At 34.9% G+C, this 44,050-nt stretch carries 43 protein-coding genes, 1 tRNA gene and 1 rRNA gene; 20 read left to right on the forward strand and 25 right to left on the reverse strand.

Annotated elements, in window-relative coordinates; translation table 11 throughout:
• Positions 1 to 224: 224 nt before the first annotated feature.
• On the reverse strand, positions 225 to 1,559 hold the full coding sequence (gene mtaB / locus AB674_RS20580) for a tRNA (N(6)-L-threonylcarbamoyladenosine(37)-C(2))-methylthiotransferase MtaB (protein ID WP_047779175.1): 1,335 nt from the start codon (positions 1,557 to 1,559) through the stop codon (positions 225 to 227).
• Positions 1,560 to 2,056: 497 nt separating this feature from the next.
• Here mtaB and AB674_RS20585 point away from each other — a divergent pair, with 497 nt between their 5' ends.
• Positions 2,057 to 2,578, forward strand: coding sequence for a hypothetical protein (locus AB674_RS20585; RefSeq protein ID WP_047779176.1), 522 nt, complete (start codon positions 2,057 to 2,059; stop codon positions 2,576 to 2,578).
• A gap of 100 nt (positions 2,579 to 2,678) precedes the next feature.
• Here the strand turns inward: AB674_RS20585 and AB674_RS20590 are convergent, their stop codons facing one another.
• From AB674_RS20590 to AB674_RS20640, 11 genes are all read right to left on the reverse strand, one after another.
• Positions 2,679 to 3,209, reverse strand: a complete 531-nt coding sequence (locus tag AB674_RS20590; RefSeq protein ID WP_047779177.1) for a GNAT family N-acetyltransferase — start codon at positions 3,207 to 3,209, stop codon at positions 2,679 to 2,681.
• Positions 3,210 to 3,221: 12 nt separating this feature from the next.
• Positions 3,222 to 4,025, reverse strand: a complete 804-nt coding sequence (locus AB674_RS20595) for a Cof-type HAD-IIB family hydrolase (protein WP_047779178.1) — start codon at positions 4,023 to 4,025, stop codon at positions 3,222 to 3,224.
• Positions 4,026 to 4,222: 197 nt separating this feature from the next.
• The gene (locus AB674_RS20600; protein WP_047779179.1) at positions 4,223 to 4,441 is read right to left on the reverse strand and encodes a putative signal transducing protein; all 219 of its coding nucleotides are present in this window, start codon (positions 4,439 to 4,441) and stop codon (positions 4,223 to 4,225) included.
• A gap of 31 nt (positions 4,442 to 4,472) precedes the next feature.
• The gene (locus AB674_RS20605) at positions 4,473 to 5,288 is read right to left on the reverse strand and encodes an alpha/beta hydrolase (protein ID WP_047779180.1); all 816 of its coding nucleotides are present in this window, start codon (positions 5,286 to 5,288) and stop codon (positions 4,473 to 4,475) included.
• Positions 5,289 to 5,309: 21 nt separating this feature from the next.
• Positions 5,310 to 5,993 (reverse strand): DEAD/DEAH box helicase, encoded by a 684-nt coding sequence (locus AB674_RS20610; protein WP_047779181.1) that lies wholly within the window; start codon positions 5,991 to 5,993, stop codon positions 5,310 to 5,312.
• A gap of 105 nt (positions 5,994 to 6,098) precedes the next feature.
• Positions 6,099 to 7,262, reverse strand: a complete 1,164-nt coding sequence (locus tag AB674_RS20615; protein WP_047779182.1) for a sigma-54-dependent transcriptional regulator — start codon at positions 7,260 to 7,262, stop codon at positions 6,099 to 6,101.
• A gap of 24 nt (positions 7,263 to 7,286) precedes the next feature.
• Positions 7,287 to 8,147 carry a mechanosensitive ion channel family protein gene (locus AB674_RS20620; protein WP_047779183.1) on the reverse strand — a complete coding sequence of 287 codons (861 nt, stop codon included), beginning with the start codon at positions 8,145 to 8,147 and terminating at the stop codon, positions 7,287 to 7,289.
• A 5-nt stretch (positions 8,148 to 8,152) separates the two neighbouring features.
• Positions 8,153 to 9,469: an ABC transporter permease gene (locus tag AB674_RS20625; protein ID WP_047779184.1), complete on the reverse strand. Its 1,317-nt coding sequence runs from the start codon at positions 9,467 to 9,469 to the stop codon at positions 8,153 to 8,155.
• A gap of 78 nt (positions 9,470 to 9,547) precedes the next feature.
• On the reverse strand, positions 9,548 to 10,477 hold the full coding sequence (locus tag AB674_RS20630; RefSeq protein ID WP_047779185.1) for an ABC transporter ATP-binding protein: 930 nt from the start codon (positions 10,475 to 10,477) through the stop codon (positions 9,548 to 9,550).
• Between the two features lie 166 nt (positions 10,478 to 10,643).
• Complete coding sequence (gene dnaJ / locus AB674_RS20635) at positions 10,644 to 11,759, reverse strand: molecular chaperone DnaJ (RefSeq protein ID WP_047779186.1); 1,116 nt, start codon at positions 11,757 to 11,759, stop codon at positions 10,644 to 10,646.
• Between the two features lie 77 nt (positions 11,760 to 11,836).
• Positions 11,837 to 12,415, reverse strand: coding sequence for a nucleotide exchange factor GrpE (locus AB674_RS20640; protein WP_047779187.1), 579 nt, complete (start codon positions 12,413 to 12,415; stop codon positions 11,837 to 11,839).
• A 319-nt stretch (positions 12,416 to 12,734) separates the two neighbouring features.
• Between AB674_RS20640 and AB674_RS20645 the strand changes: the two genes are divergently transcribed.
• Entirely contained in the window at positions 12,735 to 13,256 is a 522-nt protein-coding gene (locus tag AB674_RS20645) for a hypothetical protein (protein ID WP_047779188.1), read from the forward strand.
• Between the two features lie 323 nt (positions 13,257 to 13,579).
• Here the strand turns inward: AB674_RS20645 and AB674_RS20650 are convergent.
• Both AB674_RS20650 and hisS read right to left on the reverse strand, forming a co-directional pair.
• Positions 13,580 to 13,650: transfer RNA gene (locus AB674_RS20650), tRNA-Trp, on the reverse strand.
• Between the two features lie 155 nt (positions 13,651 to 13,805).
• Complete coding sequence (gene hisS, locus AB674_RS20655) at positions 13,806 to 15,233, reverse strand: histidine--tRNA ligase (RefSeq protein ID WP_047779189.1); 1,428 nt, start codon at positions 15,231 to 15,233, stop codon at positions 13,806 to 13,808.
• A gap of 202 nt (positions 15,234 to 15,435) precedes the next feature.
• Here hisS and AB674_RS20660 point away from each other — a divergent pair, with 202 nt between their 5' ends.
• Positions 15,436 to 16,680 (forward strand): ABC transporter permease, encoded by a 1,245-nt coding sequence (locus AB674_RS20660; RefSeq protein ID WP_047779190.1) that lies wholly within the window; start codon positions 15,436 to 15,438, stop codon positions 16,678 to 16,680.
• A gap of 116 nt (positions 16,681 to 16,796) precedes the next feature.
• Here the strand turns inward: AB674_RS20660 and prmC are convergent, their stop codons facing one another.
• Both prmC and AB674_RS20670 read right to left on the reverse strand, forming a co-directional pair.
• Positions 16,797 to 17,651: a peptide chain release factor N(5)-glutamine methyltransferase gene (gene prmC, locus AB674_RS20665; RefSeq protein WP_047779191.1), complete on the reverse strand. Its 855-nt coding sequence runs from the start codon at positions 17,649 to 17,651 to the stop codon at positions 16,797 to 16,799.
• A 76-nt stretch (positions 17,652 to 17,727) separates the two neighbouring features.
• The gene (locus AB674_RS20670; protein ID WP_047779192.1) at positions 17,728 to 18,225 is read right to left on the reverse strand and encodes a GNAT family N-acetyltransferase; all 498 of its coding nucleotides are present in this window, start codon (positions 18,223 to 18,225) and stop codon (positions 17,728 to 17,730) included.
• A gap of 95 nt (positions 18,226 to 18,320) precedes the next feature.
• On the opposite strand from AB674_RS20670, the gene ribD reads away from it, so the two are divergent.
• From ribD to AB674_RS20685, 3 genes are read left to right on the forward strand one after another with little or no spacing between them, the layout of a single operon-like run.
• Entirely contained in the window at positions 18,321 to 19,370 is a 1,050-nt protein-coding gene (ribD, locus tag AB674_RS20675; RefSeq protein ID WP_047779193.1) for a bifunctional diaminohydroxyphosphoribosylaminopyrimidine deaminase/5-amino-6-(5-phosphoribosylamino)uracil reductase RibD, read from the forward strand.
• Positions 19,363 to 19,965: an HAD family hydrolase gene (locus AB674_RS20680; RefSeq protein WP_047779194.1), complete on the forward strand. Its 603-nt coding sequence runs from the start codon at positions 19,363 to 19,365 to the stop codon at positions 19,963 to 19,965. The genes ribD and AB674_RS20680 overlap by 8 nt, the downstream gene beginning before the upstream one ends.
• 46 nt (positions 19,966 to 20,011) lie before the next feature.
• Entirely contained in the window at positions 20,012 to 20,644 is a 633-nt protein-coding gene (locus AB674_RS20685; protein ID WP_047779195.1) for an IMPACT family protein, read from the forward strand.
• A 31-nt stretch (positions 20,645 to 20,675) separates the two neighbouring features.
• Here AB674_RS20685 and AB674_RS20690 read toward each other — a convergent pair whose 3' ends face one another.
• Complete coding sequence (locus AB674_RS20690) at positions 20,676 to 21,080, reverse strand: acyl-CoA thioesterase (protein WP_047779196.1); 405 nt, start codon at positions 21,078 to 21,080, stop codon at positions 20,676 to 20,678.
• Positions 21,081 to 21,267: 187 nt separating this feature from the next.
• Here AB674_RS20690 and dnaA point away from each other — a divergent pair, with 187 nt between their 5' ends.
• From dnaA to AB674_RS20745, 11 genes are all read left to right on the forward strand, one after another.
• Positions 21,268 to 22,695, forward strand: coding sequence for a chromosomal replication initiator protein DnaA (dnaA, locus tag AB674_RS20695; protein WP_041517015.1), 1,428 nt, complete (start codon positions 21,268 to 21,270; stop codon positions 22,693 to 22,695).
• A 9-nt stretch (positions 22,696 to 22,704) separates the two neighbouring features.
• Positions 22,705 to 23,172, forward strand: coding sequence for a low molecular weight protein-tyrosine-phosphatase (locus AB674_RS20700; protein WP_047779197.1), 468 nt, complete (start codon positions 22,705 to 22,707; stop codon positions 23,170 to 23,172).
• A gap of 74 nt (positions 23,173 to 23,246) precedes the next feature.
• Positions 23,247 to 23,960 carry an SAM-dependent methyltransferase gene (locus AB674_RS20705; protein WP_047779198.1) on the forward strand — a complete coding sequence of 238 codons (714 nt, stop codon included), beginning with the start codon at positions 23,247 to 23,249 and terminating at the stop codon, positions 23,958 to 23,960.
• Positions 23,961 to 23,972: 12 nt separating this feature from the next.
• Complete coding sequence (locus tag AB674_RS20710) at positions 23,973 to 24,422, forward strand: energy transducer TonB (protein WP_053004347.1); 450 nt, start codon at positions 23,973 to 23,975, stop codon at positions 24,420 to 24,422.
• 65 nt (positions 24,423 to 24,487) lie between these two features.
• Positions 24,488 to 25,615, forward strand: coding sequence for a methionine aminotransferase (locus AB674_RS20715; RefSeq protein ID WP_047779199.1), 1,128 nt, complete (start codon positions 24,488 to 24,490; stop codon positions 25,613 to 25,615).
• 74 nt (positions 25,616 to 25,689) lie between these two features.
• A complete protein-coding gene (locus tag AB674_RS20720) occupies positions 25,690 to 26,571 on the forward strand; it encodes an SDR family oxidoreductase (protein WP_047779200.1) in 882 nt (293 codons plus the stop codon).
• Between the two features lie 309 nt (positions 26,572 to 26,880).
• Positions 26,881 to 27,489 (forward strand): uridine kinase, encoded by a 609-nt coding sequence (gene udk / locus AB674_RS20725; protein ID WP_047779201.1) that lies wholly within the window; start codon positions 26,881 to 26,883, stop codon positions 27,487 to 27,489.
• A gap of 142 nt (positions 27,490 to 27,631) precedes the next feature.
• Positions 27,632 to 27,967 (forward strand): FtsB family cell division protein, encoded by a 336-nt coding sequence (locus tag AB674_RS20730; protein WP_047779202.1) that lies wholly within the window; start codon positions 27,632 to 27,634, stop codon positions 27,965 to 27,967.
• Between the two features lie 19 nt (positions 27,968 to 27,986).
• The gene (locus tag AB674_RS20735) at positions 27,987 to 29,351 is read left to right on the forward strand and encodes a methylmalonyl-CoA mutase subunit beta (protein WP_047779203.1); all 1,365 of its coding nucleotides are present in this window, start codon (positions 27,987 to 27,989) and stop codon (positions 29,349 to 29,351) included.
• A 45-nt stretch (positions 29,352 to 29,396) separates the two neighbouring features.
• A complete protein-coding gene (scpA, locus tag AB674_RS20740) occupies positions 29,397 to 31,526 on the forward strand; it encodes a methylmalonyl-CoA mutase (protein WP_047779204.1) in 2,130 nt (709 codons plus the stop codon).
• A gap of 254 nt (positions 31,527 to 31,780) precedes the next feature.
• Positions 31,781 to 32,098 carry a GIY-YIG nuclease family protein gene (locus AB674_RS20745; RefSeq protein WP_047779205.1) on the forward strand — a complete coding sequence of 106 codons (318 nt, stop codon included), beginning with the start codon at positions 31,781 to 31,783 and terminating at the stop codon, positions 32,096 to 32,098.
• A 349-nt stretch (positions 32,099 to 32,447) separates the two neighbouring features.
• Here AB674_RS20745 and AB674_RS20750 read toward each other — a convergent pair whose 3' ends face one another.
• From AB674_RS20750 to dapF, 5 genes are all read right to left on the reverse strand, one after another.
• The gene (locus AB674_RS20750; protein WP_047779206.1) at positions 32,448 to 33,092 is read right to left on the reverse strand and encodes a hypothetical protein; all 645 of its coding nucleotides are present in this window, start codon (positions 33,090 to 33,092) and stop codon (positions 32,448 to 32,450) included.
• 99 nt (positions 33,093 to 33,191) lie between these two features.
• Positions 33,192 to 34,055, reverse strand: a complete 864-nt coding sequence (locus tag AB674_RS20755; RefSeq protein ID WP_047779207.1) for a DUF2279 domain-containing protein — start codon at positions 34,053 to 34,055, stop codon at positions 33,192 to 33,194.
• 59 nt (positions 34,056 to 34,114) lie between these two features.
• The gene (gene mltG, locus AB674_RS20760; protein ID WP_047779208.1) at positions 34,115 to 35,155 is read right to left on the reverse strand and encodes an endolytic transglycosylase MltG; all 1,041 of its coding nucleotides are present in this window, start codon (positions 35,153 to 35,155) and stop codon (positions 34,115 to 34,117) included.
• Between the two features lie 10 nt (positions 35,156 to 35,165).
• Complete coding sequence (locus tag AB674_RS20765; RefSeq protein WP_047779209.1) at positions 35,166 to 35,699, reverse strand: GNAT family N-acetyltransferase; 534 nt, start codon at positions 35,697 to 35,699, stop codon at positions 35,166 to 35,168.
• 65 nt (positions 35,700 to 35,764) lie between these two features.
• Positions 35,765 to 36,547: a diaminopimelate epimerase gene (gene dapF / locus AB674_RS20770; protein ID WP_047779210.1), complete on the reverse strand. Its 783-nt coding sequence runs from the start codon at positions 36,545 to 36,547 to the stop codon at positions 35,765 to 35,767.
• Positions 36,548 to 36,685: 138 nt separating this feature from the next.
• Here dapF and AB674_RS20775 point away from each other — a divergent pair, with 138 nt between their 5' ends.
• Together AB674_RS20775 and AB674_RS20780 are read left to right on the forward strand one after the other, a co-directional pair.
• Entirely contained in the window at positions 36,686 to 38,086 is a 1,401-nt protein-coding gene (locus AB674_RS20775) for a trypsin-like peptidase domain-containing protein (RefSeq protein WP_047779211.1), read from the forward strand.
• Between the two features lie 240 nt (positions 38,087 to 38,326).
• The gene (locus AB674_RS20780) at positions 38,327 to 39,775 is read left to right on the forward strand and encodes a glyceraldehyde-3-phosphate dehydrogenase (RefSeq protein WP_047779212.1); all 1,449 of its coding nucleotides are present in this window, start codon (positions 38,327 to 38,329) and stop codon (positions 39,773 to 39,775) included.
• A 57-nt stretch (positions 39,776 to 39,832) separates the two neighbouring features.
• On the opposite strand, the gene AB674_RS20785 is transcribed toward AB674_RS20780, so the two are convergent.
• Positions 39,833 to 40,291 carry an Lrp/AsnC family transcriptional regulator gene (locus AB674_RS20785; RefSeq protein WP_047779213.1) on the reverse strand — a complete coding sequence of 153 codons (459 nt, stop codon included), beginning with the start codon at positions 40,289 to 40,291 and terminating at the stop codon, positions 39,833 to 39,835.
• A 200-nt stretch (positions 40,292 to 40,491) separates the two neighbouring features.
• On the opposite strand from AB674_RS20785, the gene ald reads away from it, so the two are divergent.
• Positions 40,492 to 41,610: an alanine dehydrogenase gene (ald, locus tag AB674_RS20790; RefSeq protein ID WP_047779214.1), complete on the forward strand. Its 1,119-nt coding sequence runs from the start codon at positions 40,492 to 40,494 to the stop codon at positions 41,608 to 41,610.
• 175 nt (positions 41,611 to 41,785) lie between these two features.
• On the opposite strand, the gene pafA is transcribed toward ald, so the two are convergent.
• Both pafA and rrf read right to left on the reverse strand, forming a co-directional pair.
• Positions 41,786 to 43,405, reverse strand: coding sequence for an alkaline phosphatase PafA (pafA, locus tag AB674_RS20795; protein ID WP_047779215.1), 1,620 nt, complete (start codon positions 43,403 to 43,405; stop codon positions 41,786 to 41,788).
• 481 nt (positions 43,406 to 43,886) lie between these two features.
• Positions 43,887 to 43,996 (reverse strand): 5S ribosomal RNA (gene rrf / locus AB674_RS20800).
• Between the last annotated feature and the right edge of the window lie 54 nt (positions 43,997 to 44,050).

The following is a 44,050-nucleotide window of genomic DNA, read 5'->3' on the forward strand; positions in this document are numbered from 1 at the left end:
TTCACTTTACGGAATTACTTGTGAAGATACTTCGTTCCTCAGTATAACAAAATAGCGAAAAATAGAAATGGAATACCTGGTGTGATTTCTCGACTTCGCTCGAAATGACAGACTGTATGTAACTCTTTTCTAAACTCTAACTATATAAAAGGCTCTGAAATCTCAAATTTCTAACCTCATCATACATTTCACATCTTACAAACAACATTTCACAAAGAAACATTTTACACCTCTGCCAATTTGTTTAAAAACTCTAAACGAACGCTTCCGTCTTCGTCTATTTTGGTCAGGTTAATTTCTTGTAATGTATTGATTAATTCCGGATTCCACGGTGTTTTTACTTTTACGTAGTTTTCAGTAAAACCGTGAATATAACCTTCTTTATTTTCACCTTCAAACAAAACAGTTCTGTTTGTTCCTAATTGACCTTCGTAAAAAGCACGACGTTTCTTAACCGATAATCCACGCAACATTTTGCTTCGTTTTGCTCTTACGTTTGCAGGAACACTTCCCGGCATATTTGCTGCCTCGGTATTGTCTCTTTCTGAATACGTGAATACGTGCAAATACGAAATATCCATTTCATTCAAAAAATGATAGGTTTCCAGAAAATGATCGTCTGTCTCACCCGGAAAACCAACAATAACATCAACACCAATACAGGCATGTGGCATTACTTCGCGAATTTTATTGACACGTTCTGTATAAACTTCACGTAAGTAACGACGTTTCATTAATTTTAAGATATCATTACTCCCGGATTGTAGCGGGATATGAAAATGCGGTACAAAAGTTCTGCTTTTAGAAACAAAATCAATGGTTTCATTTTTCAATAAATTAGGCTCAATCGAAGAAATACGCAAACGCTCAATTCCCTCTACTTTGTCTAAAGCCTGAACTAAATCCAGAAAAGTATGTTCGTGTTTTTTATTTCCGAATTCTCCTTTTCCGTAATCCCCGATATTTACTCCGGTTAAAACAATTTCTTTTATGTTTTGTGCTGAAATTTCTTTTGCGTTTTGCAAAACGTTCTCCAACGCATCACTTCTTGAAATTCCTCTTGCTAATGGAATGGTACAATACGTACATTTATAATCACAACCATCCTGAACTTTCAGAAAGGCACGGGTTCGGTCACCAATAGAGTAACTTCCCACATAAAAATCGGCCTCAGCAATTTCGCAGGAGTGTACTTCCCCCATATCGTTTTTGCTTAAGTCGTGAATATAATCGGTGATTTTAAATTTTTCGGTGGCCCCCAAAACCAAATCAACTCCATCAACGGCTGCCAATTCTTCCGGTTTTAATTGCGCGTAACACCCAACGGCAGCTACAAAGGCTTTTTCGTTGAGTTTCATTGCTTTTTTTACGACCTGCTTAAATTGTTTATCAGCATTCTCTGTAACAGAACAGGTATTGATGACATAAATGTCTGCTATTTCTTCAAAATCGACACGATCAAATCCTTCATCGTTAAAATTTCGGGCGATTGTGGAAGTCTCTGAAAAATTCAGTTTGCAACCAAGCGTATAAAAGGCAACTTTTTTTCTATTTTCCATAGGAATACACTACGTTTTAAGTAGTAAGATATTATATTTACATTCTCAATTGAAGAGTTTGCAAATTTACATACAATATTCTTTAAAATAAAATCAATAATATACTATATATCAACATTTTGCATTATCCAGACAATTAAGTTTGGCTTAAAAACTATAAATTGAACCTGCTAATGACTAAAATAAGTTTTATATTTAAAAGATCTTAAATGTCCTTTCAATAGGAATAAAATGACAAAAACATCGATTAAATGCAAATAATATCGATTAAATACATTTTTTAAAAAATTAGATTAAAATTTTCTTACATTTAACTGTTCAAAATAATGCTTTCGGCTAAAAAAGTTAAGCAATTAATAAATTAATTGATCTCTCGACAGATTTTACCATAACAATTTTGATATTCTGTCGTTATGTTGTTGTTTTGTTTAATAAAAATAATGGGGAAAGCCGAAAACCATAAAGAGTAGGCAACAATTAAAAATTCCAGACTTACTATGAAAGCATTTTTACCCACAATCTGCTTGATGTTCTTAACCCTTTTCAGTTCGCAAGCGCAAACTGCAGCTGCTCCTGCAACTAATCCATTCCCGTCAATTAGCACTTTAACAGGTTGGGCCAGTTTAAACAATCAATCACAATTTGATATTGCAATCCGTGCCGTTGGGTTTAAATTTGAAGTAAAAGAACCAAGTGAAGGATCTACAGCTTACACTTACATCCGTAAGGTAACGGTAAATGAAGTAAACTATACGGATAGAATTGTTTACAGAATTACAAATAATAATTCTGCAAGTATTATCTCTTTAGTAACTGCTTCTACTGATTTAGTTAGTCTGTACACTCCACAATTGTCAACTTTCAAAAACAACAATTGCAAAACAGAAATGTCTAAGGACAAAAACACTACTTGTGCTTGTTACGAAAGCGTGAATTTTGCAATCGATCTTTGCGACGAGCGTGTAAAGCTAACTATGGGTGACGGAAATAAATATTTTGTTTCTGTAGCTAAAAAATAATTCGAAACATTTCGGAAACCTAAACTACGAGCTGTTTTCCAAATCTTTTTAATCTGTAAGAAGTACATTTGAAAAGATTTGGGATGCATTTCTTAGGGTATTATATCAGGTTTGGATTCTTATATTCATACCAAACTTCTCTTTCGTCTTCGTAATCAAACGAATTCACATAACGGAAACCCAGTTTTTCTAAAACCTTTCTTGAGTTTTCGTTTCCTTCATCTGCATAGGCATAGAGCGCCTCTACTTTCATTTCATTAAATGCATAATCCACAAAAGCTTTTCCGGCTTCGGTAGAATAACCCTTTCCCCAATGTTTTTCAATAAAACGGTATCCGATTTCATAAAAATCTTTATGGTTATTGATTTCGTCTGTGATAAACTTTATTCCGGACCAACCCAAAAACTCATTGGTTTCTTTTAAAACAACCGCCCAGCGACCAGTGCCAAAAGTTTTGTATTGCTGTTGCAAATTTTCAATATAAGCAATGCTTTCGGCAATAGTGGTAACGGGTTTCTTTCCCACAAAAAGATGCACATTGGGATTCGAATCCAATTCAAACATTCCATCTACATCAGCAGAAATCACTTCTCTTAAAATCAGTCGTTCTGTTTCAATTGGTTTTCTCATCCCGTTTTAGTTTTAATTTAAAATATAACGTTGTACTACTTCTGCCACTCCATCATTATTATTTGAAGCCACAATTATATCAGCTCTGTCGCGCAATTCGGGCGTCACATTATCTACCCAAACACCCAATCCGGCATATTCAATCATACTTAGATCATTTCCGGCATTTCCTACTGCAATAATCTCACTCTGTTGGATCTTTAGCCTTTCAGCCAAAATTTTTATGCTTGCTGCTTTATCGATTCCATATTGAGCGGCTTCTAAGAAAAACGGTTTAGACATCGAAATACTTAAATGTGGCATCGCCTCTTTCAGATCCTGCTCTACTTCTTTCAAATAAGAAGGTTCCGCCAACAAAATACATTTTACCGCAGACCTGTCAACAGCCTCTTTAAAACTTGATACTTTGCGATGTGGCATTCCGGTAATTACTTTTTCAATTTCAATAAACTCTGAATCTGTTTCGCTTATAATTTCTCCGTCAAGATAGGTAATGATATGCGTTTTCATCTTCACGCTGTAATCGTACAGTTCGTGAATCTGCTTTTGTGTCAGCGTTTGCTCAAACAAAATAACATCGTCTTTAACTGTACTAATAATAGCACCGTTAAACGAAATGATATACGAATTATTCAAATCCAATTCCAACTCTTTAGCATAAGCCGTCATAGCAGAGGTTGGCCGGCCAGAAGCCAAAACCACATAAACCCCCTTGGCCTGCGCCTCAAGAATTACTTTTTTATTTAAATCAGAAATTTTATGATCGTCTGTCAACAAGGTATCATCCATGTCGAGCACCAGCATTTTGTATTGCATTTTTTTTATTAGTTTACTTTTCTCCGTTCTCAGTCGCGGTTTTCAGTCGCAGTCGCAGTTTGCAGTTTGCAGTCTGAATCCAGGCCTCAAATTTCAATTGTAGTACTCAATCGCATTTCAAATTTTCGCATTTTACAGAAGACTGAGACTGTAAACTGAGACTGTAAACTGAGACTGAATACTGAGACTGAGAGCTATTAAATATTCATTCTAAAATCCTCAATAACGGGATTTGCTTTTGCAAAATCAGTTTCCTGAATAAAAACTTCAACTGCTAAATCCGAACCTCCAAAACCACCTAGTCTTGCCGATTGAATATTGTCTTTTTTTACCGTTTCTACTCCGGCTTCTTCTAATCTTTCTTTTAAAGCAATTGCTAATACTTCACTTCCTGAAAATACCTTCATTAATCCCATAACATTGTTTTTTATTATTATTTTTTATTTTCTATTCTAATATTGTCTTTAAATGCTTTTGAAAATCTTCATTTTCGTTCATTCCAATGTGTCCTTGCTTTTTTAATGGATAAAAAGAGCTGTTAGACCTCAATAATTTGTTTAAGCGAACTGAATTCTCATAGGGAATTAATTGATCGTCAACTCCGTGAAAAATGTAAATCGGCGCTTTTATTTTCGGCAAATATTCAAACGTTTCCAAATGAAACTTTTTCATGAAATTTGGAAAATAAGGCACTTTACTACTCGATAATTCTGTAAAACTGTAATAAGGCGATTGCAGAATTAAAGCTTTTGGTTTATTCTCAGCAGCCAAAATTGTAGCTAATCCTGAACCTATAGAATAACCCGTAATAATGATTTTATCTTCAGAATAGCGCTTCTTTAGTGTTTTATAAACTGTAGCCACATCTTTGTTTAACTGTTCTTCATTTTCAATTTCACCTTCACTCTTTCCAAAACTTCTGTAATCTAAGATAAAAAGATCGTAACCTAAATGGGTATAAACTTTAGCCATCTTCCCCCAGGTTTCCAGTGTTCCTGCATTTCCATGAAGATAAAAAACCAAGCCTTTTGATTTTTCGCTTTTAAACAACAATCCATTTAAGGTTGTACCGTCGTAAGATTTGATATTTAGCTCTTCGAATTTCTCCTGATAATCAAACTGATATTCTTTGGGAAGTGCGGCACTTTGAAAAACCATCCCAACCTGATTGAAATACACATAAGAAATCAGCAGCAGATAAATCACAACAAAAAAGACTACAAGTACAATCGATAAAAATTTAAGCGTTTTAAATATCTCCATAAAATTTATCGCTTCACTACCTTATTCCTCTTCAGTTTGATCTTCATCTTCGTCAAGTTCTTCTTCCTCATCAAATTCTTCATCCTCTTCTTCTTCCTCCATATCAAAAATATAAGGCTCCAGTAAAAATTTCTCTGCCAAAATTTCGATACGTTCCGTTAATTGCTCAGCAAAAATGATTCTTTGTGTTTTTGCAATACTATTCGAGATACGCATGATTTTAGTTTCATGACGTAGCTTTAAAATTGGATCTGCATCATCTAAAACAAACATTTTCAAACGGTTTACATTATAACCTGCCGTTGTAAACATGTCGCTTAATTTATTTGGTGTTCCGATTAAAACATCAATTCCTGTTGAAATATAGTTTTTATCGTAATCCATATCTCCTTTGTCATGTACCCCGTACACTTCAAGATCGGTATACTTTCCATATTTTGCAAAAAGCTCTACCATTTCCAAAACTTTAGTTTTGTCTTCTACAATAATCAACGCTCTTGGAGATTCTTCGACTGAACCTGCCAATTGCTGAATTACATTGATTACAATGGTAGTCGATTTTCCGCTTTTTTCCGGAGAAAGAATGATACAGTCAGCACCACTTTTAATAGTCGAAAAAGTCTCTTGTTGCAATACATTTGCCTCTGTTAAACCATTTTCGATTAAAGCGTCTTGTAATTGTTCTTTTATTTTTTTTAGTTTCATTTTTTTTATGCTTTATGCTTTAAGCTTTATGCTCTAAGCAAAAATTATTTATATTATTTAACGAAGTCCAAAGCTTAAGGCCTAAAGCCTATTGCTTATAGTCCACTATTTGCTCGCGAACATTTTTACGTCCGTTTCTGAGATTTCATTTCCTCCTAAGATAATCAATCTTTCTACTACATTTCGAAGTTCACGGATATTCCCTGTCCAATCGTATTCCTGTAATAGTTTTATTGCTTGTGTTGAAAATACTTTGATTGCATTTCCTTGCTCGGAAGCAATTTTCTCTGTAAAATGGGTAATCAAAGCCGGAATATCGTCACGTCTTTCGTTTAAAGGCGGAACTTTAATCAAAATAACAGCCAGCCTGTGGTACAAATCTTCACGGAAACGACCTTCTGCAATTTCTGTTTTTAAATCTTTGTTGGTTGCTGCTACAACACGAACATCTACTTTTATATCTTTCTCGGCACCGACTCTTGTAATCATACTTTCCTGCAACGCTCGCAATACCTTTGCTTGCGCGGAAAGACTCATATCACCAATTTCATCTAAGAAAATAGTTCCTTTGTCTGCTGCTTCAAACTTTCCGGCGCGATCTTTCACTGCTGATGTAAAAGCACCTTTTACGTGTCCGAACAATTCACTCTCGATCAACTCACTTGGAATTGCAGCACAATTGACCTCAATCAAAGGGAAATTAGCACGTTCACTTTTTTCGTGTAATTGATGTGCTACTAACTCTTTTCCGGTTCCGTTTGGTCCTGTAATTAAAACCCTAGCTTCTGTTTGTGCTACTTTATCAATCATCACTTTGATATGAGAGATTGCTTCGCTTTCGCCAACCATTTCGTAATTTTTACTGACTTTTTTCTTCAGAATTTTATTCTCAACTACCAGTTGCTTTTTATCTAAAGCATTACGAACGGTATTTAACAAACGATTTAAATCAGGTGGTTTTGAAATATAATCAAAAGCGCCCAATCGCATGGTATGAATCGCCGTTTCCATGTCACCGTGACCTGAAATCATCACCATCGGGATTTCCGGTTTTATTTTTTTGGCTGCTTCTAAAACCTCAACGCCATCCATTTTTGGCATTTTGATATCGCACAAAACCAAATCGTAGTCGTTATTTTTTATTTTTTCGAGACCCACAGCACCATCCTCGGCTTCTTCCACCTGATAGGTATCATTTTCTTCTGATAAGATTTTTACCAAAACTCTTCTGATCGCTGCTTCGTCTTCTATAATTAATATTTTACTCATCTTTATTAAATTTGAAACCAGTACTTATTCTTTCTCTTTTTTTGAAGCCAAATTTACCGGCACGCTTATTACGTTTAAGTCCCTTTGTGGGAACGGAATTGAAATATTGTTTTCTGCAAACAGATCATTTATTCGGAACCTAATTTCACTTTGAATCCCCGGTGTCTGCATACCATGAATAACATAAAAGTGAACTGAGAAGTTTAGCGAAGAATCTGCAAAGTCATCAAAAGTAACTTTAACCGTTCCTTCTTTGACAATCCCTTCGACTGAATCTACTGCCTGATGCAATAATTTTTCGACTAAACGAACATCGCTTCCATACGCTACTCCAACGGAAACACTTTCCCGGTTACTCGAATTATTCTGAGTCCAATTAAAAAGTGTGTCGTCCATAAATTTATGATTCGGAATGATCATCACACGATCATTTCTGGTCACAACAATGGTGGTTCTTAATTTGATCTCTTGTACCAATCCAACACGACCGTCGACTTCAATGATATCACCAACATGCAAAGACTGATCCAAAATGATTAGAACTCCCGAAATAATATCCTGAAAAAATGTTTGTAACGCAAATCCCAAACCTACAAATAAGGCTGCAGAGGCGGTTAAAAACACATTAACATTTACTCCGGTTGCGTTTAGCATTAATACAATTACAAAAAGGTAAACGATATATTTAACGACTTGAAAAACACTATTGAACTTCTTTTTGTCTGCGACAGGAAGTTTTTTACTAAACAACTTCTGAATTAACTTTAATACGATCGATGTTGCCGTTATAGCAAGAAAAAGCAGCATCAAATCAAGTAGCGAGATTTTTACATTTTCGCCATTAATAAAATTGTAATTAATAAATTCAATAATATCCTTCCACATAATTTTTAATATTTAAGCCATTTGTACAACTCTTTCCAGGTTGGTTTCTTTCCGTACATTAAAATACCGACACGATAAATTTTTGCAGCGAACCAAACAACAAGCAAAAAGGTCGCAAACAATAAAGATACTGAAATTGCAATTTGCCACCAAGGCACACCAAACGGAAGTCGCATTAACATTACAATCGGGGATGTTAACGGAATCATCGAAAATACCACGGCAATAGTTCCATGCGGATCATTCACAACGGTAAAAAATCCGATATAAACACTCAGAATTAGAGGCATAATAATTGGCAAAAGGAATTGTTGTGAATCGGTTTGATTGTCGACAGCAGCTCCAATTGCGGCATAAAATGAACTATATAAAAAATACCCTCCAATAAAATAAATAACAAAACCAATTACAATACTGGCAATAGGCAAATTCCATAATTCGGCAATGTACATTTGTGCTGTTCCTGAAAATTCCTGCTGTGCAGACTGCATTACTTCGGGAGGAATTCTTCCTTCGGGTCCTACATTCACGCCAAAAAAAGCAGAAGCCACAAACATTAATCCGAGACCAATGACGACCCAGATCAAAAACTGTAACAATCCTGCAAGTGAGGTCCCGACAATTTTACCGATCATTAACTGAAAAGGTTTCACGGACGAAATAATGATTTCAATAATACGATTCGTTTTTTCCTCGATCACGCTGCGCATTACCATATTGCCATAAATGATAATAAACATCATAATTAAGTAACCGAATCCGCCACCGATTACAATTTTCATCCAATTCAACCCTTTGAATCTCTTTTCACCCTTTGTATTTTTCAAAACCACATCTACTTTAGATTGTGCTTTTTTAATTTGCAAAGTATCTATGTTTGCTTTTTGCAGGTTGAATGCAGTAAGCTTTTTCTCTACTAAATTTTGTACATCTTTTATGAAAGGACCTGGAAGACTTTCGCCAGAGATCAATTCTACTTTACTTTCCAGATCTTTTAAATTACCGGTTTTAGGGATCACAATTAGACCACTAAAATTTTCATTGGTAATACTATCCTTTAAGTCCTTAACACTTATCTCCGATAAATTCAGGTAATGGTATTCGGCCTCTTTTTTATTCTCTTTCAGAAAATCGTCTGCAAACAAACCCGTTTCATCATGAATTGCAATACGTTTTGTATCTGCTTTCATTGAAGCTAAATAACCAATAAATACGGTAATGGCAACAAACAACAACGGACTCAAAAATGTCATGACAACAAAAGACTTGTTACGAACTTTTGCTATAAATTCTCTTTTTATAATTAATGATATAATGCTCATTTTTTATTTTAGATTTTAGATTGCTGACTTTAGATTTTCAGATCTTAGGGTTTCACTCTAAAATCTAAAATCCAAAATCTAGTTTTTGTTTTCCGTTACGGTTTTAATAAAAATATCATTGATACTTGGAATCTTTTCCACAAAATGGGTGACTTGTCCACGCTGTGTCAAAAGATGCAATAGTTCGTTTGGAGTCGCATTTCCGATTTGGATCTCTAACTTCAGATCTTCATTTAAGGATTTAAATTGCGCCGGGGCAACGGTAAACTTCTGTGTAATATCATACATCAGACCTTCTACATTATCGGTCAGGATACCCACTTCAAAACTATTGGTTCTAAACTGGCGTTTTACATCGCTAACCTTTCCTTCGATTAATTTATTTGATTTATGAATCAGCGCAATATGATCGCAAAGTTCTTCTACACTTTCCATACGATGCGTAGAGAAAATAATTGTTGCGCCTTGCTCTTTTAATGCCAAAATTTCATCTTTTATGACATTGGCGTTTACAGGGTCGAAACCCGAAAAAGGTTCATCAAAAATCAGTAATTTAGGCTTATGCAAGACACAAACTACAAACTGTATTTTCTGTGCCATTCCTTTAGAAAGTTCCTGAATTTTCTTGTTCCACCAACCCTGAATTCCCAGACGGTCAAACCAGTATTCTAACTGTTGTTTGGCTTCGGCCTTGGAAAGACCTTTCATTTGTGCCAGATACAAACATTGCTCGCCTACTTTCATTGAAGTATACAAACCTCTTTCTTCAGGTAAATACCCAATTGTTTGTACATGTTTGGGTTGTAATTTTTCTCCGTCCAGAATTATTTCACCGCTATCGGGCAAAGTAATCTGGTTTATAATGCGAATTAGAGATGTTTTTCCGGCTCCATTGGGACCTAATAGTCCATAAATACTACCTTTTGGTACATTTAATGAAACTTCGTTAAGCGCTACATAATCACCGTATTGTTTTACGACTTTATGTACTTCGAGTAAGTTGCTCATGCTGTTATTAGAATTTTCTGCGTCAGTTTGATCATTGTGCTATCACGGGGTTGTAAAAGTAAATAATTCGAAGCGAATCTGCGTTACAATACGCAAAAAACCCATCCTAATGTTTCTATTAGAATGGGTTTTAGTATTTATTTCAATTTTTTAAAAAGAGTTTGCGCTATGAAAACATATCTTTTACTTTCTCAAAAAATGATTTTTCTGACTTTTCAGGACTTGGAATAAAATGATCGTCGTTTAACGCATTTTCAAAAAATTGTTTTTGCTCTTTGTTTAACGTTTTTGGCGTCCAAACATTTACGTGCACTAACAAATCTCCGCTTCCGTAACCATTTATACTTGGAATTCCTTTTCCTTTTAATCTTAAGATTTTTCCGGATTGAATACCTTCTTCTAATTTGATACGAACTTTTCCGTTGATGGCTTCGATGTCTTTAGAAATTCCTAAAACGGCTTCCGGGAAACTGATATACAAATCAAAATGAATATTCTCTCCTTCGCGTTTCAAAAACTCGTGTTCTAACTCTTCGATAGCAACAATCAAATCACCAGGAATACTATTTCCCGGAGCATCATTTCCTTTTCCGGAAACTTTAAGCTGCATCCCGTCAACAACACCGGCTGGAATTTTGATTGATACGGTTTCGTCTTCCAAAACCATTCCTTGAGAATCTGCTTCAGAAGGTTTTTTATCTAAAATTTGTCCGGAACCACCACAAGCAGGACAGGTAGATGCTGATTGCATTCTTCCTAAAATAGTGTTGGTAACACGCATCACCTGACCTTGACCGTTACAAGTCGTACAGGTTTTGTAGGTAGCTCCTTTGGCTTGAACTTTACGTTTTACTTTTACTTTTTTCTCTACTCCATTGGCAATCTCTTCTAAAGTCAATTTAACTTTAATTCTAAGATTACTTCCTTTAGAGCGACGAGGGCCTCCGCCTCCGCCACCACCGAATCCGCCAAATCCGCCACCAAAAATATCACCAAACTGGCTGAAAATGTCATCCATATTCATCCCGCCATGGCCACCACCGCCAAATCCGCCGGAACCATCAAATGCTTGATGTCCGTATTGATCGTATTTCGCTTTTTTGCTCGGATCACTTAAAACTTCATAAGCTTCTGCTGCCAATTTGAAGTTTTCTTCTGCCTCTTTGTCGCCCGGGTTTTTATCCGGGTGGTATTTTAGTGCACTTTTTCGGTACGCTTTTTTAATTTCAGCAGCATCGGCACCTTTTGAAATGCCAAGTATTTCGTAAAAATCTTTTTTCATAATCTAAGTTAAATTCCAAATCTTAAACTCTAAATTCCAATGCTTAAAAAATTGACTTTCAGAATTTTATTTGCATTTTAGTTACCGATAACTACTTTAGGGAAACGGATAATTTTGTCTCCTAATTTGTATCCTTTTTCTATAACATCAACAATTTTACCCTTCATTTTATCAGAAGGTGCAGGAATTTGAGTAATTGCTTCAGCAAAATCGGCATCAAAAGCATCACCTGCTCTAACTTCAACCTGCTCTAAACCTTTACCTACTAAAGTGCTTTTTAGTTTTTCATGAATTAACTCCACTCCTTTTGTCAAAGTTTCATCTTCAGATTTGTTAATTTCTACAATTGCTCTGTCAAAATCATCTAAAACAGGAAGCATTGCTAACAAAACCTCTTGATTTGCCGATTTAAATAAATCGATACGCTCTTTTGAAGTTCTTCTTTTGTAATTTTCGAATTCGGCAAATAATCTCAGAAACTTATCTTTTTCTTTTGCCAAGTCTTGAGCTAATTGCTCTTCAACACTTAATTCTTCAACAATTAACTGCTCACCGTTGGCATTGTTCTCTAACGTTACATCATCTAATTCCTGATCGAATTCTGTATTTTCCGTAGTCATATTACTATTATTTTTAAAAATATTTTTAAACTTCATTTTTTATTCTTTCTGTTGGACTGCAAAAGTACTGCCAAATCTTCTAAAATGTCAAATTGTCACTTTGTCAAGAATAGTAGCAGTCCCTCAAAGAAGTAGTCCTCAAAATACATTCACAAAAACAAAGGGCAACATACAGCTACAAACAACTACATATCAACAAATTAACAACCAAGTAATTTATAACTCACCTCCTGACTTGTTAAACTGCTAAAAAAACAAATAAAAAGTAAGAATATTACTATATTTGCAATATACTATAACGTAAACAAATCTGATTTTGCAAAACTTTTATATCGTAACGTAATACTAAAATAAAATGATTAAACTTTATAAAACAATCCAAAACCAACTCCATTATTGGGAGATCTGGCAAGTGGATGAAAAAACAGCCATCGTCTATTGGGGTATTGTTGGAAAATTGGGGCAATACAAAGAAATTAAAAGTGGTATTTTTATCAATTTACCAAGAACGCTTAAAAACAGAATTAACACAAAACGAAAAGAAGGATATACAGAGCTTGATGAAAAGCAATTTTTATATCTGGAGATTGCATATAAAAATCAAACTTTCGAGAAAGAAAACGACTTAGAAAAACGATACAATCTTGAAGAACGAATCAGTCATATACTCGAATTAAGAAGTCTTGGTCATTGCAACAGCATTGCTACCAAATGTGATAGCTTAGAAATTGGGTGTATCGTTACCGATTATAATCTTGCAAAAAAAGTAATTGACGAGGAACTAAAAAATATCGAATTTGGTGACTATACCATAATTTACAAACACTCCTGCAAATCCAACCTGACCAAAATGCTTTTGCGCACCCAACAGAATTGATTACATTCAAAAACAATTAATTACACTTCAAAAAAAGTAGCCAATCGTTCGTTTTTCACTTTAAAAATTTAGTATAATTTTAAGACTATTACGTTTTAGTATATGGTATATTTGAGCATCAAACAAATACAAAAGTATTACCAAATTAAAATTGAATTTAAGGGTTTAGCCTCGGCTTTATAAATAATTATTAATTCAAGTTTACCTTATATTAAAAAAAAGCTTCGTCTACATTCAGACGAAGCTTTTTTTATACTTTTTTTCTTTCGAAAACCTCTCAAAAAATAATCAATAACTATTTTATGTTGAATACGGTTTTATTGCACGGGCGGAGGGATTCGAACCCCCATCAACGGTTTTGGAGACCGCTATTCTACCCTTGAACTACGCCCGTAACTTAGTGCCGCAAATTAAAAGTTTTTTTTCTGTTCCTGCAATTATTTTAGGCAGTTTTAGAAAGATTTTAGCTGATTTTTTTAATTAGAAATTAATCAAAATCCACTAAAATTCGCTAAAGTCATGTGACACAAAACCTTACCAAATTATTCCTTAAAGCAATGCTTTTTTCAATCCTTCGAAATCAACAGAAATTTGTTCACCACTTACTAAATTTTTAAGCGAATAAGAATTTGAAGCTATTTCCTGCTCACCTGCGATTACGGCAAAAGGAATTAATCGTTTATCAGCGTATTGAAATTGTTTCCCTACTTTTACATTATCAGGATAAAGTTCCACCTTTATATTTTCTTTTCTTAATTTCTGAATGGCTTGTGAAGCATATAACGCCTCTGTATCTCCATAATTTATGAATATCGCTTTGGTAGTTGCCGCAACGGTTTCAGGAAACAACTGAAGCTCTTCGAGAACCAGATAAATTCGGTCTAATCCAAAAGAGATTCCTACTCCACTCATATTTTTTAAACCAAAAATACCCGTTAAGTCATCGTATCTTCCACCACCTCCGATAGAACCCATCGCAACTGTTTTTGGCGCTGCTACTTCAAAAATGGCTCCGGTATAATAATTCAAACCACGTGCTAAAGTCACATCAAGATCTAAGGTTGCTGTTGACAAACCTAAAGTAGCTACATTATCACAGATGAAACGCAACTCTTCTACTCCTTTCATCCCTTCCTCAGACGAAGCCAATAAATTAGAAAGCTGAGCGATTTTATCTGCAAAAGTTCCAGTAAAACCAAAAAGCGGTTGTACTTTAACCAAGGCTTCTTCAGTAATTCCTTTTTCGATCATTTCTTTTTTTACACCTTCTTCACCGATTTTATCCAGTTTGTCTAAAGCAACTGTAAAATCAATCAATTTATCCGAAGCGCCTATTACTTCTGCAATTCCGGATAAAATTTTTCTGTTATTGATTTTAATGGTTACACCTTCTAAACCTAAAGCTGTAAAAACAGTATCATACAATTGAACCAATTCTACTTCCTGCCACAATGATTTTGAACCTACAACATCGGCATCACATTGGAAAAACTCTCTGAAACGCCCTTTTTGTGGATTATCTGCTCTCCAAACTGGTTGAATTTGATATCTTTTGAAAGGAAATTCAATTTCATTTTGGTGTTGTACCACGTATCTGGCAAACGGAACGGTTAAATCGTAACGCAATGCTTTTTCTGAAATCGTTCCGGTAAATTTATTCAACTGAATTCTTTGATTCGTATCAATTGTTTCAGCAGAATTTATTTGCAACTCTTCTATCGCTTCCGGCAATTCGATTTTGTTCTTTTTATTGTAGAAAAAATTACCTGAGTTTAATATTTTAAAAATCAAACGATCTCCTTCTTCTCCATATTTCCCCATTAAGGTTTCAGAATTTTCAAACGAAGGTGTTTCAATAGGCTGAAAACCAAATTTCTCAAAATTACTTTTTATGGTTTGAATAATATATTGACGTTTTGACACCTCTGCAGGTGAAAAATCTCTCGTTCCTTTTGGTATACTTGGTTTAGAAGCCATCTTTAATATTTTAGATTGTCGATTTTAGATTTTAGATTTTCTTTGAAACCTATAAATTAAAAATCTTTAAGTTAATTTATTCCTGATTTTAGAATTTTATTCAAGTCTTAAATCGTTTGCAAATATCTTATTTTTTAAAATAAATAATGCCCGATCGAAAACAAACTTGTAACAAAAAACGTATTTTCGTGACAAATTGGTCATGATGCTAAAATTATTCAGAGAAAATATTCGAATTGCGTTTGGTTCTATCAAAACACAATTACTCCGTACTATTCTTACCGTATTAATTATTGCTATTGGAATTACGGCTTTGGTTGGAATTCTTACCGTTGTAACAGCATTAGAAAATACCATTTCTACCAATTTTGCGTCTATGGGCGCTAATACTTTCAACATTAACCAGTACGAGAATAATCTTAAAAACAGAGGTGGCAATGAGCGTGAAATCGTAAATCCGATCATCTCTTATCCTGAAGCAGTCGCTTTTAAAAACAAATACAAATATCCTTTTACCGAGACTTCGCTTTCGTTTACAGCGACTTCAAAAGCGGAAGTAAAATACTTAGACCAAAAAACCGATCCGGAAATTACAATCCTTGGTGTCGACGAACACTTTATAACCAACTCGGGTTTAGAGGTAAGTTCAGGTCGTAGTTTTAATCAGTTTGACATTGACAATAATACCTATTCTTGTGTTGTGGGATCCGATTTTGAGAAAGGGCTTTTAAAAGATGTGAATCCAATTGATAAAATAATCTCAATACGAGGTGCCCGATTTAAAGTTATCGGCGTTTTAAAAGAAAAAGGATCAACGTTTGGGAACAGTCAGGATTTAAGGGTTTTAATCCCAATTCAGGTGGCACGTTCTTTATTTACAGCTCCTAACATCAATTACACCATCAGCGCCATGGTTTCAAAAAAAGATTTTTTGGACGAGGCTGTTGATAACGCTACAAGTGTCATGCGAAGAGTACGAAAATTAAGTCCCGTTCGTGATTCTAATTTTGGTATTGGCCGAAGTGACGACTTAATCAACCGAATTTTAAGTATTACGGTCTACTTGCGCTGGGCTTCCGTGATCATAAGTGTCATAACCATTTTAGGTTCTTCAATTGCCTTAATGAACATCATGATTGTCTCGGTTACGGAACGCACTCGAGAAATCGGGGTTCGAAAAGCATTAGGAGCAAAAAAATCAACGATTGCTGTTCAGTTTTTTATCGAAACTTTATTGATTGGACAAATTGGCGGTTTAGTTGGGATTATATGGGGAATACTATTGGGTTATGGTATCGCCACCGCCATGGATTTTGTTTTTGTCATTCCGTGGGTAGCCATTATCGCTGCTTTTATAACCAGCTTCCTTGTTGCTTTAGCCTCCGGTTTGTACCCCGCTATAAAAGCTTCTAAACTAGACCCTATCGAAGCGTTGCGATACGAATAGTTCTTAGTTTTCAGTCGCAGTCGCAGTTTACAGTAAAACCGAGATCGAAAACCGAGATCGAAAACTGAGACTGAAGACTGAAGACTGAGACTGAAGACTGAGACTGAAAACTGTGACTAAAAAGACCCTCTCAACATCCTGTCATTATCATAAATATCCTTACGTAATTCGATGTTTTTAAATTCCATTTCTTCAAGTAAATCAATCATTTCCTTGCCCAGGTATTGATTAATTTCAAAATACAACTGTCCATTTTTGAATAGATTATCCTGAGCCAGAGTAGCAATTTTTTTGTAAAAAATCAAGGCATCATGATCTTCGACAAAAAGCGCTAAATGCGGCTCATAGTCCAATACATTTTTTTTGATTTCTTCTTTTTCCAGATGGCGAACATAAGGCGGATTCGAAACGATGATATCAAAATCATAAGGCAGTTCCTCTAATTCCAGTACATCATTTAGTAAAAAAGTAACTTCTACTTTATTATTTATTGCATTTCGTTTCGCTGTTTCCAATGCTTTTTTCGACACATCAATAGCATAAACCTTTGCGTTTGGTAAATTCTTAGCCAATGAAACCGCAATGCAACCGCTTCCTGTACCGATATCTAAAATTTTTAAAGTCTTAGTTTTATCCGTTTTTGCGTTTTCTTTTACAATCCATTCCACCAGCTCTTCGGTCTCCGGTCTCGGAATCAGAACATTCTCATTGACTTCAAAATCCAAACCGTAAAAATTCGTTTTCCCCAGTAAATACTGAATCGGAACTTCTTTTTTTAACTCCTGCAAAATGACATCCCAAAACGCAAAATCAGATTGATTAAAAACCAATTCATGATTTAAAGCCAAATCAATTTGTCGTAGTTTATGTTTGTTTTCTAAAATTAAATAGAAAAAACTTTCTGCTTCATAAGCATCATAAAAAGACGACAGCTCTTGTATAAATTGAGTACGGTATTGTTTGATTTTCATTTTGGGTATTTGAGCATTAATTTTCGATTAAAACCGGCAGCATTTCAGGATAATAAGTAATGAAAAGTAAAATATGTTACAATTCGCTTCGTAAATCTTTCAACATCCAAACAGGGCAAGAACTGTGCCCAGTATTTCCCATCGGAGCATCGAGATACTCAAAACCCGCTTTTTTATATAATTTTTGGGCCGCATGCATAAAAGGCATTGTTTCGATATAACATTTTTCAAAACCAAAATCCCGTGCTTGTTGCAAACACATCTCCATCATTTCGCTGCCAATTCCCAAACCTCTTGTTTCAGGCAAAAAGTACATTTTTTGTAATTCGCAAATTTTAGAATCCCCATTCTCTAAAGGCGCAATTCCGGCACAACCCAAAACTTTACCCTCAGATTCAACTACAAAATAAGCCGATTTTGGTTTTTGATATTCTTCAAACATCAAATCTAAATAAGGATCCTCATAAGCAGTCCCAACTTTTGGAATTTCCATTTCATCAAAAACGGATCGTATTAATTTTGCAACTTCCTGATTGTCTTGTTTTTGAATTATTCTAATACTCCAATTTTCCATTTTACTTTATTCAGCTTATAATTACAAAAGTAAAAATAGTTTTCCGATAGTTTTCTTAACGAAATCGTAAACTGAAAAATAACTACTTTTGTAGTGTGAATATACAGGAGAAATATATCAAACGTTGCATCGAATTGGCCAAAAATGGTCTGGGAACGACTTATCCGAACCCAATGGTAGGAAGCGTGATCGTTTACGAAGACCGGATTATTGGTGAAGGCTGGCACAAAAAAGCAGGAGAACCGCATGCAGAAGTAAATGCGATTCGATCCGTAAAAGACAAATCGTTATTAAAAAAAGCTACCATTTATGTAAGCTTGGAACCTTGCAGTCATTTTGGTAAAACACCACCCTGCTGCGATTTAATTATAGAACATAAAATTCCAAATGTAGTAGTAGGCACTGTCGATCCAAATGAAAAAGTCGCCGGAAGAGGAATCAAAAAAATAATCGAATCGGGTGCTACTGTTGTTGTCGGCGTTTTAGAAGACGAATGCAACGAACTCAACAAACGTTTTTTTACTTTTCACCAAAAGCAAAGACCTTATATTATTCTGAAATGGGCAGAAAGTCAGGATGGCTTTTTGGCACCAGAAAAAGAAAACAACCCAAGCAGAAAACCCGTTTGGATTACCAATGCTTATTCGAGACAATTGGTTCACAAATGGCGCAGTGAAGAGCAAGCTATCCTTGTAGGAACACAAACCGTGGTAGATGATAATCCAAAATTAAACGTTCGGGACTGGAGCGGAAATAATCCGACAAGAGTTGTTTTAGATCAGCACAATCGAATCGAAAAAGACAGTTTTATTTTCGACGATAGTGTTAAAACGATCGTATTAACAGGCTCAAAAATTGCCAGCGAAAAAGAAAACACTACCTTTGAAGTAATTGATTTTAATCAAAATATAATACCACAACTCTTAACGATTTTGTATCAAAACCAGATACAGTCTATTATAATTGAAGGTGGACTACAGACGTTACAAACTTTTATTGATCAGAATATCTGGGACGAAGCTTGTATTTTTATCGGAAAATCTACTTTCGAAAAAGGAATAAAGGCACCGACAATAACACGAAATAAAACAGCTACAACGCACCTTATAACTGATGAATTAATACACATTAGAAATCATGATTGATACTATAATTTTTGACTTCGGAGACATTTTTATCAATTTAGATAAACAAGCTACCATTTCTAAATTGCAGCAATTAGGCATGACAGAATGGAGTTCTGAATTGGATCGTTTAAACCTGCTGTTTGAAACTGGTGATATTTCGCCCGAGGAGTTTATTGGTGGTTTTCAAAAAGAACTTCCAAACGCATCAAAAGAAGAAATTCTCGAGGCATGGAATGCTATTCTGGCAGATTTCCCTTTGTATCGTTTAGAGTTCCTGCAGATGCTTTCCAATAGATACCGTTTGTTTTTATTGAGCAATACCGATTCTATTCATATTGAAACTTTCGAAAACAAAAGCGGCATTTCCTTTTACAGCGATTTCTATCAATGTTTTGAAAAAGTTTATTTTTCATTTGAAATTGGAATGCGCAAACCCAATGCAGATGTTTTTCAATACCTGATCAACAAACACGAGCTGTCTCCCAAACGTACCTTATTTATAGACGACAAAAAAGAAAACACAGACGGTGCTGCTTCTTTGGGCTTTAATGTATGGAATTTACAAGTTGGACAGGAAGACGTAGTTGATTTGTTTGAAAAAAACATACTTTAATTTTTTTACATTTCACCTCTCACCTTTAACTTCTCACTCTTAACTCTTGGACTACAACGACACTTATCAAACCATTGCCTTTGAATCAGAAGAGATCTTATTAAAAGAAAAAGGCAGCAAATTCTTTGGTTATGCTTTTCCTATCGAAAACGAAGAAGAAGTAAAACCCATCATTGAGACTTTAAAAAAACAACATCCTCATGCGGTTCATTTTTGTTACGCCTATCAATTAGGTACCGCGCCCAACATTAGCTATCGCGCCAATGACGACGGAGAGCCGAGCAATACAGCCGGCGCACCTATATACGGACAAATACAATCTTTTGGGGTAACAAACGTTCTTATAGTCGTAGTTCGAATTTTTGGCGGTGTCAAACTCGGAGTCGGCGGATTAATTACTGCTTATAGAACAACAGCCCAAATGACACTTGAAAGTTGCGAGATCATCGAAAAAACGATCGACGTGCATTTTTTAATCTCTTTTGACTACAAAAACATGAATAAAGTGATGCGGGTTATCAAAGAAAAAAAACTGGATATCGTTTCTCAGGAAATGGAAATGGATCAAGATTCCGGACTGCCAATTGGCAAAATTGAGACCAAAACGAGAAAAAAAAATGCCGAAATAATATTCGACATTTTTGATTTAATGTTTGAAATCGATATTAAAACTTTATAAATTCTAATAAAAATACCCCTCATTTTAACAATTATACCAGAGTTTCAAACAACTCTAAAATGTATTTTGGAGGAGCTGTCGGGCGACCTGTTTTTAACGAAATAAATACCAAAATAAACACTGCAGTTGTTAATAACTCATTTGCTTCATTGTAGATCTCGCAATCGAATTCGATCTTTACAGAGGATTGACTTTTGAACGTGGTATGGATGGTTAACAGCTCATCATAGCGTGCCGATTTTTTATAATTTATTTGCATCGAAACAATCGGCAATCCAATACCGCTTTCTTCCATGCTTTTATACGAAACCCCTTTATCTCTAAGCCATTCCACGCGTCCTATCTCAAAATAAGGAACATAATTTCCGTGGTAAACGACCCCCATTTGGTCAGTTTCAGAGTAACGAACTCGTACTTGAGTTTGATGATTTTTCATTATTTATAGATTAAAAAATTTTAGTTCCTAAAAGTCCCCTTACAACATTTTTTTATAAAATTAGACTTCAAATTATTTTTTTTTAAAGAAATTTGTTCACATATTTGTTATCCCGAAATACGGAATAAAATTGCTCCTTTTTTATTAGGAGAATCTTTATCAATAATATAAAAATTTATTCGAATATATGACTAAAACTGCTCAATCGGTATGGGAAAACTGTTTGTCTTTTATAAAAGACAATATTCAAGACCAGGCGTACAAAACTTGGTTTGAGCCAATCAAATCAGTTGAGCTAACCGACAATGCATTATACATTCAAGTACCGAGTAAATTTTTCTACGAATGGCTAGAAGAACATTACGTTAAATTATTGAAAGTTGCGCTTACCAAAGAACTAGGGAAAAACGCAAAGTTACTGTATAAAATTAAAATGGAAAACACTTATGGTAATAAACAGCCGTTTACTGAACAGCTGCCAAGTGCCAACAGAGTGCCCATGAAACCGCAAGAGGTTGATGCTCCGTTTAAAAACTTAAATCCAGAGCTTAAAAATCCATTTGTAATTCCCGGAATCAGAAATTTAAAAATTGAATCGCAATTAAATGCCAACTACAGTTTTGACAATTTTCTTGAAGGGGATTCGAATCGTTTGGCTCGTTCCGCAGGTATGGCTGTTGCCAACAAACCTGGGGGAACTTCATTTAACCCGCTATTAATCTTTGGTGGTGTTGGTTTAGGAAAAACGCACTTAGCGCATGCGATAGGTGTAGAAGTAAAAGACAAATATCCAGAAAAAACGGTTTTATATATTTCTGCCGAAATTTTCACACAACAATATATTGACTCGGTAAAAAAGAACAATCGTAACGATTTTATTCACTTTTACCAATTGATCGATGTTTTAATTATTGATGACGTTCAGTTTTTATCCGGAAAATCGGGAACTCAGGACGTTTTCTTCCATATTTTTAACTACTTACATCAAAACGGAAAACAGGTAATTTTAACCTCTGACAAAGCACCTGTTGATATGCAGGATATTGAGCAGCGTTTATTATCCCGTTTTAAATGGGGATTATCTGCAGAATTGCACCAACCGGACTACGAAACCCGTATTTCGATCTTAAAAAATATCTTATACCGTGACGGTGTTGAAATGCCGGAAGACATTATTGAATATGTTGCCCGCAATATCAAATCTAACGTTAGAGAATTAGAAGGTGCTATTATTTCGTTAATCGCTCAATCTTCTTTCAACAAAAAAGAAGTAACAATTGAGTTGGCTAAAAGTGTAGTAGAGAAATTTGTTAAGAACGTAAAAAGAGAAATTTCAATTGATTATATCCAAAAAATTGTCTCTGATTATTTCCAATTAGACATTGAAACACTTCAATCTAAAACCAGAAAGAGGCATGTCGTGCAAGCAAGACAATTGGCCATGTTTTTTGCAAAGAAATTTACCAAAGCTTCTTTAGCAAACATTGGCTCACAAATTGGAGATCGCGATCACGCTACAGTATTGCACGCCTGTAAAACGGTTGACAATTTAGTTTCTACAGACAAACAATTCAAGAAATTTGTCGAAGATATCAACAAAAAACTAACGCTATAAACGCGCATCATGCCAGTAAAGATTCTAATGGTTTGTTTGGGAAATATTTGCAGATCTCCTTTAGCTGAAGGAATTTTAGCTTCCAAATTACCCCAAAATACATTTCTGGTAGATTCTGCAGGAACCGGTTCCTGGCATGTAGGTCATTCACCCGATAAACGTTCGATTGCCGTTGCCAAAAAAAATGGCATCGATATCAATCATCAAAAAGGAAGACAATTTAAAACTTCCGACTTTGATGAATTTGACTATATTTATGTAATGGATATTTCCAATTACGATGATGTACTACTTCTTGCAAAAACAGCCGAACACAAAAACAAAGTACAACTTATTCTGAACGAGTTATTTCCTGACGAAAATGTAGATGTCCCTGACCCTTACTTTGGTGTCTCTAATGGTTTTGACAATGTTTACGAAATGCTGGATGAAGTTACGGACATCATTGCCCAAAAACTTATCGAAAAATATTCATAACTTACCTCCTTTCAATTCGTTTGTAAAAATGACAATTGAGAGCTAATTCGTTTTATAAATTTAAAAAAACGCACATGAAACTTCTAGGAAAACTATATTTAATTCCAACCACTATGGGCGAAAGCGATCCGATGGACGTTTTACCGCAAACAGTAAAAAGAAGTATCGAGCTTATAGACCACTACATAGTCGAAAACGACAAAACAGCCCGAAAATCCATAAAAGCGGTTTATCCCGAAAAGAAACAATCCGAATTGGTTCTTTTTACCTTAAACAAACGTACGGAGCCAAGCGAACATTTAGACTTTATAAAACCTTTGTTAGAAGGAAAAAACATGGGTTTAATGAGCGAAGCCGGATGTCCCGGTGTAGCTGATCCCGGTGCTGTAATTGTAAAATTAGCACATGAAAAAGGAATACAGGTTGTTCCTTTAGTAGGGCCTTCTTCTATTTTATTGGCTATGATGGCTTCGGGAATGAACGGACAGAGTTTTACTTTCAACGGTTATTTACCTATTGATAAAGACGAAAAAAAATCGGCATTAAAGTACTTTGAAAAATTATCTCAGGATAAAAATCAATCGCAGCTTTTTATCGAAACACCTTACCGAAATAACAAATTGGTCGAGGATATTTTGCAAATCTTAAACCCTGCAACGCATCTTTGTATTGCAACTGATATTACCTTACCAACAGAATTCATTAAAACAATGCGCATTTCAGATTGGAAGAAACTTAAAGTTGACCTTCACAATCGACCGACTATTTTTATCATTCATAAAATGTAAAACCACCATAAAATGAAGAAATTTCTAATTTTGATTCTGATTTGCACTGTTCAAAGTGTTTTTTCTCAAACGGAAATTATTACCATAGACGAGCCTACAAATAAAATACCGCCACAAGGAGCTGTTCCAAATGACGATAATAGTATTTACAGTACAGCAGGAATAGAGGTAAAGCCGGAATTCCCTGGCGGAATAGCCGTTTTTAATACCTACATGGAGCAAAACTTCCAAATTCCAAATGTAACTCCGGCACTTAAAGGAAGAATTTATGTCACCTTCATAATAGAAAAAGACGGATCTTTAAGCGATATTAAAGTACTAAGAGATTTGGGTCATAAAACGGGTCGCGAAGCTATTCGTGTTCTAAAAAATGCTCCAAAATGGATTCCCGGAAAACAAAACAATAAGTTGGTCAGAGTGCTTTATTCACTCCCAATTCCTATAAATATTCCTGCAAAATAATTTTAGCAAAAAACTATTACTTATCGTACATTTAACTCACAAGTTTCTAACCTCAAAACTTTTTCATGAGTAAATTACCTAATATCACCACCAGTATTTTTACGGTAATGTCAAAAATGGCCGCAGAATACAATGCCATTAATCTCTCGCAGGGATTCCCAAATTTCCCTGTCGACGAAAGATTAACAGACATTTTAGCGAAGTTAACCAAAGAAAATGTACACCAATATACTCCAATGGCAGGTTATCCGCCGTTAATGAGTCAGATTGCAAAATTGGTTAAGAGTTCTTACAACAGAACGATCGATCCTGAAACCGAAATTTTGGTTACGGCTGGTGCAACTCAGGGAATTTTTACCACTATTTTGGCTTTAGTAAAAACCGGCGATGAAGTACTAATTCTGGACCCGAGTTACGATTCTTATGAATCTCCTGTTTTACTTTGCAACGCAAAACCCATCAGAGTTGCCCTAAACGATGATTACACCCCAAACTGGGAACGAATAGAAAAATCCTGCTCTTCAAAAAGCAAGATGATCATCATCAACAATCCGCACAATCCAACAGGAAAAATCCTGAAGGAAGCTGATTTTCTTGAACTCGAAAAAATACTTTCAAAATATCCCGATCTCCTTGTTTTATCTGACGAAGTGTACGAATACATCACTTTCGAAGAAAAACACATTTCGGCACATACCCGACAAGCTTTACTAGATCGTTGTATAATGATTTCTTCTTTCGGAAAATCATTTCATATCACGGGTTGGAAAATTGGCTATACCGTAGCACCGGAATATTTAATGAAAGAAATCAAAAAAGTACATCAGTTTTTGGTTTTCAGTGTCAACAGTATTTCACAAGCCGCCATAAGTCAATATTTAGAAGTTGTCGACGTCAATCTTTTAGGGAAATTCTATCAGGAAAAAAGAGATTATTTTCAAAAACTGTTGCAGAATAGCCGATTTGAATTAAAGCCCTGTGAGGGAACTTACTTTCAGGTTGCTTCTTATGCCGCTATTTCAGAGGAAGATGATGTTACTTTCTGCAAGAAACTCATTACAGATCATGGTGTTGCAGCAATTCCGATATCGACTTTCTACTCCGATCATAAAGACCAGAAATTAATACGCTTTTGTTTTGCCAAAGATGATTTTACTTTAGAATCGGCTGCAAAAAAATTATGTAATATATAAAGTTTATCAAAATTTTATAACAATATTATGCACGCATACTATATATTTGATTAATATTGTAAAAAAAAGAAAATATGAGCTATACAGATAAAATGTTACGAGATGATGCTTTAAAAGGCAAAGTTATCGTAGTTACAGGCGGCGGAAGTGGTTTAGGAAAAGCCATGACCAAATACTTCTTAGAATTAGGAGCTCAGGTGGCGATTACTTCAAGAGATTTAGAAAAACTAAAAAACACGGCTACCGAGCTGGAAGCAGAAACTGGCGGAAAATGTTTGCCTCTTCAATGTGATGTTCGTCACTATGAAGAAGTAGAAAACATGCTTCAGGAAGTTCTGAAAGCTTTCGGAAAAGTAGATGTTCTTTTGAACAATGCGGCCGGGAATTTCATTTCTCCAACAGAAAGATTGTCTGCAAATGCATTTGATACTGTTATAGACATCGTTCTTAAAGGTTCTAAAAACTGTACACTGGCTTTTGGAAAACACTGGATCGACAGCAAACAAAAATCAGCTACGATTTTAAATATCGTGACCACTTATGCCTGGACTGGTTCTGCATATGTAGTACCTAGTGCAACAGCAAAAGCGGGAGTTTTGGCAATGACACGCAGTCTTGCTGTAGAATGGGCCAAATACGGAATCCGTTCTAACGCCATTGCTCCGGGGCCATTCCCAACTAAAGGTGCCTGGGATAGATTATTACCCGGAGATTTAGCTGAAAAATTCGACATGGCTAAAAAAGTACCTTTAAAACGTGTAGGTGATCACCAGGAGTTGGCCAACTTGGCAGCTTATTTGGTTTCAGATTTCTCTGCTTATGTAAATGGTGATGTGATCACAATTGATGGTGGTGAATGGTTAAAAGGTGCCGGACAATTTAACTTATTAGAAGCTATTCCGGAAGAACTTTGGGATCAGCTTGAAATGATGATAAAAGCAAAAAAGAATAAATAATTAATGTGCTTACTAAATTCAGAATATTTTCAAAAGACTATACTGATTGCACTAAATCCCGACGGTAGTAACTGTCGGGATTTTTTTTATTTTTTTTATTTTTTTTCACCATATAAGTCATGTAAGTACATTTAAATGCAATGTAAATCTACGCGACTGCTTATATTTTCTTATATAACTTATATGGTTTAAAAAAAGCGTTAAACAATTCGCAATTAAGGCAAACAATTCTAAACCTTCTTTAAACTTCTTATTATAATATTGACTTAAATTATTATTTTTGCAATACAAATATATAACAACAAATTTATGCTCATTATTGGACTTGCAGGAGGAACAGGAAGTGGAAAAACAACAGTAGTACACCAAATCATGAACGAATTACCAGACACAGAAGTTGGCGTAATTTCTCAGGATTCATATTACAAAGAAACCACTAATCTATCATTTGACGAAAGAGCATTAATTAATTTTGATCACCCGCGTGCGATTGATTTTGAATTATTGGTAAAACATTTAAAAGCATTAAAAGCAGGAGAAACGATTGATCAACCTGTATATTCTTTTATACAACACAATAGAACAGACGATACAGTTTCAACACATCCGAGAAAAGTAATGATCGTTGAAGGAATCTTAATCTTAACAAATCCGGAGCTTCGTGATCTTTTTGATATTAAAATATACGTTCATGCCGATTCAGATGAAAGATTAATCCGTCGTTTAAAACGTGATATTTCAGAACGTGGTCGTGATATTGATGAAGTTTTAACACGTTATCAGAACACCTTAAAACCTATGCACGAGCAATTTATCGAACCATCAAAAGCTTTTGCAGACATCATTATACCAAATGACAAATACAACACTGTAGCTATTGATGTAGTTCGTGCCGTAATAAATCAGCGAATTTTATAATTTTTATTGTAAATTTATTGCATTAAAGCTAAAAGCCATAACCCGCTTTCCCTTTATCCTTTTATGATCGTCAAACCATAAAAAGATAAAGGAGCAGCCGGGTCAAAAGAGGAATCAAATACTAAAATTACAACCGTTTAAAATGAAAATAACAAACCCTTTCAAAGGAAAATCCTGGCTCAGTCTTCTGGGCAATAAATACGTTTGGGTATTATTATTTTTTGTGGTCTGGATGCTATTTTTAGATAATTACTCCTATTTTGATCACCGTTTCCTGGACCATCAAATTGATGAACTCGAAGACAATAAAAAATATTATCAAGAGGAAATCAGAAAAGATCAGGAACAAATCAAACTATTGAAAAATCCCGAACAAATAGAAAAATATGCCCGCGAGAAGTACTATATGAAAAAAGACAGCGAAGACATATACATCATTCAATTTGAAGGAGACACTATTCCCGAAACCAAAGAATAATCAGAAAAAAAACCACTAAATGGCTACTACCCTATTCGACGATTTTAGTCCTATTTCATCCAAACAATGGAAACAAAAAATTCAGTTTGAATTGGATGGAGCTGATTATAACGAAACCGTAATCTGGAATTCCCCTGAAGACATTCAGGTAAAACCATTTTATCATAGAGATGAATTCTCAAAAGCTGCTACCGTAGAGACAAAAGTCACTGAATTTAAAATTTGTCAGAACATCTTTGTTTATGATATTGACAAGTCCATTCAAAGAGCTTTAAATACCATAGAAAGAGGTGCTGAAAGTCTTCGTTTCACAATTGAAAACGAAAAAACTGACGTTCAGCAATTATTAGAAAGTCTTCCTTTAGAAAATAGAATTGTTTACTTTAATTTGAATTTCATTTCAATCGATTTCGTAAAACAACTCGACGCCATTGCCATTCAAAAAAAGAGTACTTTTTACTGTAATTTAGATCCAATTGGTCATTTTGCAAGAGAAGGAAACTGGTTTACTACTTCTGATAAAAATAATTTTGAGACGATTGAAAACATTTCAAAAGCAACTTCAAATACAACATTATTAAGTGTAGACTTAGGTCTGTATCAAAATGCAGGAGCCACAATCACACAACAAATCGGGTATAGTTTAGCGCACGCCAACGAGTACCTGAACCGCACACCCAACGCGCTAAAGCAGATTGTATTTCAGGTTTCGGTGGGAACTAATTATTTCTTTGAAATTGCTAAACTTCGCGCCCTGCGAATGCTTTTCAAATTGATAGCCAACGAATACCATCCGGATATTGACTGCCATTTACTAGTAACACCAACAAAACGCAACAAAACGATTTACGATTATAATGTAAATATGCTTCGTACCACCACCGAATGTATGTCGGCTATTCTTGGTGGAGCAGATGCAATTGCCAATTTGCCTTACGACTCCTTATACCACAAAGACAATGAATTTGGAGACCGAATTGCCCGAAATCAATTATTGGTTTTAAAACACGAAAGTTACTTTGACAAAGTAGACAATCCGGCCGATGGAAGTTATTATATTGAAAGCCTGACCATGCAACTTGCAGAAAAAGGACTGGCATTATTTAAAGATATTGAAGCTAATGGAGGTTTTCTGAAACTTTTAAACGATGGAACCATCAAAAAGAAAATTCAGGAAAGCGCCGCTAAAGAGCAGGAATTATTTGATTCTAAAAAAGAAGTTTTACTGGGAACCAATAAATACCCTAATAAAGACGACAAAATGAAACATGATTTAGAGTTGTTTCCATTTGTAAAAGTAAAACCTAGAAAAACGTTAATTACGCCAATTATAGAAAAACGATTAGCTGAAAAACTGGAACAGGAACGTCTGGAATTAGAATAATAGTTTTCCATAGTAATTAATCAAACTACTCAAAAGAGTATTTCCATGATAAGAAAAGACCTTACACATATAAAGTTAGATTTTAAAAGCGAGAAGCCCACTGTTGAACAACAACCAGCAAGCAGCTTTTTAACTGCTGAAGGAATTGAGCTGAAACAAACCTATTCTGAAAAAGATCTAGAGAACTTAGAATTTTTGGACTTTGGAGCAGGCTTTGCCCCTAATTTACGAGGCCCTTATGCGACCATGTACGTAAGACGCCCGTGGACGATTCGTCAGTACGCAGGATTCTCTACCGCAGAAGAAAGCAACGCATTTTACAGACGAAATCTTGCAGCAGGACAAAAAGGGCTATCGATTGCCTTTGACTTACCTACACACCGCGGCTATGATTCAGACCACGAACGTGTTGTAGGCGATGTCGGAAAAGCCGGTGTAGCCATAGATTCTGTTGAAGATATGAAAGTACTCTTTGACCAGATTCCTTTAGATGAAATGTCGGTTTCAATGACCATGAATGGCGCAGTATTGCCTATTATGGCCTTTTATATTGTGGCAGCCGAAGAACAAGGAGTCGCCATACAAAAACTTTCAGGAACTATACAAAATGATATCCTGAAAGAATTTATGGTTAGAAATACCTACATCTATCCACCCACCCCTTCGATGAAAATAATAGCTGATATTTTTGAATTTACGAGCAAGAAAATGCCCAAATTCAATTCGATCTCAATCTCAGGATATCATATGCAGGAAGCCGGTGCAACCGCCGATATTGAATTGGCATACACTCTGGCAGATGGTTTAGAATACATCAGAACCGGTCTTTCTACGGGAATGACCATTGATGAGTTTGCTCCGCGCCTTTCTTTTTTCTGGGCCATCGGAATGAATCATTTTATGGAGATTGCCAAAATGAGAGCGGGAAGAATGATCTGGGCAAAATTAATCCAACAATTTAACCCAAAAAGCGATAAATCTTTGGCATTAAGAACCCACTGCCAAACTAGTGGTTGGAGTTTAACTGAGCAAGATCCTTTTAACAATGTGGCCAGAACTTGTATCGAAGCAACGGCAGCCGCTTTTGGAGGAACCCAATCTTTGCACACCAACGCCTTAGATGAAGCAATTGCTTTACCAACCGATTTCTCGGCAAGAATTGCCCGTAATACACAAATCTTTTTACAAGAAGAAACAAAGATCACCAAAACAGTCGATCCTTGGGCCGGTAGTTATTATGTTGAAAGCCTGACAAACGAAATTGTAAAAAGCACCTGGAAACTGATTGAAGAAGTAGAAGAATTAGGCGGAATGACCAAAGCCATCGAAGCCGGAATTCCAAAACTAAGAATCGAAGAAGCTGCAGCCAGAAAACAGGCAAGAATTGACAGCGGACAAGATATTATCGTAGGTGTAAACCAATTTAGATTAGAAAAAGAAGATCCTTTACATATCCTTGATGTAGACAACCAAATGGTTCGAAAACAACAAGTAGAGCGTCTGGAAGAAATAAAATCAAAAAGAGATACTGAAAAAGTAAATCAATCACTGGAAAAATTAATTCTTTGTGCTAAAACCGGACAGGGAAACTTACTCGAAATTGCTGTTGAAGCTGCCAGAAACAGAGCAACTTTAGGCGAAATCAGTGATGCTCTGGAAAGTATCTTCGGAAGATTTAAAGCACAAATTAAATCCTTTAGCGGTGTGTATAGTGCAGCAATAAAAAACGACGAGACTTTTGAAAAGGCAAAACAATTAGCAAATGTCTTTGCAAAACAAGAAGGAAGACGCCCAAGAATCATGATTGCCAAAATGGGACAAGACGGACATGATCGTGGCGCAAAAGTAGTAGCAACAGGCTACGCCGATGTTGGTTTTGACGTAGACATTGGTCCGCTTTTTCAAACTCCTGCCGAAGCAGCTAAACAAGCGGTAGAAAATGACGTGCATATATTAGGCGTTTCATCATTGGCCGCCGGACATAAAACATTGGTCCCTCAAGTAATTGAAGAACTTAAAAAACACGGTAGAGAAGATATAATGGTAATTGTAGGTGGTGTAATTCCCGCACAAGATTATCAATATTTATTCGATGCCGGTGCCGTTGCCGTTTTTGGTCCCGGAACTAAAATTAGTGAAGCTGCTATAAAAATTCTAGACATCTTAATTGACTAGAAAATTAAACATCATAAAAACTGCTTTTTTTGAGCAGGTAAAGTAATTCTAAGAGAGACAGTTGTCTCTCTTTTTTTTTCCTCTTTGTCATTTCGACAAAGGAGAAATCACACAAGAAACTCCGCATAGAAAATCGCCAATCTTTGTCGAATATTGGATGCGATTTCTCCTTTGTCGAAATGACAAATGGATTAAAACAAATATTTGGGCTACTCAAATAATAAGTATATTCGTACTTTAAAATAGTGCTCAATATGCTAAATCCTCAATACGGTTATCATACTTATTATGTTTACATTATCACAAATAAACATCGTTCGACGTTTTACATTGGTGTGACCAAGAATTTAAAATTGAGATTGTATCAACACAAAGAAAATATAGAAATCAAGAAGAAAACATTTGCATCAAAATACAATATTGAATTTTTAGTTTATTATGAAAAATTTGTTTGGATTCAAGAAGCAATTCTAAGAGAAAAAGAATTAAAAAAATGGAACAGGGATAAAAAACTAGCGTTAATTAAAAAACAAAATCCACTATTTGATTTTCTTAATTATCATTTTCAATAATCTGTTTTATTACCTTCACCACAAAGTATGTCATTTCGAGGTACGAGAAATCACACACGTAACTCCACAAAGACTGGAGATTTTCTATGCGAAATTTCTTAATTATCGTTTTGACTAGCCCAATTTATTACCTTCACCACAAACTATGTCATTTCGAGGTACGAGAAATCACACACGTAACTCCACAAAGATTGGCGATTTTCTATGCGGAATTTCTGGTGTGATTTCTCGTACCTCGAAATGACAAGCTCGTGCATAATCCCACATTAAAAAAGACAGACATAAAAAAATTAGACATAAAAAAAAACCTGCTCTAAAAAGCAGGTTCTCTCATAAAGTTCACACTCTATTAATCATTAATTGTAGCATTACTATCTGCTTCAATATAAGAAAGGTCATAACCTCCGAAAGCTTTCATATAACTTCTCAACGAAGTACCAAAAGCATCTCTGAAATGCCTGTTTCCTTTGTTTTTAAAGAAGTTTTTTACTGAACCAGCTCCTCCAAGGTGTGCGGCAGCCAAAATTCCAGATTCTGTAATTTCGATACCACTAATCACTTTCCCTTCATACTTTTCAATTTCGTTACGCAAAATCCATTTGTTTTTAGACAATAACGCCACGAATGCTTTTTCCTGTAAAGCGGGATCTTTCAAAAAGGCTTTTTCATTACGGACACCGATTGCTCGTAAAGCTTGAGAACCAAATTGGTATTTCCCCATATATCCCAGGGAATTTACTAATCGGTATTTACCTTGAGATTCTTTAAAAGCTACTGCTTCTTTAAAACCAATAAGATGATTTCCGGTGTAGGGAAAGTTGTAATTTAAATTAGGATAATCATCCTTTTCTTGCGATGGAAATAAGTATTCGGATCCATCTGTTTTTTCGATTAAAAACCAAGGTTTGGTTTTTAGATTAAAGGGTTTAAAACCCAGGCTTAAAAATGTAATAACTACGATCAAACTCGAGTAAAAGTACCATTTCTTTATCATAAATTGTTTTTCTTCAAAACGCTGTCACCTTTTTGAAATTTCTACGGTGCAAAGGTAAAACAATTTACAAATATACTGATAATCAATTAATTAACGTTTTTAAAAATAAAACGCATGTGCTTTAAGCCCTTTATTGGCGGAGTATTCCAAAGTTGGCGCCGGAATTTTAATCGTGTTCAAAACCGAGAAAATAGTTTTCAAAAAATGCGATTTTGTGTTAATTTTAGCTAAATCAACATCAAAACTAAGAAAAAACTGACGGTATCTTTCGGGATTTTCGACTGAAATCGGAATTTCGTTTTGCACATTTCCCGATAACATGCCTTCGGCTCCATATCCAAAAGCAACATTAAACCACTTCGGAATTTTTGATTTTTTTGCAAAAGAATGAAGATTTACAGAAAGCCAATACGTCTGTCCATTATAATCTTTTAGTACTTGCTCATTAAGAGATTTCCCTAAAACATTTGGTCTTTGATTGGCATATGAAGTTGTATGAAAAGAAAACTTAGGTGTAATACGCTGCTCTTTCCAAAGTAATTCCTGAGAGACATACAATGCGGTTCCTGCAGTATTAGCAATAATATCGCCCGAAGAAGCTCCCCATTCAGAAGAATAACCATCCATCACTTCAACGGCTGCCAGAAAAACAAAGCCTATACCCGCACCATAAATTAATTGCTTTTTAGTATCAGCACCGCTCCAATTAAGTGCTTCTGCACCAAATCTTCCCAAATGATAAGCAGAGTAGAAATGGCCCACTTTATCCATTTGCAGCCATTCTTTATTATCATTTATAAAATGAAAATTTGACTTCGGATAATCAGAATACCAGATCTGATTTAAACCCAATAAAGTGACTGAAGCTAAAGCAGCTTCAGTCACTATAACTGTATTTTGTCTTTTTAGATTTAAAGTATCTGAAGGCGTTAAAAAAGCATCGATTTTACTTTGAGCTTCCATCCAATGAAAATTCAAAAAAAATAAAACCGATAAAATAAGGATCTTTTTAAAACTCAAAACTATCTTGTTACGCCCTGACTAGCGATCCAGTCTGAATATTTTTTTGCATTTACAGTATGTTGCTCATAAGTAGAAGCAAATTCATGATATCCAAAACGATCTACGCTGGCACAAAAATAAATATAATCATGCTTCTCCGGATTTAAAACCGCATCAAGAGCCGTAATGTCAGGCATCGCAATTGGCCCCGGAGGAAGACCTACATTTACATAAGTATTGTAAGGAGATTTCATAATCAGGTCATTATAAAAAACTCTTTTTATAACCTGATCAAAATCATTCGCTTTTAATTTTAAAGCATAAATAACGGTCGGATCAGCCTGTAACGGCATCGCCAAACGCAAACGATTTAAATATACACCTGCAATTCGAGGTCTTTCGTCTTTTTTAACGGATTCTTTATGAACAATAGAGGCCAAAATTGTAGCCTGAACCGGAGTCAATCCCTGAGCTTTTGCTTTTGCAATACGATCAGCTGTCCAGAAATTATGGTATTCCTTGATCATTTTATCACGAAACTTTTCTGCAGAAGTATTCCAATAAATTTCATAAGTATTCGGAATAAACATCGCAAAAACATTCTCTTCATTAAAACCGTTTGCTTTTAAGAAAGTCGAATCTTTAATCGCTTTCATTAAAGACAAACTGTCCGCTTCGATTTCTGCTCCTACTCTTCCGGCAAAATTCTCTAAACGTTCCTGGTTATTAAAAGCTAATTTCACAGGGACATTAGAACGCATCGCACGAACCAAATCGATGTTATTCATATCTTTTTTAAGCAAAAAACGACCTGATTTTACATTTTCAGGATAACTTCTTTTATTGGCAACCATTTCAAAATTATCGAAATTCTTGATATACGGTTGTATTATTTTTTTCACATCCGTATAATTGGCTCCGGTAGGAACGTATACGTACACTTCTTTTTCTTCGAATTTAGTATTGGCACTAAAAATTCTACTGATTAAAATAAATCCGTAAATCATTAAAACTGAAATTACGGCTACGGCAGCTAACGTGATTATTTTTTTTATACTCAAAGCTAAGATTTTAAATTTGTTTGTTAATTAACTGAAAAATTGCTTCGTCCTGATACTGATTGTTTACCAGAATCCAATCTTTTTTAATTCCTATTTCCTTGAAGCCAAATTTAGTAAAAAGTGCTATACTAGCTACATTCCCTACATTAATATTTGCATATAATTGATGCAGATTTAAATTGTGAAAAGAGTATTTAATCAGTAGCTCTAAAGCCTCAGAACCAATATTTTGCTTTCTGTTCTCTTTACTTTGAATCACAATTCCAACTCCTGCTCTGTTATTTTTAGGATCAAATTCAAATAAATCAATCAATCCAACAGCCGGAAAATCTTCATCCTGACAAATCGCCAACCGCAATTGTTTGGCTTCATAAATATCCTGATGCGCATTTTCGAGATACTGCCGAACTAAAAACCTACTATAAGGCGTTTGGGTATTACTAACCTCCCAAATACTCTGATCGTTCTCCATTGCATACACAAATTCCAGATCATTAGGTTCTAATGCCCGCAGGTAAACCGATTCTCCTTTTAGAGTTATCATAGTTGATTTTAGATTTTAGATTGCTGATATTCGATTTCTGATTTCAGATCTTTCACTTATAACTTTTAAACCTCAATAGTTCCTTTAAAAACAAATTTTGCAGGTCCGGTCAAAAACACATTCGAAAAATGATCTCCGGTTTTATCAAAAGAAACGATTAGTTTTCCACCTTCAACATTCAAATTAATTGAAGTTTTATCCGTTTGACCAATTGCATTCATCGCTATTGCAACAGCTGTCGCACCGGTTCCACAAGCTAAAGTTTCATCTTCAACACCACGCTCGTACGTACGAAGCGAAAAAGTGCTGTCGTCTACTTTTTTAACAAAATTAATATTGCTTCCTTTTTCTCCATATAAAGCACCATAACGAATTGCCGCTCCATTTTCTTTCACATTATAATGCTCTAAATCTTCAACAATTTGCACGTGATGCGGAGAACCTGTATTCAGAAAAGTATAAGAATCTTTCTTTTGAATTTCATCAACATCTATCATTTGCAATGAAATAATAGCATCTTCTCCAACAGACGCGTGATGTAAACCGTCTGTTGCTATAAAAGTTGTTTTATTTTCAATTACACCCAACTGATTAGCAAATGCAACCAGACAACGACCACCGTTTCCACACATGGAACTCTGATTTCCGTCTGAATTATAATATACCATTCTAAAGTCAGTCTCGGAATCATTTTCCAGCAAAATAAGTCCGTCAGCTCCGATTCCAAATCGTCTGTCACACAGGCGTTCAATCAGTTTTATATTGTCTTTAGGAAAAAATTCAGAACGATTGTCAATCATCACAAAATCATTCCCTGTACCTTGATATTTATAAAATTCTACTTGCATTTTTTGTCTTTAAGAAGTACAAAAGTACGAACTATTAATTAATGAAATGTTAATCATTGTTAAAGAGCGTTAAACCATTTTTCTAAATAATTTTTTGAAGTAATTTTACGTTAAATAACTTAAATATAAATTCTAATTATGAAAAGATTTTCAGCCTTATTTTTAGTGTCATTATTTAGCGGCGCTATTACCCTTGGTGCTTACAAGTTATTATTTGAAAGCAACACTTCTTTTTTTGGAAAAGGAAATTCTGTTGTAACTCTTGCTCCCAATTCGTTTGGCAGAAATGTTGCATTAGCAGCAGAAACTGTAGATTTCACAGCAGCCGCAGACAAAACAATCCACACCGTTGTTCACGTAAAAAACGTCTCGCGACGAACTGTTAGTAACCCCATGATGGAATTTTTCTATGGTTATGGCGGACAGCAGCAGCAGGAACAAGTAGGAACCGGTTCGGGTGTAATTATTTCTGAAGACGGGTACATTGTAACCAACAATCACGTAATTAAAGACGCTTCGGAAATTGAAATTACGTTGAACAATAAAAAATCATATACAGCCAAACTTATTGGTACAGATTCTAAAATGGATATTGCTTTATTAAAAATCAATGCCGATGAAAAACTTCCTTACACGACTTTTGCGAATTCAGATTCTGTAAAAATCGGTGAATGGGTTCTGGCCGTTGGAAATCCGTATAATTTAACTTCGACTGTAACTGCGGGAATTGTTTCGGCAAAAGCCAGAAATTTAGATACAAAGGGCATTCAGTCCTTCATTCAAACGGATGCTGCCGTAAATCCCGGAAACAGCGGTGGCGCTTTGGTGAATACTCGTGGAGAATTAATTGGAATTAATACTATGATTTCTTCAATGACGGGTTCTTATGTTGGATACTCATTTGCCGTTCCGTCTAATATTGCCCGAAAAATTATCGAGGACATTATGGAATTTGGGAATGTTCAAAGAGGAATTCTAGGTGTTGAAGGAGGAGAATTAAACAGTACCGCTTCAAAAGAATTGGGAATTACTGAAACGCAAGGTTTTTATATTAGTAAAGTTTCCAAAAATTCCGGTGCAGAAAAAGCCGGACTGACAAAAGGTGATATTATTGTAAAACTGGACGAGCAAAATATTTCAACTTATGCAGACCTTTCGAGCTACATCAATGCCAAACGCCCAAATGATGTTGTTAAAGTGACTTATATTAAAGACGGAAAAACGAAAACTGTTCCGGTAACTTTAAGCAAAAATGAATTTTACAGCACCGAATTTAAAGGTATAGAATTGGAAAATATTGATGCTGCCGATAAAAAGAAATTCAACATAAATTATGGTGTAAAAATCAGAAGTATTTCTAATGAAAATTTAATGCAGTACCAAAATGAATTACAAGGCAATATTATTTTAAGTATAGATAATGTTAAAGCAACAAATATTGAAACGGTTTCAAAACTCTTAAATAAAAAAGATGAGGGACAAAGTATGCGTCTTGAAATGATCAATAAAAATGGAGAAATTCTAAGAATTATTATCTAAACATCTTACTCAAATTAAAACGAAAGGCCATCTTATTTTTAAGGTGGCTTTTTTATTTTTCTTCCCAAAACCATTTCTGTTTTTGTTTTCAGGAACCCAATTTTAATTTAACAGGAATAAAATATTTTTTTCGTGAGTTTCAAAAAAAAATGCTAAAATAGTTTACGAAATCGATTGAAATGGGTACTTTTGCGCAAAATTTTAAAATAGTCCTCTATTTATTTTTCCAAATTTCCAATTATGAGCAAAAAATCTTTGTACCAAAAAGAAGTATCACTTCAAGTCGACCGAAGAAGAGCTGGTGTCGAATTAATCAAAATCATAAGTGATTTATGGTATGACAAATCCATCGAAATGGTTTTATTCAAGAATCAATTATTGGATAAAAATGTAAGCGATATTATTAATTTACATCAATACGCAGGTGAGTTTGTTGGTAAGCCAATCACCATTTTTGATTCAGTTGAAATTGCTCAGGTTATCCTGTCGTTAGATCTTCCACCTTCAAAATTAGATTTAGGAAAACTAACTTACGAGTATCGTCTGGAAGATGAGAAATATCCTGATGCAAGATATTTTGTACTTGATAAATTAAAAGAAGCCAAATCATCAGAAGAAATTCAACCAAAAGATGTGGTTTTATATGGTTTTGGAAGAATTGGTCGCTTATTGGCCAGAGAATTAATGTCTAAAACTGGAAAAGGAAATCAATTACGTTTAAGAGCAATTGTAACTCGTGATGCAAACGATGCCACTAGTTTAGAAAAAAGAGCTTCTTTATTACGATACGATTCAATTCACGGAGATTTCCAAGGTTCTGTAACTACTGACCCTAAAAATAATGCTTTGATCATCAACGGAACTACAGTTCATATGATCACAGCAAATACACCGGAAGAAATAGATTACACACAATACGGAATCAATGATGCTTTGATCATTGACAATACCGGAGTTTTCACTACAGAAGTTGCTTTACAAAGACACTTGACTTCAAATGGTGCCGGTAAAGTTTTATTGACTGCGCCAGGAAAAGGAGTTCCTAATATTGTACATGGGGTAAACCATAACGAATACAATCCTGATGAGATTAATATTTTCTCAGCAGCTTCTTGTACTACAAATGCCATTACACCGGTATTAAAAGCTATCGAAGATACATTGGGAGTTGTAAAAGGTCACCTGGAAACTATCCATGCCTACACAAACGACCAGAATTTAGTAGATAACATGCACAAAAAATACCGTCGTGGTAGAGCTGCAGCTTTAAATATGGTAATCACTGAAACAGGAGCCGGAAGTGCTGTAGCCAAAGCTTTGCCTTCGCTAGAGGGTAAATTGACTTCAAATGCAATTAGAGTTCCAGTTCCAAATGGTTCATTGGTAGTGCTGAATTTAGAAGTTAAGAAAGGAACGACAGTTGCTGCGATCAATAAAATAATGAAAAAATATGCTTTAGAAGGAGAATTGGTAGAGCAAATTAAATATTCATTAAATAATGAATTAGTTTCTTCAGATATCGTTGGTACATCTGCGCCTTCAATTTATGACAGTAATGCTACAATTGTATCTAAAGACGGTAAAAATATTGTATTATACATCTGGTACGACAATGAATACGGTTATAGCCATCAGGTTATCCGTTTAGCCAAATATATTGCAAAAGTAAGACGTTTCACTTACTATTAATATAAACCAAAACCAGTGTTAAATAAAACCATCAAGTTTACTTGGTGGTTTTTTAATTTAGATAGGCAAGACCGTGGTACTTTTTACTTCAGAAATTACAAAAACGGTATTTAATAAGGAGACTTCCGGTAAAACTGATAATTTCTGTTGGTGAAAACGATGGTAGCTTTCCATATCCGGAATGATAATTTTGAGCATATAATCAAAATTCCCCGAAACATAATTACACTCTACCACTTCCGGTAAATTCAAAATAGATTGATTAAACCCCTCCGAAGTGTCATAAGTTTGTTTGGTCAACGTAACTTGGCAATACACAGTAAGGTTATTTCCGAGTTTTTTCTTGTTTAAAATCGTGACATATTTTTCTATAACGCCCTCTTTTTCAAGACGTTTGACCCGATCATGAACCGGCGTTAACGATAAATTAATCTTATTTGCAATGTCTTTTAACGTGTAATGCGCATCTTCCTGTAAAAGTCGTAGGATTTTTTTGTCAGTTTCATCTAAAGCCATAACGAAAACGATATAAATTTTGATTTAAAAAAAGTCTTTTTTTCTCTTTCAGGAAAGAAAAATACTTCCCAAAAGAATATTTTTCTGTAAAAGTAACAAATAAAATAATATTTTCTTATTTATCAATCAATTATCAATAATATATTCTCTAACTGTAAATTTGTAAAAAACAATTTCAAAAAACAAAAAAATATAACAATATGATAATAGGTGTTCCAAAAGAAATCAAGAATAACGAAAATCGTGTAGCTTTAACTCCAGCAGGAGTTTCTGAAATGAAAAAACACGGTCATGTAGTTTACGTTCAAGCAACTGCAGGTGTAGGTAGTGGTTTTGCTGATGAAGAATATGCAAAAGCTGGTGCAACAGTTTTAGCAACTATTGAAGAAGTATATGCTATCGCTGAAATGATTATCAAAGTAAAAGAGCCTATTGCTTCTGAGTACCCATTAATCAAAAAAGATCAATTACTTTTCACTTATTTCCACTTTGCATCATCTGAGCCATTAACACACGCTATGTTAGAAAGAGGAGCGGTATGTTTAGCTTACGAAACAGTTGAAAAACCAGATCGTAGTTTACCTTTATTAGTTCCAATGTCTGAGGTTGCAGGTCGTATGGCTATTCAACAAGGAGCAAAATACCTTGAAAAACCATTAAAAGGAAGAGGAATCCTTTTAGGAGGTGTTCCAGGTGTTCCACCGGCAAAAGTTTTAGTTTTAGGTGGAGGTATCGTTGGTACTCAAGCAGCTAAAATGGCAGCAGGTTTAGGAGCTCAGGTTACTATTATGGATTTAAGCTTACCACGTTTACGTCAGTTAGATGATATCATGCCAGCTAACGTAAATACAGAAATGTCAAATCACTATAACATTACCAGAGCAATTGCTGATGCAGATTTAATTGTTGGTGCAGTTTTGATCCCAGGAGCAAAAGCGCCTCACTTAATCACTCGTGATATGTTAAAATTAATGCGTCCGGGAACTGTTGTTGTTGACGTAGCGGTAGATCAAGGTGGTTGTATTGAGACTTGTACTCCAACAACTCACGAGAACCCAACTTTTATTATTGATGATATTGTTCACTACTGTGTAGCAAATATGCCGGGAGCTGTTCCTTATACTTCTACATTAGCTTTAACTAATGCTACTTTACCGTATGCTGTACAGTTGGCTAACAAAGGATGGGAAAAAGCTTGCGCTGAAAATGAAGAATTGAAAAAAGGATTAAACGTTGCTAATGGTAAAATCCTTTACAAAGGAGTTGCTGAAGCATGGAATCTTCCTTTTAACGAAGAAGTAGTGTTAGCAAACGCATAGTTGCTAGCATTATAATAAGTGCTTACTAAATAAAAAAGGCTTTTCTTAATTGAAAAGCCTTTTTTGTTACAAAAAACCCTGTCTTGAATTAAGACAGGGTTTTTAAATTTAATATGCGTCTAGTACTTAAATAACGATGTTTTTACCTCAATTATTTAAAACTACCAATCCTAGATTACTTCTTTTCATCCAAAACTTCTTGAAGCACTTTTGCTTCAGTTCCATTTGGAAAGGTAACTTTTATTTTTTGCGCTATTGTTGGTGCAATTTCAGTTATTCCTTTTTTATCATACGACTCTCCTTTTTTGATATGCCAGCCATAAAAAATCGCAGGAACATGTGTATCATAGCTATAAGGTGTCCCGTGTGAAGTTCCCGTAGTTGAATATTCAATATCACCCGGTTTGTCTACAATAATCAAATCTCCATTTTGAGTTACATCATACCCTTTTGCGACAAAGTTTAAATAGTAATCATTTCCGGAATTAGCCAAAATTTCTTCCTCGGTATACACTCTCTTTACTTGTGGTTGTTCAATTAAAAAACTTTTAAAAGCCTTCTTTACATTAACTAAATCCAATTTTTTATCCTTAACAAGTTTCTTATTGAAGAAAATATTAAAGTTAGAATAATTTAAAATTAAATCTACTCCAAAAGTTTTCACAGAAAAATCCTGTAAGCTTTTCCTAACGTCTTTTGATGGATAATTATCTACATTATATTTATGATCTTTTAAATAGATAACATTTTCTGCCCCTGCATGATCAGCAGTTAGAAAAAGTAAATAATTGTCTTTTCCAACCGTTTTATCAAGATAAGCTAAAAAGTCAGCAATAGTTTGATCCAATCTCAAATAAGTATCCTGAAGCTCCATAGAACGAGGTCCAAGTAAATGACCAACATAATCAGTCGAAGAAAAACTAACAGTAAGGAAATCGGTACTATTGTCTTTACCCAGATCTTCCTTCGCAATAGCTTCCATAGCAAACTCAGCTAACAAATCATTCCCATATGGAGTCGCTCTTAAGATACCTGCATCATTTTTCTCATACATTGTTTTCAAATCATATGGAAAAACAGGCGCTGCACTACCATATAGTTTCCCTTCATACGGGTTATTATCCGGTAAGCTTTCATTGTATGTGCTAGCTGGTTTATATAAATCCCAACCTTTATTAATATACTTCAAATAACGCTTCTCATTATTGAACTGGGTAACCCAATCAGGTAATTTATCCCCATAAAAAGTACTCGAAATAAAAGAACCTGTTTTGCTGTACCAGAATGCCCAATTTGCAAAATGTCCTGCAGGCAAAATTGCTCCACGATCCTTCAAACTAAGACCGATTACTTTTCCAGTAAAATTTGTTGCCATTCTAACTTCGTCAGTTATAGTAGTACTTTGCAGATTCTTTGGTGACATTGCACCCTCTTCTACAGTACCATCTCCAACCGTTTTAACAGATGCATCATCTGTACAGTACATTTCTTTACCAAGCGTTCTGCTAAACCATTCATTACCTACAATTCCATGTGTTGCCGGTGTCGTCCCTGTATAAATAGAAGCATGTCCCGGTGCAGTATAAGTTGGCATGTAATTATAATGCATATTCTGAAAAGTATATCCATTATTTATTAATCTATTAAAACCATTTGGAGAAAAATCATCTGAAAACCGATAGAGATATTCCATTTTCATTTGATCAACTACAATACCTACAACTAATTTTGGGCGCTCTTGAGCACTTAAACTTGTGATAGCAAATAATACCAACAATAAAATACTTTTTTTCATATTTAGATTATAATTAAAAAACAAAAATACAGATTCGCATTTAAAAACTCTAGTCACTCCTACTCTAAAATCCTTTATTTACTATAATTTAACAGATTTTCAGAAGTTTAATAACGATAACAAGTCATTTAATTTTAAAGTTAATCCGTTACTTGCGAAGATTTCTAATTTGTAATACTAAACAAACGCACAATTACCCTCTAACCTCTTTTAAACACCAAGTTCGCAAAGATTTCATAAACAATACAAAGAAAAATTTTAGATGAAACTACCCAATTTATATCTGTAAATTTGATCATTACAGCAGTTATAATGGCGTTTCTTATATGTGCTGCTTAACCCAAAGCACGCAAGGATTTACGCAAGGAGTCGCAAAGTAAATCTAAAATGAACTTACATCACTTATATGGTTTAAAAAAAACAACAACCAAAAGTTATATAAAACAAAAAACCCTATCCGATTTGGATAGGGTTCTTAAAAGAAAGGCGACGACATACTCTCCCACATAACTGCAGTACCATCTGCGCAGGCGGGCTTAACTACTCTGTTCGGGATGGGAAGAGGTGAGCCCCGCCGCAATAACCACCTTAAGGTCGTTGTTACTTGAGGTAACGTACAATTAATTAAAAATTTAATATTAATAA

The sequence above is a fragment of the Flavobacterium sp. ABG genome (assembly GCF_001027725.1).
Classification (GTDB): domain Bacteria; phylum Bacteroidota; class Bacteroidia; order Flavobacteriales; family Flavobacteriaceae; genus Flavobacterium; species Flavobacterium cupriresistens.

Bases quoted from the DNA above. Each gene is read 5' to 3' on its own strand.
- AB674_RS20735 (WP_047779203.1), top strand. From the start codon at position 27,987: ATGGCTACTACCCTATTCGACGATTTTAGTCCTATTTCATCCAAACAA.
- AB674_RS20715 (WP_047779199.1), top strand. From the start codon at position 24,488: ATGAGTAAATTACCTAATATCACCACCAGTATTTTTACGGTAATGTCA.
- AB674_RS20660 (WP_047779190.1), top strand. From the start codon at position 15,436: ATGATGCTAAAATTATTCAGAGAAAATATTCGAATTGCGTTTGGTTCT.
- pafA (WP_047779215.1), bottom strand. From the start codon at position 43,405: ATGAAAAAAAGTATTTTATTGTTGGTATTATTTGCTATCACAAGTTTA.
- prmC (WP_047779191.1), bottom strand. From the start codon at position 17,651: ATGAAAATCAAACAATACCGTACTCAATTTATACAAGAGCTGTCGTCT.
- AB674_RS20700 (WP_047779197.1), top strand. From the start codon at position 22,705: ATGCCAGTAAAGATTCTAATGGTTTGTTTGGGAAATATTTGCAGATCT.
- AB674_RS20620 (WP_047779183.1), bottom strand. From the start codon at position 8,147: ATGTGGAAGGATATTATTGAATTTATTAATTACAATTTTATTAATGGC.
- AB674_RS20670 (WP_047779192.1), bottom strand. From the start codon at position 18,225: ATGGAAAATTGGAGTATTAGAATAATTCAAAAACAAGACAATCAGGAA.
- AB674_RS20785 (WP_047779213.1), bottom strand. From the start codon at position 40,291: ATGGCTTTAGATGAAACTGACAAAAAAATCCTACGACTTTTACAGGAA.
- dnaJ (WP_047779186.1), bottom strand. From the start codon at position 11,759: ATGAAAAAAGATTTTTACGAAATACTTGGCATTTCAAAAGGTGCCGAT.
- AB674_RS20590 (WP_047779177.1), bottom strand. From the start codon at position 3,209: ATGAGAAAACCAATTGAAACAGAACGACTGATTTTAAGAGAAGTGATT.
- AB674_RS20750 (WP_047779206.1), bottom strand. From the start codon at position 33,092: ATGATAAAGAAATGGTACTTTTACTCGAGTTTGATCGTAGTTATTACA.
- AB674_RS20730 (WP_047779202.1), top strand. From the start codon at position 27,632: ATGAAAATAACAAACCCTTTCAAAGGAAAATCCTGGCTCAGTCTTCTG.
- dnaA (WP_041517015.1), top strand. From the start codon at position 21,268: ATGACTAAAACTGCTCAATCGGTATGGGAAAACTGTTTGTCTTTTATA.
- AB674_RS20615 (WP_047779182.1), bottom strand. From the start codon at position 7,262: ATGAGTAAAATATTAATTATAGAAGACGAAGCAGCGATCAGAAGAGTT.
- ald (WP_047779214.1), top strand. From the start codon at position 40,492: ATGATAATAGGTGTTCCAAAAGAAATCAAGAATAACGAAAATCGTGTA.
- AB674_RS20605 (WP_047779180.1), bottom strand. From the start codon at position 5,288: ATGGAGATATTTAAAACGCTTAAATTTTTATCGATTGTACTTGTAGTC.
- AB674_RS20630 (WP_047779185.1), bottom strand. From the start codon at position 10,477: ATGAGCAACTTACTCGAAGTACATAAAGTCGTAAAACAATACGGTGAT.
- hisS (WP_047779189.1), bottom strand. From the start codon at position 15,233: ATGGCTTCTAAACCAAGTATACCAAAAGGAACGAGAGATTTTTCACCT.
- AB674_RS20705 (WP_047779198.1), top strand. From the start codon at position 23,247: ATGAAACTTCTAGGAAAACTATATTTAATTCCAACCACTATGGGCGAA.
- AB674_RS20645 (WP_047779188.1), top strand. From the start codon at position 12,735: ATGATTAAACTTTATAAAACAATCCAAAACCAACTCCATTATTGGGAG.
- AB674_RS20710 (WP_053004347.1), top strand. From the start codon at position 23,973: ATGAAGAAATTTCTAATTTTGATTCTGATTTGCACTGTTCAAAGTGTT.
- mtaB (WP_047779175.1), bottom strand. From the start codon at position 1,559: ATGGAAAATAGAAAAAAAGTTGCCTTTTATACGCTTGGTTGCAAACTG.
- scpA (WP_047779204.1), top strand. From the start codon at position 29,397: ATGATAAGAAAAGACCTTACACATATAAAGTTAGATTTTAAAAGCGAG.
- AB674_RS20780 (WP_047779212.1), top strand. From the start codon at position 38,327: ATGAGCAAAAAATCTTTGTACCAAAAAGAAGTATCACTTCAAGTCGAC.
- dapF (WP_047779210.1), bottom strand. From the start codon at position 36,547: ATGCAAGTAGAATTTTATAAATATCAAGGTACAGGGAATGATTTTGTG.
- AB674_RS20720 (WP_047779200.1), top strand. From the start codon at position 25,690: ATGAGCTATACAGATAAAATGTTACGAGATGATGCTTTAAAAGGCAAA.
- AB674_RS20680 (WP_047779194.1), top strand. From the start codon at position 19,363: ATGATTGATACTATAATTTTTGACTTCGGAGACATTTTTATCAATTTA.
- AB674_RS20640 (WP_047779187.1), bottom strand. From the start codon at position 12,415: ATGAAGTTTAAAAATATTTTTAAAAATAATAGTAATATGACTACGGAA.
- AB674_RS20585 (WP_047779176.1), top strand. From the start codon at position 2,057: ATGAAAGCATTTTTACCCACAATCTGCTTGATGTTCTTAACCCTTTTC.
- AB674_RS20775 (WP_047779211.1), top strand. From the start codon at position 36,686: ATGAAAAGATTTTCAGCCTTATTTTTAGTGTCATTATTTAGCGGCGCT.
- AB674_RS20755 (WP_047779207.1), bottom strand. From the start codon at position 34,055: ATGGAAGCTCAAAGTAAAATCGATGCTTTTTTAACGCCTTCAGATACT.
- AB674_RS20765 (WP_047779209.1), bottom strand. From the start codon at position 35,699: ATGATAACTCTAAAAGGAGAATCGGTTTACCTGCGGGCATTAGAACCT.
- AB674_RS20745 (WP_047779205.1), top strand. From the start codon at position 31,781: ATGCTAAATCCTCAATACGGTTATCATACTTATTATGTTTACATTATC.
- AB674_RS20600 (WP_047779179.1), bottom strand. From the start codon at position 4,441: ATGGGATTAATGAAGGTATTTTCAGGAAGTGAAGTATTAGCAATTGCT.
- AB674_RS20690 (WP_047779196.1), bottom strand. From the start codon at position 21,080: ATGAAAAATCATCAAACTCAAGTACGAGTTCGTTACTCTGAAACTGAC.
- AB674_RS20625 (WP_047779184.1), bottom strand. From the start codon at position 9,469: ATGAGCATTATATCATTAATTATAAAAAGAGAATTTATAGCAAAAGTT.
- AB674_RS20595 (WP_047779178.1), bottom strand. From the start codon at position 4,025: ATGCAATACAAAATGCTGGTGCTCGACATGGATGATACCTTGTTGACA.
- udk (WP_047779201.1), top strand. From the start codon at position 26,881: ATGCTCATTATTGGACTTGCAGGAGGAACAGGAAGTGGAAAAACAACA.
- AB674_RS20610 (WP_047779181.1), bottom strand. From the start codon at position 5,993: ATGAAACTAAAAAAAATAAAAGAACAATTACAAGACGCTTTAATCGAA.